General features: G+C 70.2%; 43 protein-coding genes, 2 tRNA genes, 2 pseudogenes and 1 riboswitch (1 of these 48 cut by a window edge). Of the genes and pseudogenes, 26 read left to right on the forward strand and 21 right to left on the reverse strand.

Annotation, left to right across the window (positions count from 1 at the left end; genetic code table 11):
• The 6 genes and pseudogenes from NCCP_RS08030 to NCCP_RS08055 form a co-directional block, all read right to left on the reverse strand.
• On the reverse strand, positions 1-951 hold the 5' portion of the coding sequence (locus tag NCCP_RS08030; protein WP_149956728.1) for a PfkB family carbohydrate kinase. Its footprint begins 501 nt before the window's first position; only the first 951 of its 1,452 coding nucleotides appear in the window; it begins with the start codon at positions 949-951; its stop codon lies off the left edge, out of view.
• On the reverse strand, positions 948-1,595 hold the full coding sequence (locus NCCP_RS08035) for a D-sedoheptulose-7-phosphate isomerase (RefSeq protein WP_414727716.1): 648 nt from the start codon (positions 1,593-1,595) through the stop codon (positions 948-950). Before NCCP_RS08035 ends, NCCP_RS08030 begins: the two co-directional genes overlap by 4 nt.
• A 285-nt stretch (positions 1,596-1,880) precedes the next feature.
• Positions 1,881-3,092, reverse strand: a pseudogene (locus NCCP_RS08040) (glycosyltransferase); the annotation flags it as partial.
• Positions 3,089-4,090 (reverse strand): glycosyltransferase, encoded by a 1,002-nt coding sequence (locus NCCP_RS08045; protein ID WP_149956729.1) that lies wholly within the window; start codon positions 4,088-4,090, stop codon positions 3,089-3,091. The gene NCCP_RS08045 and the pseudogene NCCP_RS08040, both read right to left, overlap by 4 nt.
• Positions 4,087-5,148, reverse strand: coding sequence for a glycosyltransferase family 9 protein (locus tag NCCP_RS08050; protein WP_149956730.1), 1,062 nt, complete (start codon positions 5,146-5,148; stop codon positions 4,087-4,089). The genes NCCP_RS08045 and NCCP_RS08050 overlap by 4 nt, the downstream gene beginning before the upstream one ends.
• Positions 5,142-5,678, reverse strand: coding sequence for an HAD family hydrolase (locus NCCP_RS08055; RefSeq protein ID WP_149956731.1), 537 nt, complete (start codon positions 5,676-5,678; stop codon positions 5,142-5,144). Before NCCP_RS08055 ends, NCCP_RS08050 begins: the two co-directional genes overlap by 7 nt.
• A gap of 111 nt (positions 5,679-5,789) precedes the next feature.
• Here NCCP_RS08055 and NCCP_RS08060 point away from each other — a divergent pair, with 111 nt between their 5' ends.
• Positions 5,790-6,737 carry a glycosyltransferase family 9 protein gene (locus tag NCCP_RS08060; RefSeq protein ID WP_149956732.1) on the forward strand — a complete coding sequence of 316 codons (948 nt, stop codon included), beginning with the start codon at positions 5,790-5,792 and terminating at the stop codon, positions 6,735-6,737.
• Here NCCP_RS08060 and NCCP_RS08065 read toward each other — a convergent pair.
• Together NCCP_RS08065 and NCCP_RS08070 are read right to left on the reverse strand one after the other, a co-directional pair.
• Positions 6,732-7,502 (reverse strand): sigma-70 family RNA polymerase sigma factor, encoded by a 771-nt coding sequence (locus NCCP_RS08065; protein WP_172627337.1) that lies wholly within the window; start codon positions 7,500-7,502, stop codon positions 6,732-6,734. The genes NCCP_RS08060 and NCCP_RS08065 overlap by 6 nt on opposite strands.
• Positions 7,503-7,908: 406 nt before the next feature.
• A complete protein-coding gene (locus NCCP_RS08070) occupies positions 7,909-8,562 on the reverse strand; it encodes an SRPBCC family protein (RefSeq protein ID WP_149956734.1) in 654 nt (217 codons plus the stop codon).
• A gap of 476 nt (positions 8,563-9,038) precedes the next feature.
• Here NCCP_RS08070 and NCCP_RS08075 point away from each other — a divergent pair.
• A pseudogene (locus NCCP_RS08075) lies at positions 9,039-9,323 on the forward strand (DUF1540 domain-containing protein); the annotation flags it as partial.
• Positions 9,324-9,623: 300 nt separating this feature from the next.
• Here the strand turns inward: NCCP_RS08075 and NCCP_RS08080 are convergent.
• Positions 9,624-10,415 (reverse strand): hypothetical protein, encoded by a 792-nt coding sequence (locus tag NCCP_RS08080; RefSeq protein WP_149956735.1) that lies wholly within the window; start codon positions 10,413-10,415, stop codon positions 9,624-9,626.
• Between the two features lie 108 nt (positions 10,416-10,523).
• On the opposite strand from NCCP_RS08080, the gene NCCP_RS08085 reads away from it, so the two are divergent.
• Positions 10,524-11,024, forward strand: coding sequence for a DUF456 domain-containing protein (locus NCCP_RS08085; protein ID WP_149956736.1), 501 nt, complete (start codon positions 10,524-10,526; stop codon positions 11,022-11,024).
• 49 nt (positions 11,025-11,073) lie between these two features.
• Here the strand turns inward: NCCP_RS08085 and NCCP_RS08090 are convergent, their stop codons facing one another.
• On the reverse strand, positions 11,074-11,544 hold the full coding sequence (locus NCCP_RS08090) for an Lrp/AsnC family transcriptional regulator (protein ID WP_149956737.1): 471 nt from the start codon (positions 11,542-11,544) through the stop codon (positions 11,074-11,076).
• Positions 11,545-11,791: 247 nt separating this feature from the next.
• Between NCCP_RS08090 and NCCP_RS08095 the strand changes: the two genes are divergently transcribed.
• Both NCCP_RS08095 and NCCP_RS08100 read left to right on the forward strand, forming a co-directional pair.
• Positions 11,792-11,989, forward strand: coding sequence for a helix-turn-helix domain-containing protein (locus NCCP_RS08095; protein WP_149956833.1), 198 nt, complete (start codon positions 11,792-11,794; stop codon positions 11,987-11,989).
• 74 nt (positions 11,990-12,063) lie between these two features.
• Positions 12,064-12,136: transfer RNA gene (locus NCCP_RS08100), tRNA-Ala, on the forward strand.
• Positions 12,137-13,384: 1,248 nt separating this feature from the next.
• On the opposite strand, the gene NCCP_RS08105 is transcribed toward NCCP_RS08100, so the two are convergent.
• The gene (locus NCCP_RS08105; RefSeq protein WP_149956738.1) at positions 13,385-14,140 is read right to left on the reverse strand and encodes a C40 family peptidase; all 756 of its coding nucleotides are present in this window, start codon (positions 14,138-14,140) and stop codon (positions 13,385-13,387) included.
• Positions 14,141-14,209: 69 nt separating this feature from the next.
• Positions 14,210-14,363: riboswitch (cyclic di-AMP (ydaO/yuaA leader) on the reverse strand.
• A 522-nt stretch (positions 14,364-14,885) separates the two neighbouring features.
• Here NCCP_RS08105 and NCCP_RS08110 point away from each other — a divergent pair.
• From NCCP_RS08110 to NCCP_RS08125, 4 genes are all read left to right on the forward strand, one after another.
• A complete protein-coding gene (locus NCCP_RS08110; protein WP_172627338.1) occupies positions 14,886-16,412 on the forward strand; it encodes a gamma-glutamyltransferase in 1,527 nt (508 codons plus the stop codon).
• A gap of 205 nt (positions 16,413-16,617) precedes the next feature.
• Positions 16,618-17,064, forward strand: coding sequence for a DUF6153 family protein (locus NCCP_RS08115; protein WP_149956740.1), 447 nt, complete (start codon positions 16,618-16,620; stop codon positions 17,062-17,064).
• Between the two features lie 127 nt (positions 17,065-17,191).
• Complete coding sequence (locus NCCP_RS08120; RefSeq protein WP_149956741.1) at positions 17,192-17,812, forward strand: DUF305 domain-containing protein; 621 nt, start codon at positions 17,192-17,194, stop codon at positions 17,810-17,812.
• Between the two features lie 282 nt (positions 17,813-18,094).
• Positions 18,095-19,213, forward strand: a complete 1,119-nt coding sequence (locus tag NCCP_RS08125; RefSeq protein ID WP_172627339.1) for a DUF418 domain-containing protein — start codon at positions 18,095-18,097, stop codon at positions 19,211-19,213.
• Positions 19,214-19,245: 32 nt separating this feature from the next.
• On the opposite strand, the gene NCCP_RS08130 is transcribed toward NCCP_RS08125, so the two are convergent.
• Entirely contained in the window at positions 19,246-19,689 is a 444-nt protein-coding gene (locus tag NCCP_RS08130; protein WP_149956743.1) for an SRPBCC family protein, read from the reverse strand.
• Positions 19,690-20,164: 475 nt separating this feature from the next.
• On the opposite strand from NCCP_RS08130, the gene NCCP_RS08135 reads away from it, so the two are divergent.
• The 5 genes from NCCP_RS08135 (at position 20,165) to NCCP_RS08155 (ending at position 25,440) form a co-directional block, all read left to right on the forward strand.
• Entirely contained in the window at positions 20,165-21,049 is an 885-nt protein-coding gene (locus NCCP_RS08135; RefSeq protein WP_216364680.1) for an HNH endonuclease family protein, read from the forward strand.
• Between the two features lie 26 nt (positions 21,050-21,075).
• On the forward strand, positions 21,076-22,380 hold the full coding sequence (locus NCCP_RS08140; RefSeq protein ID WP_149956745.1) for an MFS transporter: 1,305 nt from the start codon (positions 21,076-21,078) through the stop codon (positions 22,378-22,380).
• 102 nt (positions 22,381-22,482) lie between these two features.
• Positions 22,483-22,555, forward strand: a tRNA-Ala gene (locus NCCP_RS08145).
• A 159-nt stretch (positions 22,556-22,714) separates the two neighbouring features.
• On the forward strand, positions 22,715-24,586 hold the full coding sequence (locus NCCP_RS08150; protein WP_149956746.1) for a DUF4012 domain-containing protein: 1,872 nt from the start codon (positions 22,715-22,717) through the stop codon (positions 24,584-24,586).
• Positions 24,587-24,777: 191 nt separating this feature from the next.
• Complete coding sequence (locus NCCP_RS08155) at positions 24,778-25,440, forward strand: hypothetical protein (RefSeq protein ID WP_149956747.1); 663 nt, start codon at positions 24,778-24,780, stop codon at positions 25,438-25,440.
• Positions 25,441-25,617: 177 nt separating this feature from the next.
• Here NCCP_RS08155 and NCCP_RS08160 read toward each other — a convergent pair whose 3' ends face one another.
• The 4 genes from NCCP_RS08160 to NCCP_RS08175 form a co-directional block, all read right to left on the reverse strand.
• Positions 25,618-26,031 (reverse strand): hypothetical protein, encoded by a 414-nt coding sequence (locus NCCP_RS08160; RefSeq protein ID WP_149956748.1) that lies wholly within the window; start codon positions 26,029-26,031, stop codon positions 25,618-25,620.
• A gap of 191 nt (positions 26,032-26,222) precedes the next feature.
• The gene (locus tag NCCP_RS08165) at positions 26,223-27,242 is read right to left on the reverse strand and encodes an SH3 domain-containing protein (RefSeq protein ID WP_149956749.1); all 1,020 of its coding nucleotides are present in this window, start codon (positions 27,240-27,242) and stop codon (positions 26,223-26,225) included.
• A gap of 89 nt (positions 27,243-27,331) precedes the next feature.
• On the reverse strand, positions 27,332-28,918 hold the full coding sequence (locus NCCP_RS08170; protein WP_149956750.1) for a S10 family peptidase: 1,587 nt from the start codon (positions 28,916-28,918) through the stop codon (positions 27,332-27,334).
• 409 nt (positions 28,919-29,327) lie between these two features.
• On the reverse strand, positions 29,328-29,567 hold the full coding sequence (locus NCCP_RS08175; RefSeq protein ID WP_149956751.1) for a hypothetical protein: 240 nt from the start codon (positions 29,565-29,567) through the stop codon (positions 29,328-29,330).
• A 283-nt stretch (positions 29,568-29,850) separates the two neighbouring features.
• On the opposite strand from NCCP_RS08175, the gene NCCP_RS08180 reads away from it, so the two are divergent.
• Positions 29,851-33,675: a bifunctional proline dehydrogenase/L-glutamate gamma-semialdehyde dehydrogenase gene (locus NCCP_RS08180; protein ID WP_225873757.1), complete on the forward strand. Its 3,825-nt coding sequence runs from the start codon at positions 29,851-29,853 to the stop codon at positions 33,673-33,675.
• Between the two features lie 49 nt (positions 33,676-33,724).
• Positions 33,725-35,605, forward strand: a complete 1,881-nt coding sequence (locus NCCP_RS08185; RefSeq protein WP_149956752.1) for a glycoside hydrolase family 15 protein — start codon at positions 33,725-33,727, stop codon at positions 35,603-35,605.
• 21 nt (positions 35,606-35,626) lie between these two features.
• Here the strand turns inward: NCCP_RS08185 and putP are convergent, their stop codons facing one another.
• A complete protein-coding gene (putP, locus tag NCCP_RS08190) occupies positions 35,627-37,126 on the reverse strand; it encodes a sodium/proline symporter PutP (protein WP_149956753.1) in 1,500 nt (499 codons plus the stop codon).
• A 152-nt stretch (positions 37,127-37,278) separates the two neighbouring features.
• Positions 37,279-38,229 (reverse strand): LysR substrate-binding domain-containing protein, encoded by a 951-nt coding sequence (locus NCCP_RS08195; RefSeq protein WP_149956754.1) that lies wholly within the window; start codon positions 38,227-38,229, stop codon positions 37,279-37,281.
• Positions 38,230-38,549: 320 nt separating this feature from the next.
• Between NCCP_RS08195 and NCCP_RS08200 the strand changes: the two genes are divergently transcribed.
• Together NCCP_RS08200 and NCCP_RS08205 are read left to right on the forward strand one after the other, a co-directional pair.
• Positions 38,550-42,074 (forward strand): proline dehydrogenase family protein, encoded by a 3,525-nt coding sequence (locus NCCP_RS08200; RefSeq protein WP_225873762.1) that lies wholly within the window; start codon positions 38,550-38,552, stop codon positions 42,072-42,074.
• A 178-nt stretch (positions 42,075-42,252) separates the two neighbouring features.
• On the forward strand, positions 42,253-42,777 hold the full coding sequence (locus tag NCCP_RS08205; protein ID WP_149956755.1) for a ferritin: 525 nt from the start codon (positions 42,253-42,255) through the stop codon (positions 42,775-42,777).
• Between the two features lie 208 nt (positions 42,778-42,985).
• On the opposite strand, the gene NCCP_RS08210 is transcribed toward NCCP_RS08205, so the two are convergent.
• On the reverse strand, positions 42,986-43,615 hold the full coding sequence (locus tag NCCP_RS08210) for a hypothetical protein (protein WP_149956756.1): 630 nt from the start codon (positions 43,613-43,615) through the stop codon (positions 42,986-42,988).
• A 7-nt stretch (positions 43,616-43,622) separates the two neighbouring features.
• Complete coding sequence (locus NCCP_RS08215) at positions 43,623-45,575, reverse strand: primary-amine oxidase (RefSeq protein ID WP_149956757.1); 1,953 nt, start codon at positions 45,573-45,575, stop codon at positions 43,623-43,625.
• A 508-nt stretch (positions 45,576-46,083) separates the two neighbouring features.
• Between NCCP_RS08215 and NCCP_RS08220 the strand changes: the two genes are divergently transcribed.
• The 8 genes from NCCP_RS08220 (at position 46,084) to NCCP_RS08255 (ending at position 57,239) form a co-directional block, all read left to right on the forward strand.
• A complete protein-coding gene (locus NCCP_RS08220; RefSeq protein ID WP_149956758.1) occupies positions 46,084-47,775 on the forward strand; it encodes an amidohydrolase in 1,692 nt (563 codons plus the stop codon).
• 41 nt (positions 47,776-47,816) lie between these two features.
• Positions 47,817-48,986 carry an MFS transporter gene (locus tag NCCP_RS08225; protein ID WP_149956759.1) on the forward strand — a complete coding sequence of 390 codons (1,170 nt, stop codon included), beginning with the start codon at positions 47,817-47,819 and terminating at the stop codon, positions 48,984-48,986.
• A 63-nt stretch (positions 48,987-49,049) separates the two neighbouring features.
• A complete protein-coding gene (locus NCCP_RS08230) occupies positions 49,050-49,643 on the forward strand; it encodes a TetR/AcrR family transcriptional regulator (RefSeq protein ID WP_149956760.1) in 594 nt (197 codons plus the stop codon).
• A gap of 139 nt (positions 49,644-49,782) precedes the next feature.
• Positions 49,783-50,739: an AraC-like ligand-binding domain-containing protein gene (locus NCCP_RS08235; protein WP_149956761.1), complete on the forward strand. Its 957-nt coding sequence runs from the start codon at positions 49,783-49,785 to the stop codon at positions 50,737-50,739.
• A 258-nt stretch (positions 50,740-50,997) separates the two neighbouring features.
• Positions 50,998-52,626, forward strand: a complete 1,629-nt coding sequence (locus tag NCCP_RS08240; RefSeq protein WP_149956762.1) for an APC family permease — start codon at positions 50,998-51,000, stop codon at positions 52,624-52,626.
• A 111-nt stretch (positions 52,627-52,737) separates the two neighbouring features.
• Positions 52,738-54,168 (forward strand): aldehyde dehydrogenase family protein, encoded by a 1,431-nt coding sequence (locus NCCP_RS08245; protein ID WP_149956763.1) that lies wholly within the window; start codon positions 52,738-52,740, stop codon positions 54,166-54,168.
• 153 nt (positions 54,169-54,321) lie between these two features.
• Positions 54,322-55,476, forward strand: a complete 1,155-nt coding sequence (locus NCCP_RS08250; protein ID WP_149956764.1) for a glutamate--cysteine ligase — start codon at positions 54,322-54,324, stop codon at positions 55,474-55,476.
• Positions 55,477-55,499: 23 nt separating this feature from the next.
• Positions 55,500-57,239, forward strand: coding sequence for an ABC-F family ATP-binding cassette domain-containing protein (locus NCCP_RS08255; RefSeq protein WP_149956765.1), 1,740 nt, complete (start codon positions 55,500-55,502; stop codon positions 57,237-57,239).
• A 9-nt stretch (positions 57,240-57,248) separates the two neighbouring features.
• Here the strand turns inward: NCCP_RS08255 and NCCP_RS08260 are convergent, their stop codons facing one another.
• Positions 57,249-57,647 (reverse strand): GlcG/HbpS family heme-binding protein, encoded by a 399-nt coding sequence (locus tag NCCP_RS08260; RefSeq protein WP_149956766.1) that lies wholly within the window; start codon positions 57,645-57,647, stop codon positions 57,249-57,251.
• Positions 57,648-57,671: the final 24 nt, after the last annotated feature.

The following is a 57,671-nucleotide window of genomic DNA, read 5'->3' on the forward strand; positions in this document are numbered from 1 at the left end:
TGTGGCGGCGGGGGAAACCGCCGTGGCGGGGCGTGCGGTTCCGGAGGCCGCGGACGGCAGGGACCGCACACCGCCGTCGGAGAGATAGGCGGCCGCCGCCTGGACCGCGGAGCGTACTGCGGCGTCGAGCCGGCCCGCGGAGGCGCGCCCCGGCGGCCGGGTGGCCAGTTCGACGGCCAGGGCCGCTGCGAACCGGTCCCCGGCCCCGCACGGGTCCGAGCACGTGATCGCCGGGGCCGGCACCGGGCGGGCAATACCGCCGTCGTCCACCCAGGCTCCCTCGGCGCCGAGGGTGACGACGACGGCGGCCGGACGCCACTGCTCCCGCAGCGCCGCCGCCACCCGAGAGGGGTCGGACTTCCCGGCCCGGTTCCGGTGGCTGCCGACGGCGGCGATGGCCTCGGCCAGGTTGGGGGTGGCCGCCGCGACGCCCGGCACGGGGGCCGGACCGCGGGGGTGGGGGTCCCAGACCACGGGGACCCTCCGGGCCGCCCGCTCGAGGGCCGTCCTGAGCCGGGGGTTGCGCAGCAGGCCACGCCCGTAGTCGGCCGCCACGATGGCGTCCGCTTCGTCCAGGGCCGCAAGCATCCGGTCATCGACCGCGGGAACCGGCGGCGGGGCGCATCCTTCGTCGAAGCGCAACAGCGGCTGGCCGCTGGCGCGGACCCGCGTCTTGACCGGGGTGGGAGCCAGGGAGGGGCCGGCCACGACGTCGACCCCGGCCAGCTGCCCGCGCAGCAGCCCTCCGCCGACATCCGGGGACAGGACGGTCACCAGCACGGTGCGGTGGCCGTCCGCGGCCAGCATCGCGGCCACCAGCCCCGCACCCCCTGCCCGGAGCCGGGAAGATTCCACGTCCACGACGGGAACCGGGGCGTCGGGGCTCAACCGGGTGGATATGCCCTCCAGGTCCCGGTCCAGCAGCACGTCCCCCACGACCGCGATCCTCACGGGGTCCCCCCTCCCTTGGTGGCGGGGCCGCGAAGCCGGGCCACCTCGGCGTCGAAGGCCGCGCAGAGCGCATGCACCGCCATCAGGTGGCATTCCTGGACGCTGGCGTTGCTCCCCTCCACGGCCACGTATTCGTCGCAGAGGGCCGCCAGCGGATTGGGGGCCGGACCGGTGAGGGACCAGGTGGTGATGCCCATGGGGCGCGCCGCCTCCGCGGCGCGCAGCAGGTTGGGGCTGCGGCCGCTGGTGCTCAGCAGCATCAGGATGTCTCCGGGGCGTCCGTGGCCGCGCACCTGGCGGGCAAAGGCCTCGTCGTAGCCGTAATCGTTGGCGATGGCCGTGAGCGCGGAAGTCTCCGCATGGAGGGAAATCGCGGAGAAGGCCTCCCGGTCAAGGTGGAAGCGTCCCACCAGCTCGGCCGTCAGGTGCTGGGCCTCGGCGGCGGACCCGCCGTTGCCCGCGACCAAAAGGCGCTGGCCGCTCATCAGCCGTACCGCCAGCTCCGCCGCCCAGACAGCCAGCTTGCCGGTGGACTGCCGGAGCGAAAAGAGGGCGGGCGGCACCGCGGCCAGGTGGGCCAGGACCACGTCCACGGACGGCTCGGACGCGGCGAAGGGCGCTGCCGAAACTGCCGGCCCCTGCAGGCCTGCGGGGGCCGGCAGGGGCGTGTCGGTGGGGACCGCCGTGAAGTCGGCGGATGCGGCGGGGAGCGTGGGGGAGACGGGAGGGAGGGGGCCGGTGCCCGAACCGATTCCTTGGGGCAGGCGGTCCGCCGGCACCTTCTCCGGGCCGCGGCGGGCGGGTTTCTTGCCCACCTTGGAGGCGCGGGAGGTGGAGGCGCGTGAGCGGGCCGCTGCCGTGGCCGTCGCGGTGGCCGTTACGGCAGGTTCCCTGGTTCCGAGTTCGCTGGACCCGAGTTCACTGGTTCCGAGTTCACTGGACCCGAGGGACAGCAGGTAGGCCTCCTCGGTGGCCGCAGCCACGCGGTCCCAGCCGTAGTGCTGCCGGGCCCGCGCCAGGCCCGCGGAACCCATCCGGGTGGCGAGGGCAGGATCTTTGAGCAGCCGTGCCAGGGCGGCCGCGAGCGCCGCGTCGTCCCGCGGGGGAATGCACAGCCCCGTGACCCCGTCCACGACGGTGTCCTGCAACCCGCCCACCGCGGAAGCGACCACCGGCAACCCGCAGGCCATGGCTTCCAGCGGGACAATCCCGAAGGGCTCGTACCAGGGGGCGCACACCACCGCGGTGCACCCGCGCAGCAGCGCCGGCATCCGCGATTGGGGAAGCTGGCCGCAGAACACCACCGCGTCGTCGACCCCGAGGTCGGCAGCCAGGGCCCGCAGCCTGACGGCCTCGGGGTCCTGGCCTGAAGCGTCCCCTGCCGACCCGCCGACCACCAGGAGCTCCAGGTCCGTGATGCCCGCCTGGCGCAGCCGCCGCAGGGCGCGGATGGACAGGTCCACGCCTTTGCGGGGCACCAGCCGCCCGATGACCGCGATCCGGCGCCGCCCGGAGATCCTTTCGGCAGGGCCGTCCGGGCTGAAAAGGTTTAGGTCCACGCCGCACGGGATCACCGATATCCGCTGCGGATCCGCACCCAGGGCGGCTAGTTCCCGGGATTCGTCGAGGCAGGTGGCGATGATCCGGTCCACCCTGCGCGCCACCGAGGGTTCCAGCCAGGTGCGGGCGGGCGGGCTGGTGTCCGCATCGCCCTGGTGGCGGCGCTTGACGTTGCCCAGGGCATGGAACGTTTGGAGCACGGGCACCTTGCGGGCCGGCACGCCGGCCGCGCTAAGCGCCGCAAGCCCGGACATCCAGAAATGCCCGTGCACCACGTCCGGGGGACGGCGGAGCCAATCGGCGGCCACCGCCTCCGCCAGGGGGCCCACCCACGGCAGCAGTTCGTCCTTGGGCACGTGCCGGGCCGGGCCGGCGTCGATGTGGACCACTTCGAAGCCCGGGGCCACACGGACCACTTGCGGCAGGTCGGGGTCGTCGCGCCGGGTGTAGACCACCACCTCGTGGCCGCGGCCGGCGAGCGCCGAGGAGAGCGCCGCGACGTGCACGTTCTGGCCTCCCGCGTCGACCCCGCCGATGGTCGCCAGCGGGCTCGCATGTTCGGAGATCATGGCGATTTTCATGCGCGGTTTCCTTCCTTCGATGGTTCGCCCAGGCGGCGGGTGGCGACATCCCCCAGCAGGGTGTCCCAGTCGCTCAGGAAGCGGCCCAGTCCGTACCGTTCAAGCGCAGTGTGGCGGGCAGCCGCACCGCGGCGCCGGGCCTCCTCGGGGTCTTCCAGCAGGCGCGCCGCCTCCCGCACCAGCAGGTCCACGTTGGTGGACACCGCCCCGCACTCCGGCGTGAGGGCGTCTGCTGCTTCCGTGGTCCCGAGCACCACCACGGGCATGGCAAGGTGCATGGCCTCCAGCAGCGACAGGCCCAGCGACGTCCAGCGGGCCGGGTGCAGGTAGGCGCGGCACGAGGCCAGGGTCCGGTGCAGCTCGTCCGGGGGCAGGTCCCCGTGCACGGCCAGCCGCTCCGGTCCCAGCCCGGTGGCCCCGGGCAGGGCGGCGGTGCCCATGCCGAAGGCTTCCAGCGGACCGGCCGCGGCGAAGCGGGACAGCAGGTCGGTGCCGGTCACGCGCCAGCGCCGGACCGGTTCGTTGATCACCACCCCCAGGGAGGACCGCTCCCCGCCGTAGCGGGGGCCGGGGTCCCTGATTCCGTGTTCGATCACCTTCGTGGGCGCCCGCCCGGAGTCCCAGAACAGCTGATTGAAGTAGGTCACGTGCACCACGGGTATCCGCGACTGGTCCGCCAGGGGATGCAAAGAATCCGGAACCGCCGAGCGCGGGGTGTTGTGCTCCAGGTAGATGGCCGGCAGGTCCTGCCCGGGCCGGCGGCCGGTCAGTTGCGCGCAGAGGTCCAGTTCCTGGGGACGCTGGAGGACGACGACGTCGATGTCCTCATCGCGCAGTCCGTCCGGATCGACCTCGCGGGCGGACTCCGGCCACCCCCGGCCTCCGCGGCCCAGTCCCCACGGACCCCCTTCCGGGGTTGCCGGCAGCAGGTACTCGTGGGTGCCCTGCACGAACGATTCCATCCATCCGCCGTGGACGTGCCATATCAGGATCCTCATGGTGCGGTCCTTTCCAGGGGGGCCTGCTGGCCTGGCGAGCCGTTCCCGGCCAGCAGGCGGTCTACTGCGGCCACCACCTGCTGCGGGGTAACGGAGGAGAGACAGGGGTGCCCGGGGACCGGACAATCGCGGGCCCGGGTGCCCCTGCAGGCGGCGTCCTGGTCCCCCAGCAGTTCAACGGGAACACCGTAGGGGGCCCACCGCTCCGCCGGGACAACGGGGGAGAACAGGCTGACAACCGGCGTTCCCACCGCTGCCGCCAAATGGGCGGGGCCCGTGTTTCCGGTGACCACCACGCCGGCGCCCGCGAGCACCCCGGAGAGCGTGCCCAAGTCGGTTTGGCCGCCCAAGTCCACGGCCCGGTCCCCGGCGACGGCCGCGGTCAATGCCTTTTCGGAGGGTCCACCGGTGACCACCACGCGGTGCCCCGCCGCAGCCAGCCGTTGGACCAGGTCCGCGTGGTGTCCGGGCGGCCAGGCCCGGGCCGGGACGCTGGCCCCCGGGTGGACGACGACGTAGGGCCCGTACCCGACCAGTTCGGTGGCCGGCGGGGGTGGCAGCACGGCCAGAGTGCCCGGATCGTTCCCGGGCAGCGCGTGCCCGGCCGCCCGGGCGATGGCCAGGGCCCGGTGCGGCTCCGGCTGGTCCTCGGGGAAATCCTCGCCGGGCTTGAGCCGGACATCCAGCAGGGAACCGGCATAGTCGACCGAAGCGCCGGTGATCCGGGAGATCCCGGCCAACCGCAGGAGCAGGGCCAGCGGCAGGGGGGACTGGTGGAAGGAGGTCAGCACCACGCACTCGGTGAAGTTGCCCCCGCGCAGGAACCCCATGAGGGGGGCCAGCGCGGGGGAGGAGACCTCCGGCGCCGGCGCGGCGATCCAGGGGCATTCCCAGACGAAGACCTCGCTCACCCCGGGCAGGATCCTGGCCGCGGGCGCCCCCTGCGGGCCGCAGAGCATCACGACCTCGCATGTGCGCGCGATCGCCCTTACTGCGGGCCCGGCGAGCAGTACGTCGCCGGCCGAATCGAGGCGGACGACGAGGGCGCGGCCTACCATGGGGCGCCCCACAGCATCTCCGGCAACTGCTCCAGCGAGGCGGCGACCCACTCGCTGGAGGCCACCTCTTCCGGCCGGGTTACCGGCGTCGGAACCAAAATCCCCGCGGCTCCGGCCGCCGCAGCGGCTCCCATGTCGGCACCGATGTCGCCAACGACCAGGCTGTCGGCGGGGTCGACGCCCAACGCCAGGCAGGCATCGAGCACCAGCCCGGGCTGCGGCTTGCGGCAGCGGCACCTGTCCCCGACGACGTGGGGGCAGTACATGAAAACGTCGAAGGGGCCGAGGAGGCTGTCGAGCCGTGCACTGACCGCGGCCAGTTCCGCCGGGGTGATCAGGCCCCGCCCCACCCCCGACTGGTTGGACACGACGCCGCACCGGACGCCCCTGCGGCGCAGGCCATCCAGGAGCCGGGCCGCACCGGGCATCGGCTGGACCAGTTCCGGATCGCGGTTGTACGGGACGTCCACGACGAGCGTTCCGTCGCGGTCGAACAACACGGCTTGCGGAAGCGTTCGTCGCATTCCCATGCTTCACTACTACCCCTCTTCGCCGGTTCTAATCACCCCTGTACCAGGGCTTGTGCCGGGGCCTGTGCGGGGGATTGCGGACCGCGCCGGGGGACGGCACGATGGGGCACCATGGAGGAAAACCGTTCCGGGGCGCCCTCCGGGCCCGCCGTCCTGGCCCTGCGGGCCCTGAAACTGGGGGACCTGCTGGTCGCGGTCCCCGCACTGCGCGCCCTGCGCCGGGCCTTCCCGGAGCATCGGATCTGCTACGCCGCGCAGGCATGGCTGGCCCCCGTCGTGGAGCTGGTGGGAGGGATCGAACTGCTTGACACCCATGGGCTGGATGTCCCGGTCCCGCCGGTCCCCGGCAGGGTGGAGGTGGCGGTCAACCTGCACGGGAACGGGGTCGAAAGCAGGCGGCGCCTGGAGGCGCTCGGGGCACCGCGGCGGATCGGACACCACGCCCCGGGATGGGATGGACCCCGCTGGCGGGACGGCCTGCACGAGCGGGAGCGCTGGGCGCGCCTGCTGGAATGGCACGGCATCCCGGCAGACCCGGCCGACCTGCACCTGTTGCCACCCGCGGTTTCCTCTCCGGCTCCCGGGGCCGTGGTGGTGCATGCCGGAGCCGCCTACGGCAGCCGCCTCTGGCCGGTGGAGCGCTTCGGCGCGGTGGCCCGCACGCTGGCCGCCGCCGGCCACCGCGTGGTGTTCAGCGGCAGCGCGGCCGAGCGGCAGCGCGCGCTGCAGGTGGCCGCGGCGGCAGGGCTGCCCGAGGAGAGCGTGCTGGCAGGGCGGATTGGCCTGGACCGGTTCGCCGCGCTGGTGGCCTCCGCGACCGCCGTGGTCAGCGCCGATACCGGCGCGGCGCACCTGGCCTCGGCCTACACCCGGCCCTCCGTGGTGATATTCGGGCCGGCTCCCGTGCACCAATGGGGCCCGCCTCCCGGACCGCACGTGGTGCTGACCGACGAGTCTTTACGGCAGGGGGACACGTTCTCACCCACCCCTGACCCGGCGCTGATGGCGGTTGGGGTGCCGGACGTGCTGGCCGGGCTGGAACGGCTGGGCGTCCTATAGGGAGGACCTGCCCAACGTTCCCGCCTGCTCCCACGCGAGCATCTCACGCAGCTTCGCCAGGACGCGCACCAGCAGCCGGGAGACCTGCACCTGGCTCATCCCCAACTGGTCACCGATGGCCTGCTGGCTCTCGTTGTGGAAGTAGCGCATCCGCAGGACCCGCCGCTCCAGTGGACTGAGCCGGTCCAGTGCCGCGTCCAGGTCGATCATGTCCTCCGGGGCCAGTCCGTCCTCCGGCACGCGGAGCGTCTCCGCCCAGGGAATGCCGTTGCGTGCCTCGTCGATGGAGAGGGGAACCAGGTAGCTGCCGCAGACCACCGCTTCGCTGACGGCCTCGGGGGCAGTTTCCAGATGCCGGGCCAAATCCCCTATGGAGGGCTCGCGGCCAAGCTGCTGGGTGAGCCCCGTGTAGTCGGACACAATGCGCCCATGCAGTTCCTGGATGGCCCGCGGAGGCCTGATGACCCATGCTCCGTCCCGGAAGGACCGCTTCAGTTCCCCAAGGATGGTGGGGGCGGCATAGCCGACGAACGGGACTCCCCGGCGCGGATCGAAACTGCGGGCAGCCTTGACCAGCCCCACCCGTGCGATCTGAAGAAGGTCCTCCGGGTCGCGCCCCGGGCCGGAGAACCGGCGCGCCAGCGAGTTTGCCAGGCCCAGGTACTCCAGCACCAGATTCTCCGCGTTCGTTCCGGATTCGAGGACCTCTCCGTCGTGCGTTTGGTGCCGGGCAGCCGCCTGCGCGAGTTTCGGGGAAGTAGGCATGATCGTGGCTCCTTGCAGAAGGCCGGACCGGCCGGTGGTTGCTCCCTGCCGGGCGGCGGGGCGCCCCACCCGGAGCCCGCCGCGGCCGTGCACCGGCGAGCCGCGGGGGGTGGGGCCGTGCCGTGGTGCCGGGAGGGCCCGGCGCCACGGCTTCAGGGACGCTCCTTCATCCCCCGGCATGGAGGGCGCAGCGCTGCATGTGCCTTTCCGCCTCCATGCCGTGGCCCAGGATGTGCCATTCACAGTGAACGCACTGGGGGCCACTGTGAATGGCACATTCCGGAGCCGTTGAAGGTGTGGCTTTCGGCAGCTCCGGGAGGCCGTGAAGGCCTTCCCATGGCCGCTGCCGCAGGATGCGCAGGCAGCCATTGGAGGCCCCTTCTTTCCGAAAGGCGCCGAGGGGCTGTCAGCCCACCGGACCCGTGGGATCGATGCGTCCCCTCCACGCGCCGGTCTCGGAGCCGCGCTCCTCGATGAATTCCCGGAAGCGGTTCAGGTCCCGCTTGACCTGCGCCGAGTCGAAGCCCAAGGCGGCGCCGGCCTTCTCCACGAAGGTCTCGTCGTCCCAGGTGAAGTCCACCGTCACCCGGGTCCGGCCCGCCGTCGCCCCGGTGGCGTAGGGGTCCGTGGAGCCCGCCGACTGGGTCTGCAGGTCAGCGTCCAACCCGATCGGCGAACCGGCCATATCGTCCCCGGGCATCCCCGCCCGCGGCAGGCCGGGATCGACGCCGGGCGTCTCCTCGGCGACGCCCGGCGGCGGCGCGGTGTCGGCCCCGGAGGTCTCGGGAGCCAGGGGCTCGAACCGGACGATGCCCTCGATGGCCTTGTTGTCGATGCTTCTCCAGTGGATCAGCTGGTCCGGGACCTGTTCGATGATGCGGGTGTCGAATTCCCGCTCCACTCCGCCAACCTTGGTGACCCAGTGGTTGATGTCCGGCTCCCGCTGGACCACGCTTTCCACGCCGGTCATGAACTCCGGGAACGATTCGAACTGGGTCCACTGGTTGTAGGCGGTCCGGACGGGAACGTCGACTTCGATGCTTTCCTGTACGCGTGCCATGGTGGTCTCTCCTGGCCGTAGGCGGACTATTTGTGCATACTTCCCCGGGATTCCCCGCCGCCGGAGCGGTTGGGGCCCGTGGGCGCGGGCGTGGCGTTCGATGCCCCACACCCTTCCTGCGCAGTCCCGGACCTCCCCGAGGATGTCCGGCACCCCCTGATCGAAAACCGTTCCCGCTGGTCCGGAACCACCCAAACGGGAGATTCGGCCAAGGCAACGGCAAGGGGTGGGATGGCCGCCGGGACCGGCCGTCGGCGGCTGGCCCCTACCGGCTATCCGGTTCCGGGATGCGCCTCCACCGTAGGCGTGCGCCTGCTGTGATTGTCAAGGGTCGTGGGGCCGCCCTGACCGGCGAATATAGGAGGACCTCACCGCAAATGGGGCCAAAACCGGCACTAATTGGTTCCCTGGGATCGGGCGTACCGTGGATTGGAGTGCTGCCCGGCCCGGGCAGCCCCTAAACAGGGGAGAACGCCATGACCGCTACGGCCAGTGTCAGCGACTGCACTGTCACCAACTGTTCCTTCAACGACCATTCGCACTGCGGAGCCGCAGGCATCACGATCGGCGGGGGCGAGGACCATGCCTCCTGCGCTACCTTCATCGATACCGGGACCCACGGCGGGCTGCCGAAAGTCCTTGCCACCGTGGGGGCCTGCCAGCGCAGCGAATGCGTCCACAACAACGACCTCATGTGTGGCGCGCCGGAGGTCCACGTGGGCCCGGGAGCGGACAACGCGGACTGCCTTACCTACAAGCACGGCGGCGGAGAGACCGGCGGGCAGGCCGCGGGGATGGCTGGCGGAGGCAACAGCGAGCTGGCCGGCGCGCACGTTCCCGAGGAAACCGGCGGGCTGGCTGGCGGGCCGGTGGGCGAACCAACGGACTGACCAGCCAGCAGGCTCCCGGACCGGTCACCTGCCTGGCCGGCCGGACCGTTCCGTCATCGGTGGGACGCCGTGCACGGAGAGCAGGCCGCCTGCGGCCTGCTAACACGCCGGCTGCGGGGCGTTTCGGCGAAGGGGCGGGTGGCCGCCGCCTTCGCCGAAACCCCGGGAGGCCTAGAGCTCGAAACCGCCGAACCCGTCGAAGAGCCCGCCAGCCTCCTCCGCCATGCCGGTGCCCTCGCCCAGCAGGTCGCCGCCGGCGCCCATCAGGTCCTCCCCGGCCCCGGCCAGGCTTTCACCTACTCCGGAGAATCCTTCCAGGAGGGGGCCGGCGATCGCGGTGCCAATGAATGCCCCGGCGACACCTGCGAGCAGCCCACCGGCCATGCCCGCCGCCAGGCCGCCCGCGGCTCCGGCTCCCACGGCGCGCCCGGTCCCGGAAGACCGGGACAGCAGGTTCGGCATGAACCCCGGCCGGCTGACCTCCGCGCGGGTGGCGGCGCGCGCGAGGTCGAACGGTTCGGCGCTGCGCGGACGTTCCGCCGGCGGCAACCCCTCGGAGAGCTCCTGTTGGAGGAGTGCGCGCTGCTGCGGGGTCAACCGGGCGAACGCCTCGGCATGGGCCCGCTCCATGTCCTGCGGAGGGGCCGTCTGCAGCATGTAGCGGTACTTCGCGATGGCTGCGCGGTCCTCCGCAGAGGCCTGCGGGCTCCCCGGGGCAGCCGGCGGCTGACCGGGCCCCCGGTGTTGGCCCGGCTGCTGCCCGGGGTAGTGGGAAGCGCTGCCGTAGGGCGGATTGTCATGCTGCGTATTCCCGTAGGGGGCACCACCCTGCTGCGGAGCGCCGTACTGGCTGTTTCCATAGTGTCCCTGCCCACCCGTATGGGTGGGCTTCTGCTGGCTCATCTGGTGACGCAGGTATTCGCCCGCCATCTTTTGGCCCTTTTGGATCAACTTGTCGAACATGCCCACGGTGTGCTCCTTGCGTTGGATTCCGGTTCCTCCCACCGTACAACCGCCGGGTGCGGGGTTGAGTTCCCCGCACCCGGCGATACGGACTGGCAGACTGGTGCCATGGACACCCAAATCGTTGTGACGGTCATTGCGGGAGTGCTGTTGGCGGTCGCCGCCCTGGGCACCGTGTTCCCCGTGCTGCCCGGAAGCCTCCTTACGGTCGGCACCTTGCTGGCATGGTCCTGGATCTTGGGAAGCACCGCATCGTGGACGATGGGCGTGATCGGCATCGCAGTGGCCCTCGTCGGGTGGACGGCCTCCACCGTGCTGACCGGGCGCAATCTGAAGCAGCAGCAGATCCCCAAGGGCTCAACGCTCGTGGCGCTGCTGGCCGCGATCGTCGGGATGTTCGTGATCCCGGTGGTGGGCCTGTTCGTCGGCTTTGGAGTGGGATTGTTGGGGTCCGAATTCGCACGGCGGCGAAACTTCCCGGAGGCACTGCGGGCCAGCGGTTCGGCCCTGAAGGCCGCGGGCACCGGCATCCTTGTCGAGTTCGGCTGCGCCGCGATGGCCGCCTCCCTGTGGGTGGTCGGCGTCGTGTGGCACTTCGGCACCCGCTAGCTGAGTACAGCCAGCGCCCATCGGCCGCCTGCCCAACCGGCCCGGGCGGCTACTCCTCGAGCAGGCCCGTGGTGCGGTACGGGATGACCTCACGCAGGAACATGGAGGTGGAAGTGCGCTTGATGCCAGGGCAGAGGCGGATGACTTCGCTGACCCGGTAGAGGTCGTCCGGGTCCTTCGCCGCAACGCGGATCAGCAGGTCGGTGTCCCCGGCCGGAGCAACGCAGTCAAGTACCTCGGGAATCTCCCGCAGCGCCGCGATGGCCTCATTAAGCAGGGACTGGTCCACCTCGGCGCTGACGGCGGCGGAGACCCCGCGGCCCAGGGCGGCCGGGCTGACGCGGATGCTGTTGGGCCGCAGGGCCCCGGAGGCGGCAAGCTTCTCCAGCCGGGCCTGGACGGTGCCGCGGGCAAGCCCCAGGATTTGGGCCAGCATCATGACTGGGATTCTCGGATCCGGGTCCATGGCCAGCAGGATCCGCTTATCCGTCTCGTCGAGCTGGTGGATCTCGGGGGTCATGGGAAGGCTCCTGAAAGTAGCTGGCACGGCCCGCCAAGGTCCGCTGCGGGCGGCCGGGACGGGAGGGGTGAACGCGCCCCAAACGCTTCCCCCAACGGAACAAGACTAGTCAAAATGCCCAACCGAACCCAACCGTGTTGCGCGGTATGTGCGGGGCGGGATGCGGCTCCGGCGCAGGCTTTTCCACAGTCCGGGGGAGGGAGTGGAAAGCGGTGGGGCGGCGCGCTACTTTCGTTGCATGAGATTCATGCGTCTGGAAGACGTGGCCGAGGAGCTGAATGTAAACATGCCCCAGGTCCGTTCGCTGGTGCGCAGCGGGGAACTTCCGGCAATCCAGATCGGCGGGCGCGGCGTGTGGCGCGTCGAGCGCACGGAACTGGAGGCCTACATCCAACGCCAATATGCGGCCGCCCGGGAGAACGCCAGCCAGCACGAAACGCTGTAGGCGCGCCGTTTTGGCCGGAATGCGCCGGAGGCGTTATCCTTACAGGGTTGCAATTCCGCATGGAACTGCGGCGCGGGGCTTTAGCTCAGTTGGTAGAGCGTTTCGTTCGCAATGAAAAGGTCAGGGGTTCGATTCCCCTAAGCTCCACAGTTTGCAGGGATTTTAGGCCGGGCTCCGGCCCGAAAAGCACACTTTCGACACGCCTTGCCCGTTTTGCCCCATCTGGGCACTGCCCGCTGAGTACCATGCGGCCAGAATAACGGGCTCCAGGCCGGGCAGCGCTGAGATGCTGGCGCGCTGGCCCTAGCCTATGACCGACTTCGCGCAATACGGCTTGTGCCCGCAACATGGGTGGCTTCACTCCGGGCGTCGCTTAGATGCATGGCGAGCAACCCGGAGGATCTGGCCGGTCAGAAATCGGTGTCCCGGGCCAAGATCGAAGAAGCGATCGGGGTAGCCTTTGGCTGACCCCATTAACGCCGCATGCATCCGGCGCCCGGGAGACGCTTAAGCGGACGGACCTCAATCTCGCGGTGAGGATTCTCTCCTGCCGCCGGGCACTTGCAGTTGACCGGCGGCGCTCCAGAGAGCGGTCCACCGTGCTGCGGATGATGCCCAGTAGCTTGCCGATCTTCAAGCTCATGAGGTGGGTGTCGCATCTGCCGCCTATAAAATTGATTCTCGTATATGCGGCGACAATCGACGTCCCCACACCGCGGAATTCCGCGGGACCGGGACGACGCTCATCGCCCCAGAAAATGTCGCGCTGGACGATCGGCTACTGGGACGGCCGGCGGGCCAGCTGGGTTGACGACGCCCTGCCAGGCTCCCGCGGCAAGCAGACTTCATCGCCCCGAGCATGAACCCGGGGCGGGGTGCGGACATGGACCTAGGCAAACGGTCCCCGCCGGCGTTACGAAGGTGTCCTCCAACCTACCTTCATGACACGGGGCGGTTTCAAAGGGTCCTTGCAAGACATAGCGGGACCGGGAGTGGAGCTCGTGAGAATCCCCAGTGTGAAGACCTCGACTCCGTTTGGAATCGGGGTCCTCGTTGGGTCACACCAGATTTTGGGCCTCCTGCGCCCTTTGGCCTGATTTTTAGGGTACGACGCCGGCTCGGCCTGGACTGCGTTCGTCGGGATAACCCAGGCAGGTACCGGCAAACTCGCAGCCGGTTTCGCGGACGGCGCTGTTGAGTCCGGGCGGGCGTGCGCTCGAATCCGGTGGAGCCGCGTACTTCTGCCCCTTCGCTGTTCCCTTTTCGTCCTTTCGGGACGTACGCAACCGGCGCGTTAACGGATAAGGGAGCAGTCCATGGACTGCTCCCTTATCCTGCGCCTGAAGGACGTTCGCTTCCTTCAGGGCACGTTTATTGGCGGCCGGGGCCGGGTTGCTACTTCTTCAGGGTGTAGTAGGCCATCAGCGGGCCGTAAGGGCTGTCGGCCTCGCGGATGACGGTTCCCACCGAGGGGTTCTGGGCGCCGATGATCTTGCCGTCGCCGATGTAGATGCCCACGTGGCCTCCGCCGTTCTGGTAGACCAGGTCACCCAGCTGGGGAGTGGAGGTTTGAACGAACTTGCCGCTGGTGCGGATTGCGGTCGTATTGTGGGGGAGGCTGATGCCGGCCTTGCCGTAGATGTACTGGACGAAGCCGGAGCAATCCCAGCCAGAGGGAGTGCTGCCGCCCCAAACGTAGGGCGAACCCTTGAAGCTCAACGCCATGCTGGCGATCCGGCTGCCGAGAGCGGTGCTGGCACTGACGGTGGGCGTGGCCGCCTTGGCCTTCGTGGCCGCGGGCTTGGCTGCCGTGGTGGCCTGCCCGGCGCGGGTGGCGCTGGTCATGGCGGCACCGCGCGCATCGTCGGTGGAAGTCGCGGCAACGGCGGCGACGACCGGCTCGGGAGCCGGCTTGGACTTCAGGGCGACCCGGTCGATCTCGAACTTCTTGACGGCGGCGGCGGGGACGGCCACCGCCTGGACCGCGACGCGCTCGGCGGCGAGGCCATCGGCCGGGAGGGCGGTCTCGCCGACGGCCGGGTTGGCCTGGGCGGGAACGCCCAGGGTGAGCACGAGGCCGGAAGCGGCGGCAACGACGGCGGCCTGACGGCCAACGGAGCCGGCGTTGGAGGCGACTGCCTTCGAGATCATCTCGAGCGGGCTGGTGTGGACGGGCGTCGCGCGGCGGCGACCCCGGGGCTTGTGCGTGGACACGATGATTGGACCTCTCCCAATGCCTGCGAGGTGAGCTGTCGGATTCGGGTGGGAGCCACCCGGCGCCTCGGACCGGATAGCTGGCTCAAGGCACTTAACCCCAAGGGTCCGCATGGACCCGAAATGTGGTTCCCCCGCCACTGCCCGGCGGCTTATGCAAAGGGACCCCGGGCGGTGGCAGTGTTCGGCAGTCCGCCCGGGCAGGCCCATCCGTACGGATGGATTGGCCTGACGTCGAACCTACAGGAAGTCAGCCCAAAAGTCACAATTGGATCACGGAACAGGGGCTATTTTGGTTACGAGCCCCGCCGCGTCTGGGGCTTAAAGGAGGGTTGGCCTCAGGAAACAACGAGCATGACCGAAGCGTTGTGACGTTACCGTTATGTTGGTTGAGGTTCGATGCCGGCTGGGAAACTGGCGGCCCCGTGCCGGGGAAGGGCGATCGGAGAAGCCGCCCCAGGCCTTCCATGGTGTACAGGAAAGCATTCAAAAGGACAGTATGACGACTATGCGAAAAAGGATGGCCGCTGGCCTGGCTGCCATGTTGTTAATGCTGGCCGCATGTTCAGGGGGGCATGATGGGGAAAACCCCACCCCGGCGGGAACAGCGCCGCCAGCGACGGATTCGCCCAGCCCATCCACCCGGTCCGCGGATCCTTCGGAGACACCGGATGCACAGGTCTTGCTCAGGGAGCATGCCGTTGCGGCCGCGCATCCGGCGGCCGTGGACGCGGGCATGGAGATCCTGGAGCAGGGCGGGAATGCAGCGGACGCGGCTGTTGCCACGGCCTTCGCCGTCGCCGTGGTCGAACCGTTCGCCTCAGGCATCGGCGGTGGTGGGTCGGCGGTCCTCGCGGAGGCCGGCGCCGAGCCGATCGCCTACGACTACCGGGAAGTCGTGGCGCAGAACGGCGTAATCCCGAAATCCGGGACAGGCATTCCTGGTTTCGTCGCGGGATTGGCGACCATCCACGAAGAACACGGCAAGCTCGAGTGGAAGGAACTGCTCGAACCCGCGATTGACCTGGCCGAAGACGGATTCCCCATCTCCGGCTTCCTGGCCCTGCGCATGAAAAGCGATGCCGGGCCCAAAGCGCTCGAGGACCTGCCTCAGTTCAAAGCATCCGCCGGGGTCCCGCTGCTCAGAGAGGGCGACCAACTGGTCCAGAAGCATCTGGCGGCAACCATGAAAACGTTGGCCGGGGAGGGCCCCGAAGCCTTCTACACCGGCAGCCTCGTGGACGAGCTCAGCACCGTCGAGGGCATCGACGCCGCTTCCCTGGCCGCCTATGAAACCGAAAAGCTCGCACCGGCCAGGGGCAGGTTCGGCGACTACGACGTCGTCTCCGCCGCCCCCGCCCTGCCGGGCGCAGCGTTGATCCAAATGCTCCAGGTCGCTGAAGCCCAGGGCATCGAAGACAACAATCCGGGATCGGCCAAGTACGTTGACCGTCTTACCAGGGCATGGTCCGTGGCCGACAGAAGCGTAAACCGCTACTTCGGCGACCCCCGGTTCGTCGACGTCCCGGTCGAGCGGCTCACCGACGCGAAGGCGAACGCAGACCTGGCCCGTAAGGCGCAGGCCGCCGGTATGGGCGCCAACGCACCGATGGCAGGGGCCCAGCCGATCGTGCCGGGGAACACCACGCACCTGACCGTGGTGGACTCGGAAGGATTCACCGTGTCGATGACCAACACGATCACCAACTTCTGGGGCGGCGGGAAGACCGGGAACGTGGGCGGATTCTTCCTGAACAACCAGCTCTCGCGCTTCGCGTCGCTGGACACCCCCAACAACCAGCCCGAACCGGGTCGTAAGTCCGTCAGCTGGGCCGCCCCCAGCCTGGTGCTCGACGACAAAGACCGGGTGGTGATGGGGCTCGGCAGCCCCGGCGGACACCAAATCCCCAACATTTTGGCCGGCGTGCTCGTGCCATGGGCCCTGCAGGATGCCTCCCTCCAAAAAGCGGTCGATGCCCCGCGGTACCACCTGCAGGACGGCGTCCTGGCGGTCGAACGCGACCCGTCCCCGGAACTGTCCCAACTCATCCAATCCCGCGGCTGGCAGCTGCAGCGCACCCGGCGCCAGGACGCAGTGTTCGGCTCCGTCCAGGCACTTCAGATCGATTACGACTCGGGCCGGATCACCGGGGCCAGGGACACCCGCCGTGAAGCAGACTTTGCGATCGCTGAGCCCCGGGGCGACTGAGCATGCAGCTCCTGCAGGAGCCCCCAGTGCGGGCCCGCGACGGCCGTCCAAAGGCTTGCCGTGCTCAAGGTAAGGCAGGCCCGCCGGCCGGGGCCGATGCGGGGCGGGGCCGATGCGGGGCGGCGTAAAATGGTCCGCAGATGTGCCCGGGCCCTGGCCGGTCTGCGGCCCCGGAAGTGAAAGCCACATGGGAAGGAGTTCGACCGTGATCCGTCGCCACAGCGGCACGCGCGGCCGGAACCCCTCCGCGGCGCAGGGGCTGGGCAGGGTCCTGCTCCTGCTGGGCCTGCTCCTGATGCACATCGTCGGCATGGACCACACCTCCGGGAGGCCTTCCGCGTCCCACGCCGACACTCATGTAACCGCCCACCAGCACACCGTCGCCGGCCCGGGGACAAGTGTCCATGCCGACCTGTCCCCCCTGGGGGCGGATGAGACCGGCGTCTGCTTCGATGACGGATGCGGCATGGAGATGTCGATGGCCGGCCTGTGTATTGTCGCGCTGCTCGGCGGCGGCATCCTCCTGCACCGGATCTCCCGCAGCCTCGTTTCCGTGCCGGGGCAGGGCCTTCCCGCCCCGCCGCTGTGGCGGCCGGTCCCCGCTATCCCCATACCTCCTTCGCTGGTTCACCTCTCGATCAGCCGCACGTAGGCACGCACCTCGGCCGTCCCCTCACCGGTCCGGCCTTGCCGTGTCTTGCCTTGCCGGGCCCGCCGCCCCTGTTGCCGGCCAGGCCATCAACGTGAACCATTCCCGTACCAGCGAAGGATCCGCCCCCATGAAACGCACGATTGTGCCCGTATCCCTGTTCGCCCTCGCCCTGGCCCTTGCCGGCTGCGCCTCCGGCCCGGAACCCGGCGCGAGCACCGAAGCCCCACACGGCCACTCCAGCATGGGCGTGGACCACGGTTCCGCATCCCCGTCTTCCGAGGCCGTCGTAGACCACAATGCGGCGGACGCGACGTTCGCCCGGATGATGATCCCGCACCACCAGCAGGCGGTTCAGATGAGCGAGACTATCCTCGCCAAGGATGGGATTGACGCCCCCGTCGTGGAGTTGGCCAACAAGATCAAGGCCGCCCAAGGGCCGGAGATCGGAACGATGACCGGCTGGCTTGAAGCCTGGGGGGAACCAGTGGAGTCCGGCTCCATGGACCACTCCATGGAAGGAATGATGAGCGATGCCGACATGGCCAAGCTCCGGCAGGCCGAAGGTGACGAAGCTGCCGCGCTCTTCCTGACCCAGATGATCGCCCACCATAAGGGCGCCGTGCAGATGGCGCAGACCGAAGTCGCCGAGGGGTCCAACCCCGAGGCCCTGGCCCTGGCCCAGAAAATCGTCCAGGACCAGGAGGCGGAGATCAAGACCATGGAAGAGATGCTGCCGGCCTACCAGTAAGCCTCCACGCCGCGCGGCGGACGCCTTTCGCACCAGCGCGGTGCCCCGACCTCCTGCTCGCCCAAGGAAACGTTCCATGCCCTCTACCCTGCCCCTCCCCGGCCTGCCCCGGCCCGGAGTCGAACCGCCTGAATCCGGTGGGACTTATCGCGTCCGCCGGGGAGGGCTTCTGGAGGTCCCAAGACGGCGGCACCAGCGGCAGCACCGAACGTTTGGAGATCCCATGACCGACCGAAACATCCGGTATTCCGCGCGCCGGGACCACAGGGCATGATGCGGATCATGGCACAGGCCCCACCGATCCCCGTCGCCCCGCAGGAACGGCCCCGCAGCAGCGGGCCCCGCGTGCAGGCCCTCGATGCGGCGCGTGCCGCTGCCATCGTGGGCATGATCGCCGTCAACGTCGGCCCGCGCAAGAGCGATGGCAGCGTCCTGGCGCTGGTCTACGGGCTTCCGGTGGGACGTGCCTCGCTGCTGTTCATGCTCCTGGCCGGCATCGGCATGTCCCTGCTTTCCCGCACCGCCCGGAAACCCGGCGGGAAACTGCCCTGGAAGATCGTGCTCTGGCGCGCCGTGCTCCTGCTGGGCGCCGGGCTCGCGCTGCAGATCATGCACCACCAGGTCAGCGTGATCCTGCCGACCTACGGCCTGCTCTTCCTGTTGAGCCTGCCCCTGCTCAAGGCCTCCACCCCTGCCCTGGCCTGGACTGCCGGCATCGTGTTCGCGGTGGGGCCGCCGATCTGGATCGCCACCCAGGTGGCCAGTGGGGAAACCTACCGGTTCATCGCCCCGACCCTGCTCGACACCCCGATCGACATCCTCCGGGGAACGGTCCTGTCCGGTTCCTACCCGGTCGTGGTGTGGGCCGCGCCATTCCTCGCCGGCCTGCTGCTGGGCCGGGCTGACCTCAGAAACAGGACTTTGCACCAACGCCTCGTCCTGTGGGGAGCGGTCGCCGGTGTGGGAGGCTACCTGCTCTCCCGCCTGCTCATCCTCGCCTTTGGGGAACCGGGCCGCAGGATGGGCTGGGACCATCTCGTCTCAGCCGTCGACCACTCACAGATGCCGCTGTGGCTGGTCTCCGGCGTGGGAAGCGCCCTGTTCGTGCTCGGACTCTTCCTGCTGGCCGAGGACGTCGTCGCCAGGCGCCTGGGCGCGCTGGCCGCCGCCGGGCGTTTGTCGCTGACGATCTACGTGGGCCACCTGGTCGTTCTGGCCGCCCTCGTGCGGCCCGAACCGCACTACCTCCACGAGGGGGTGTTCATCACCGCGTCCCTGTCAGTCGGGGCGGTCGTCTTTGCCCGCCTGTGGACCAAAAGGTTCAGTACCGGGCCCCTCGAGTACCTGTTGCGGATTCCGGAGCCGTTCCCTCGCGCCCCCCATACCAGGGCCGCTCCCTGACCGCTACGTCCGCGGCGGCAGCCAGGACGCTATCAGACCCGATTGATGAGCAGTTCGTCCATGGCGTCAAAGAAACCGCCGTAGCCGGCCCTGGTCTGCTCCAGTTCCTCGTCGGTGAAACCGCCGCTTGGCTGGGTGAGCGTCATCTCCGTACCCCCGTTGGCCTGCCTGAATTCGACCACCACGGGGGAGGGGTCCGCCGGGGCAGCGGGGTCGTCGTTCATGGTGAGCGCCAGGCGCCGGGGCGGGTCGACCTCGGTGTATTCGCCGGTCCAGTGGATCGAATTCCCATCCGGCAGCCGCATCTCCGCCGCCCACGCCCCGCCGGGACGCACATCCAGGGACACCGTCTCAAGCGGCACCTCCACCGCTTCGGTCCCGAACCATGTGGCAAAGAGTTCCGGCCTGGTCCAGGCCTCCCAGACCCGCTCGACGGGGGCCTGGAACGTCCGGGTGATGGTCAGGGCATCGGGCATGGTCTTGGATCCTTCCGGTGCGTGGGCGGCGTCATCTTGGACCCTATCCCGGAACCGGACCGTGGTGGAAGAACGCCAGACCCGATCCCGAATCAGGCCCGATCCCAAACCCGTGCCGGGGCCCTCTGCAGCCTGCCATGTCCTGCCTCTTCGGCGGACAACCCGTGACCCGCCGGGGGACCCGCCGGACCTTCCTGTGGCCCGGCAAAGACCGGCCCCCTGGCCGCCCGCGCGGGAGCCCTTCCTCACACCGGCAGGGCGCAACCGCGGGGCCAGCCGCCTTGCCGGATGCAGGGCCCCGTTGTTGACCTGCGGCTTCATGCAGGGCGGGGGGCCATACCGGACACCTGGCCCGCGCAGGCCCCGGCCCGGGAACAGCCCGGCCCAAGGGGGCCCGCCGCCGTCGTCTAGGCTTAAATAAGACCCAAACGCCAGGCCTGGACGCATCCCGGGTCCCCTGCCTCCCGGGAGTTCCGTGAAAAAACCGTTCCTGTCCGCCCTCGTTGCTGCCGCCTCCCTGCTGGTGGCCGGCTGCGGATCCGCCGCCGCCACGCTGGAACCCGCCACGATTGCGTCCGCAACGTCTGGGACGGCCACCCCCACGCCGTCTTCCGGGGAATTGGCCACCGAGGTCCTGGACACCCTCGCGGTCAAGGGCAAGGCTCCGGGCACCGGGTTTGACCGCAACAGGCAGTTCGGCAACGGCTGGAAAGACCCGGACGGCAACAAGTGCGACGCCCGCAACGACGCCCTGGCCCGCGACCTGACCGCCAAGACGTACAAGGACGGAAGCACCTGCCAGGTGGCCGCCGGACGGCTCGCCGACCCTTACACCGGCACCCCCGTCCGGTTCACGGTCGGAGCGGGTGCGGTGGACATCGACCACGTCGTGGCCCTGAAGAACGTCTGGGTCTCCGGGGGCCAGAAGCTCACCGCCGGGCAGCGCGTGGCCATCGCCAACGACCCGCTGAACCTGCTGGCCGTCGACTCCGGCACCAACCGCTCCAAGGGCGACCGCAACGCCGCCGAATGGCTTCCGCCCAACAAGGCCTACCGCTGCAACTACGTCGCCCGGCAGATTACGGTGAAGGACAAGTACGCGCTCGCCGTCACCCCCGCCGAAAAGTCAGCCATGGCCGCGGTCCTGGCCGGCTGCCCCGGGCAGCGCACGGTGGTGTCAACGGCAACGGGGGCCACCGGCACCGCTTCGAGGGGCACGACGGCGGATCCAGCACTGCCGCTGGTCAGCCCGGGCGCGTACTGTTCGCCTTCCGGCGCCGCGGGCATCGGCGCGGCCAACGGCCTGCGGTACACCTGCACCACCAGCTCCACCGACGACCGCAACCGCTGGCGCCAGTAGCCCCGGCAGCACCAGAGGAACACGCCATGAACACATCAGAGCCCGCTACCCCCGCCTCCGAACCGTCCGCCCCCGAACCGTCCGCATCCGAATCCTCCGCCGATGCGCCGGCAGGACGCGCTCACCCGGCCCCCGCCGTCGTCCGCTCCACCCGCCTGCAGGGGAAGGCCCTGCTGTTGGCCGTCCTGGCGCTGGCCCTGGGCGGGTTCGGCATCGGCACCACGGAGTTCTCCATCATGGGCCTGCTCCAGGAGGGGGCGGCGGACCTCGGCGTGTCCAACCCGGACATGGGCTACCTCATTTCCACCTACGCGCTGGGCGTGGTGGTGGGTGCACCCCTGCTGACGGCGCTCGGGGCGCGGATTCCGCACAAAACCATGGTCCTGTGGCTGACAGTGCTGTTCACGGCCGCGAACTTCTCCTCCGTGCTGGCCCCCACCTACGAATGGATGCTGGTCACCCGGTTCCTCTCCGGGCTGCCGCACGGGGCGTACTTCGGCCTCGCCGCCATCCTGGCCGGCACCCTGGTGCCCGCGGGAATGCGCGGACGGGCAATCGCGTGGGTGATCATGGGCCTGAACGTGGCCAACGTGGCCGGCGTCCCCGTGGTGACCTGGCTGGGGCAGCAGTTCGGCTGGCGCTGGATGTTCGCCGCCGTCGCGCTGACGGGGGCCCTAACCTGGGTGGGAATCAAGGTCTTCGTCCCGTTCAGCCCCGCGCACGCTGAAGCCAGTATCCGGCGCGAGCTCACCGCCCTGCGCCGCGGACAGGTCTGGCTGGCGATGGCGACCGGAATCGTGGGCTTCGGCGGCTTTTTCGCTGTCTACTCCTTCATCAGCCCGATCCTTACCGACGTGACCGGACTGCCGATCACCGCCGTGCCGCTGGTGCTGGCCGTCTACGGGCTGGGCATGGTGATCGGCGGCATGTTCGGCGGGCGGCTCGCGGACGTGTCCGTGGTCGGCACGATCGTCGGGGCGCTGGCAGGAATCACGGTGCTGCAGGTGGCGTTCGGGTTTCTGTCCCCGTTCGCGGTGCCCGCGGTGGCGCTGGTGTTCCTGCTGGGCGGGGCCGGTTCCGTCCTGGTGCCCTCCCTGCAGGCGCTGCTGATGGATTCGGCGCCGAAGGCACAGTCGCTGGCCGCATCCCTGAACCATTCGGCCCTGAACATCGCCAACGCGCTGGGCGCAGCGCTGGGCGCCGCCGTCATCAGCGCCGGCCTGGGCTACCAGGCGCCGGCGTTCCTCGGGGCCGGGCTTGCCGCGCTGGGGCTGGTCCTGGCGCTGATTACGGGGGCGCGGACCCGCCGGCGGGCGGCCGGGCAGGGGTAGGGGACCGGGCCCGGAGGGCCCGATTGGCGTTCCGCGCCGTTCATCGTGTAGAGTCTTAACTCGGTTCGGCGGACGGAAACGGACAGCCGGAACCACCTCCTCGGGGGTATGGCGCAGTTGGTAGCGCGTCTGCATGGCATGCAGAAGGTCAGGGGTTCGAATCCCCTTACCTCCACCGAAAGGGCCCGTTTTCCAGTCTCAGGACCGGAAAACGGGCCCTGTTGTTTTTCACGGCCTCCTCCGGGGCCAGCGGCACCGGAGGAGGCCGTTGTTGGGGGTGTCGTAGCATGGACGGGCTGCCCCCGCCCGTCCCCGACTCCGCAAAGGACACCCCGTGCCCAGCACCCCAGAAACCTCATCCTCCGGGACCGTCCGGAAGAAACGCCGCAGTCGCCGGTGGCGGCAGGCCCGCCGCCGGAGAATCCTGCGCATCGTCCTTCCCATTGCCGGGGTACTGGCCGTCCTGGGCGTTGGGGGCGCCCTGCTCGGCCAGTCAGTGCTGAAGGTCAAGGGGGACCTGGAAGCCGGCGTCAGCCTCATTCCGGAGCTGAAGGGGCAGCTCCTGGAAGGAGAGGGGGAGGCTGCCCAGTCCAGCCTGGCCCAGCTGCAGCAGCACACGTCAGCCGCGGCCCGCGAGAGCGACGGTCCGCTGTGGCGGGCGGCTGCAATGCTGCCGTGGGCAGGGGCAAACTTTTCCGCCGTCGCCGACGTCGCGGCCTCGGTGGACAACGTGGTGGCCAGCGCCTCCCCGCTGCTGACCGAGGTGGATATCGACAACCTGGGCGGCCTGGCCCCCCGGGATGGCCGGATGGACATGGAGGCCCTGCAGGAGATGGCCCCCGCCCTCAAGGGGCTTTCCCGGGCCGTGGATTCCGCCTATGTCCGGGTGGAGCGGATCGACGAGCGCAAGCTTCTTCCGCAGCTGACCGGACCCGTAGCCCAGGCGACGGAAATGTTTGGGGAGCTGCGGGGCCCGCTGGGCGCCGCGGCAACCTCCTCCGAGATCCTGCCCCCGATGCTGGGGGCCGAGGGCAAGCGCAACTACCTGCTCCTGATCCAGAACAGCGCCGAGGTGCGGGCGACCGGAGGCATTCCGGGCGCCCTGGCCGTCATCGAGGCCAACAACGGCGCCATTGAACTGAAGGAACAGGGCAGCGCCAGCGATCTGGGCGTGTTCCGGCCCGCCCTGGAGATGGACCCGGCGCAGGAGGCAATCTATTCGGTCCGGCTTGGTTCCTACATGCAGAACGTCAACCTGACGCCGGACTTCCCCACCACGGCGGTCCTGGCCAAGGCCATGTGGGAAAAGAGGCACCCTGCCGCGCAGATTGACGGGGTGGTCGCCGTGGACGTAGTGGTCCTCTCCCACCTGCTGGAGGCGACCGGCCCGGTGGACCTGTCCTCCGGGGCGCTGCCGACCGCGACAGGTTCCCTGCCGGTGAGGCTGACCGGCGAAAACGTGGTCAAGACGCTGCTTTCCAGCGTCTATGCGGAAATCCCCAGCCCCGCCGCCCAGGACGAGTACTTTGCCGCCGTCGCGGGCCGGGTTTTCGCCGCGCTTACCGAGGGCGGGGTGGATGGCCAGAAGGTGGTCGAGGCGCTGCAGCGGAGCACGGCCGAAAACAGGGTGCTTCTTTGGTCCGGGCAGCAGGGCGAGCAGGACCTCATCGGCCAAACGCCGCTCTCCGGCGCGGTCACCGGGCCCTCCGCCCTTGAGGGGATCGGTGTCTACTTCAACGACGGCACCGGAGCCAAGATGGACTACTACGTCAAGCGCACGGCCCAGGTGCAGCGCCGTTGCGACGCGGATGGAACGCCCCGCGATGCCGTTGAGGTGACGCTCACCAACACCGCTCCTCCCAACGCCGGGCAGGTCCTGCCCCGCTACGTCACCGGCGGTGGGGTCTTCGGCGTCAAGGAAGGAAACGTCCGGACCAATGTGGTCATCTACGGACCGGCTGAAGCGCTGGTCGACGAGGCCAAAGTCGACGGCAAGGCCGCCCGTTTCGGTTCGTATTTCCATGGCGGGCGTCCCGTGGCGGTGCTGACGGTCAACCTGGCCCCCGGGGCCTCGACGACCGTGACCGCCGGCTTCCTCAACTCCACCCGGGACGTTCCGCCCCTGCATATCACTCCGACGATCGATGAAGTGACAAAAGTTGTGAAGTCGTCTACAGTCGGTGATAGCTGCACGGCGCAGGACTAGTTCCTGCCCCAGGCGGCGAGGCGAATTGTTCGAATCGATCGTTTGTTGCTAGGTTCAATTCCAAGTACAAAACGGTTGGGGCGATCCCAAGCGCCAATACACCGATTGCAAATGTTGTTGACTACTGTGGGATCGACTCCGCACCACCGGATCCTGCGCAGCCTTGCACCTTAGACATGGGGGGACACCACATGAAGAAGACTATGGCCGCTGTTGTGCTGGCCGGTTCACTGACCTTCCTGGGCGCCGGCGCCGCAAACGCCGAGCCCGTCACCTACCCGGGCGACGGGGCACCGCTCACCGTTACCGATTCCACTGTGGAGCGGGGCGAGCCCGTGACCATCATGGGCAGCGGCTACGCGCCCAACGAAGACATCGAGATTACGGTCACCCGCGGCGATTCCGGCAGCACGGGCCAGTCCGTGACGGCCACGGTTGTCATGCAGCGGACGGACCTGGTCGTCCAGGCTGATGCCAACGGCGACTTTGTCGCACAGGTTGAGCTGGGTAACCGCGAAGGCACCTACCTCATCACCGCCACGGGCCTTGAGTCCGGCGTCTCCCACTCCGTCCAGGTCACCGTCGTCGCCGACGACGAGGACGAGGACGACTGGAACAACGACGACGAGGACTACGACAACGGCTCGGATGACGACGCAGCCGGCGGCGCAGGGAACGGTGCCGGCAACGGCAACGGCACCGGCAACGGCACCGGCACCACCGCTGCCGGCGGCCCCGCCTCCCTGGCCAACACCGGCCTGGACTCCGGCGCCCTCCTGCTGGGCGGCGGCGGCGTGCTGCTGCTCGGTGCCGGCGCCGCGGCCCTGATCGTCTCCCGCCGCCGGGTTGCCTAACCCTTCCACTGTGTAAACCTTCCACCGTGCGGACCGGCCCGGACCAGGGCCGGCTTCCACCGGACAGCCTCCACCGACCGGCCTGAACCGGACAATGGTGAAGGGCATGGTGCAGGACAACGCCTCAGGGCCACCCCGTACGGGGTGGCCCTGAGGCGTTTCCGCGGCGGGCCGGTGTCACGGGCCTTTGCGGCGCCGGTAGCCTGCCCGGCCCACCCACTCCGCCAAGGACTGCAGGAGGGCCGGGTCCTGGACGCTTCCTTCGGGCGGCAGCCAGAAGAAGGTGATGCGGTCCGGCCCGGCTGACCGGAAAATCCGCGGCACGCGGGCGGCCCGGCGGGGTTCCGTCACGGCAACCACGGCGGCCGGGCGGGTCCCGCACACGTCCAGGACCAGGGCGGCTCCGTGCATCCGGCCGAACACGACCGGACTGAGCAGCACCACCGCCTCGTAGAAGACGAGGTCGTTGGACGCCGCCGCGCGCACCGGCACCAGGTCCGACGTGTTCCCGTCGGCGCGCAGCCGCTCGGCCACCAGGGCCGCCCAGCGTGCGGTGGTGGGCGGGTGGTAGACGATCGCGGTGCTGACCATCGCGGACCTCCTCGGGCGAAGGCGGGACGGGCTCCGCCCCGGGCGAAGACTGCCGGCCCGGGCGCGGCCTGCCCCGTTAAGCGTAGGCCCCGGCCCGGCCGTGCCCCTCCACAGGGCCATTTCAGCACGGCCATTTCAGCACGGCCATTTCAGCCGGGCCATTTCAGCCGGGCCATTTCAGCCGGGCAGGTTCAGCAGGGCAAGGAGGACGGCAGGTACCGGGGGGAAGGGATGATGGCGCCGGCGTTGTCCGTTCCCCGGTAGGCGCGGCACAGCTTCAGCCCGCGCTGCCCCAGGCCGGCCTTGATCTGGCCGATCGCCTCCGGGCTGAACCCGTGCCACTGCATGTGCATCAGCACCGTGGAACCGGCGGAGGCCCTGTTGACGGCCCGGGAAACGGTCAGGGCCCTGCTCTTGACCCTCCAGTCCTCAGTGTCCACATTCCAGGTCCAAATATTCATCCCGACAGCCGCGTAGGCGCACTCCACGCTCCCGTCAATGGCGCCGTAGGGCGGGCGGCCATAGTTGCTGCGCACCCCGGTCCCCTTCAGCTGCGCGGCCGCTGCGGCGCAGCTCAACGGGCGCAGGTCCGGGTGGTCCACCGAGTGGTTGATGACCCACTGGCCCTTGGCTCGGGCCCGGGCTGCGATATTCACCCCGTGCCTGCTCCGGAACGAGGAGATGCAGGCTCCGGTAGGCGCGATGACCAGTCCGATGTTGTTCGCATGCGCGTATTTCAGTACCGCGTCGAACGCGGCCAGGGTCTTCGGGCAGTCGTCGAAGGTCAGGACCACGCGGGAGGACTTGTTGGGCCCCTTGTCCCGGAACGTCAGCCCGCGGGAAACATACCCCAGGGCGTTGGTGGTGGCCTTCGGGGACAGGGTCAGGTAGGAGCCGCTGACCCAGCCGGTGGACGTCCCAACGGCCACCTTCCGCCAACCGTTGGCTTTCTTGGCCACCAGCTTCACCCGTGTGCCCTTGGGCAGGGTGGTGATGGCCCTGTACGTCGTCCCGGCCCCGGTGCGCAGCTTCAGGTTGGCCGTGGTGATGCCGGTGGCCGGCGCGGCCGCCACCACCGCGACCGATGCATTTGGCTCAGTGGCGGCGGCTGCGGCGGGGGCGGCCACGGCTTGGGTGGCCAGCAGCAGCAGCACCGTCCCACGGGCCACGGCCGCAACGGGCCGGAAGGACAACAGGCGTTCTGACAGCATCGTGCGTCCCACAGCGTCCCCCTGCGCTTGGCCCCTCCGCCGGGATAGCCGGGGGAGTCAGACCAGAATGGGACCGGTGCCCCGCCCCGTCAAGGCCTGCCAAGCCCTGCCCCTATCCGGGGCTCGGGGCCCGCGGCCCCCACCAGCGCGGCGAGCGCCTCCAGCTGGGCGGACCGGCACTGCGGCTTCAGGTACATCATGTGGCCGGCCTCGTGGTGGAGGTGCGTGAAGCGGGCCCGCGCCTGCGGGCTCAGGTTCATGTGTGCCCACACGTATTCGGCCGCGTAGTGCGGGGTGGCGCCGTCGTGGTAGCCGTAGTCGACATGCACGCGCAGCTGCGGCAGGTCCACCAGCAGCCGTTCCAGGTCCTGCGTCACGTCCACCGGGGCGCCCTCGAACGTGCGGTAGCTCCATGGCTGCACGCGTCCGGTGAGGACCTCGTAGGGAAGGTCGGACGCGTAGCCCAGCTCGGCGCGCACATAGTGGTTGATGGCCGCGGAGTAGGGGCCGGCGATGGCGCGCAGCGACGGGTCGTCCCAGGTGTGGGACGCCTGCAGGCGCGGTGGCTGGCCGGCGAAGCGCCCGTCGATCCGGCCCACCATCAGGCCCTTGTCGCGGAGCAGTTCGGTGGCAAACTCCATGTACTCCCAGCGCAGGTTGGTGCGCCGGATGAAGGCCTCGGACAGGGTGGTCAGCTCGGCCAGGTGCTTCACGACGGCGTCGTACTTGCGCTTGGAGAGCCGGTTGCCCAGGTGCAGGGCCACCACGAAGTCCCCGGAGGCGTAGTCTTCGGCGTCGCGGACCACGTCCTCGAGCCGGCGGTTGCCGTGCCGGCCGTGGTAGTGCGCGATCGCCGCGTAGGTCGGCAGGTGCAGCGCATAGGGGGTGTCATTGCCCGGCCGGAAATCCAGCGTGGACAGGTTCAGCACCGGGCTGACCAGGCCCAGCCCGTTGACCGCCAGCCCGTGCGACTCAAACAGGCGCCGGGCCACAGCGACGGCCCGCAGCGTCCCGTAGCTCTCGCCGACCAGGTACTTGGGGGAGAGCCAGCGGTTGTTGCGGGTGACCCAGAGCCGGATGACCTCGGCCACGAGGTCCCGGTCTTCGATGAAGGCGTGGAACTCATCCACCGGCCCGCCGTGCACCACGCGGGAGAACCCGGTGTTGACCGGGTCAATCATTACCAAATCGGCGTGCTCCAGCAGCGACTCGGGGTTGTCCACGATCCCGTACGGGGCCGGGACCATGGAGCCGACGTCGCCCGAATCGACCAGCCGGGGCCCCAGGAGCCCCATGTGCAGCCAGACGCTGGCCGACCCCGGCCCTCCATTGAACGCGAACACCACCGGCCGGCGGTTCGGCTCCGGCGGCACCGCCTTCTTCTGCGCGCGGGAGCGGCCCTCGGCGCGGCCGGGGGCTCCGGCGTCGTCGGCGGTGTAGGCGACCAGGAAGATCTCCGCCTTGGGCAGGAATCCGTGGACGCGACCGTCGCGGGTTTCCTCCCGGCGCAGCACCAGCCGCCCGGTGGTGGTCGTGTAGCGAAGCCCGGAAGGGGCGGTGTGGCGGCGGACGGTGAAGTCGTCGGTCGCCTCGGGGGTGCCGGGGGATGGCGTCGGGAGGGCGCCATTGGGCGGGGTTGCGGGGGTGGCTGATTCGGGGACGGTCTGCTCGGACATGCACTAGAGGGTACCCGGGACGGCTGTGTGCCTGCTTCGGCCCCTTGCCCCGCAGGGCAAGGAGCCGCGGGGAGGACGGCAAAGACGGCGGCGGGCACCCCACCCCCCAAGGTGCCTGCCGCCGCCGGTCTGGTGCGCGCGGTGCGGCCGGTGGGCCCATCATTCCGCGCTGGCTGTTCTGCGCTGGTTGTCCGCGCTGGCTGTCCCGGCCTCCGGGTGGATCGTCCGATTCGGGCACCGTGCGGGTGCCGGCTCGATCCAGGGGGGTTCGATCCAGGGGGGCTCGATCCAAGAGGCCTGATCCGGCGGGATTCGGTCTGAGGGATTTTGCCCGAGGGGGTTGGGCCAAACTGGTGTGGTTCACGTGGGACTGGTGCGGCCCGGGACCGGCCAGGGTCGGGTGAAACCCCTAGGCCGCGTGGCTGATACCGACCCCAAGCCCCGCGCGAAGCCGGAAGACCTCGTAGGCGCCGGCGTGGAGCATGACCCGGTTCCCCGTGGCGTCGTCGCGGATCCAGGCGACCCCCAGCCGGGGAGACATTGCCTCAACGGGTCCGCGGTAGTGGACATCGTTGAAGCGGCGGACCTCTACGGCGTCGCCCAGGCACAGGGTACGCAGGTCGCTGATGCGGGAAGCCGTGAGGTTCATGGCCCATCCTCCAAAACGTTGGGGTGTCGATGTTGCTGGAATAACCTTCCCTAACCCGTGTTTCCTGGCGATTACGCCGGAGTTAGGCCCGTGTGAGAAGTTCCCGCCCGGCGTGAACGCTGCGGGTCGCCGGGCCCCGAACCGCCGAAGCTCCGCACTGCCGTGCGGGGTTCCCGGGGAACCGGGTTCCCCGTGGGCCGCGGGCCGGGACATACTGAAAGCCGGATCCGCCCTGCCGGCCGCACCGCCGGAACGCACTGCGGCGGCCGAGGAGGGGCCGCCCATGACCGTCCACCCGATTCGTCCGCAGGAATTGGCCGGGGACGCCGTCCAACTGGCCCGCCGCTGGGTGGCCGAGGCAGCCACCGTCCCCGTCGACGCCTCCGCCGCCCGGCTGGCGGGGGTCCTTCGGGACCCGAAGGGACTGGCGTTCACAGTCGGCTTCGTTGACGGCGTCGTGCGCCCCGAGGACCTCTCGGTCGCGGCCCGCAACCTGCGCGCTCTGGCCCCCGACGTCCCGGCGTTCCTGCCCTGGCCGCTCCGCCGGACCGTCGCCCTGGGAGGACTGCTCGCCCCGGTGCTGCCGGGGGTCGTGGTGCCCGTGGCCCGCCGCGTCCTGCGGCGGATGGTGGGGCACCTGGTGGTTGATGCCACCGATGCCCGGCTGGGCGCAGGGTTGGCCCGCGTGCGGCGCGAGGGCGTCCGCCTGAACGTGAACCTTCTGGGTGAGGCCATCCTGGGCGAGGCGGAGGCAGCCCGGCGGCTGGAAGGCACCCGCCGCCTGCTGGCCCGGGACGACGTCGACTACGTCTCCATCAAGGTCTCCTCCACCACCGCCCCGCACAGCCGGTGGGCCTTTGAGGAGGCGGTGGAAACGGTCGCAGACCGGCTGCTGCCGCTGTACCGGCTTGCCGCCGGGTCGGCGCGGCGCAAGTTCATCAACCTGGACATGGAGGAGTACAAGGACCTGGAGCTGACCATCGCGGTCTTCACCCGGTTGCTGGAGCGCCCGGAACTGCACCGGCTTAAGGCCGGCATTGCCCTGCAGGCCTACCTGCCCGACGCACTGTCGGTGATGGCCCGGCTGCAGGAGTGGGCGGCGGCCCGCACCGGCAACGGCGGCGCTCCGATTAAGGTCCGCGTGGTCAAGGGCGCCAACCTGCCGATGGAAACGGTCGACGCGGACCTGCACGGCTGGCCGCTGGCCACCTGGGGCAGCAAGCAGGAAACGGACACCTCCTACAAAGCGGTCCTGGACTACGCGCTGGAGCCGGACCGGACAGCCAACGTGCGCATCGGCGTGGCCGGACACAACCTCTTCGACATTGCCCTGGCCTGGCTGCTGGCCAAGGCCCGCGGCGTCACGGACGGGATCGAGTTCGAGATGCTCCTGGGCATGGCCACCGGTCAGGCCGAGGCGGTCCGGCGTGAAGTCGGCTCGCTGCTGCTGTACACCCCGGTGGTGCACCCGGGGGAGTTCGACGTCGCCATCGCCTACCTGATCCGCCGCCTCGAGGAGGGCGCCAGCCAGGAGAACTTCATGTCCGCCGTCTTCGAACTGGGTTCCGACCCGTCCCTCTTCGAGCGCGAAAAGGACCGTTTCCTCGCCTCCCTTGCCGCCCTCACCGACCGGGTGCCGGCTCCCCACCGCACCCAGGACCGTGACCGCGAACACCGCCGGTATGAGGACGCCGCCGCCGAGGCGGCCCGCCGCGCGGCCGGCACCGGGCCGGTCCAGGGGGGCGGCCAGGGGGGCGGCCGGGCAGTCGGCCAGCGGCCGGGAGAGGGGACCGGGACCGCACCGGCGGGGCCCGCCGGACGGACAGACTTTGTCAGCCCCGCCACGTACTTCGCCAACACCCCGGACACCGACCCCGACCTGCCGGGAAACCGGGCGTGGGGCCGGGCAATCCTGCGCCGGGTCCCCACCTCCACCCTGGGCCTGGCCTCGGCATCCTCCCGCGTCATCGGCACCGAGGCAGCCCTGGAGGCGGCGGTTTCCGCCGGCGTCGAACACGGCACGGCCTGGGGAGCGCTGCCGGCCACCACGCGCGCCGCCGTGCTCCACCTGGCCGGAGACCGGCTGGAGGCCCACCGTGCCGACCTGCTCGAGGTGATGGCTGCCGAATGCGGCAAGACGCTGGACCAGGGCGACCCCGAGGTCTCCGAGGCGATCGACTTCGCCCACCACTACGCCGAACTGGCCCGTGAGCTGGAGATGGTCGACGGCGCCCGGTTCATCCCCTCCAAGCTCACCGCCGTCGTCCCGCCGTGGAACTTCCCGGTGGCGATCCCCGCCGGATCCACGCTGGCCGCACTCGCCGCAGGGTCCGGCGTCCTGCTCAAACCCGCCACACCGGCCCGGCGCACCGGGGCCGTCCTGGCCGAGGCGCTTTGGGAAGCGTTTGAGGAGGCCGGCGTGGACCGAAGCGTGCTGCAGTACATCCAGCTCGGCGACCGGCGGCTGGGACGGCGGCTGATCGCCCACCCCGCGGTGGACCGCGTGATCCTCACCGGCGGGCACGAGACCGCCGAGCTGTTCCGTTCCTTCCGCCCGGACCTGCCCCTGCTGGGGGAAACCAGCGGCAAGAACGCGATCATCGTGACCCCGTCCGCGGACCTGGACCTGGCCGCCCGGGACGTGGCGACCTCCGCGTTCGGGCATGCGGGGCAGAAGTGCTCGGCTGCGTCCCTGGTGGTGCTGGTTGGATCCGCGGCCCGCTCGCGGCGCTTCCGCGACCAGCTGGTCGATGCCGTCCGTTCGCTGCACGTGGGCTACCCCTGGGACCCGCGCACCCGCATGGGCCCGGTCATCGAGCCGGCCCGGGGCAAGCTGCTGAGGGGGCTGACCGTCCTGGGCGAGGGCGAGCACTGGGTGCTGGAACCGCGCCCGCTGGATGCCTCGGGGAAGCTGTGGAGCCCGGGCATCCGGGCCGGCGTCCAGCCAGGATCTGAGTTCCACCGGATCGAGTACTTCGGCCCGGTGCTGGGCGTGATGGCGGCGGAGACGCTTGAGGAGGCGGTCGCCGTCGCCAACGGCACCGATTACGGCCTGACCAGCGGGCTGCACTCGCTGGACCGGGACGAGGTCGCGTACTGGCTGGAGCACATCCAGGCCGGCAACCTCTATGTGAACCGCGGCATCACCGGGGCGATCGTGCACCGCCAGCCGTTTGGCGGCTGGAAGAAATCGGCCGTGGGGCCGGGAGCCAAGGCCGGCGGCCCGAACTACCTGATCGGGCTGGGGGCCTGGGAGGATGCGCCTGCCCCCGGCGGGGCGCCCGGACGGGACAGTGCTTCCGGACAGGGCGGTACTTCCGGACAGGACAGTGCTTCCGGACAGGATGGGGCTTTGGAACAGGGCAGGGCTGTGGACCAGGACAGGCCGGCCGGGTCCGGACCGGCCGCGGCGCTGCACGCCGCCGCCCGCGCCTCCGTTGCCGGGCCCTCCCCGGCCCGCATCTCCCCGGCCCGCATCTCCACGACCCGCACCTCCGCGACCCGCACCTCCCCAACGCAGTCCGGCGGGGAAGCCCAACTGTCCTCCGCCGACGTCGCCTGGCTGGGGCAGGCCCTGGCCTCCGATGCGCTGGCCTGGAACCGCCTCTTCGGTCCCGCACGCGACGTGTCGGGGCTGCGGGCCGAACGCAACGTGCTGCGCTACCGGCCCGTTCCGGTCACTGTCCGCTTCCACTCCGCGACCTCCGGGCACGGCATCGCCGAGCTGGTGCGCGTGCTGGCCGCAGGCCTCACCGCCGGGAGCCTCCCCGTGGCGAGCACCGCCGTGGTGCTTCCGGAACCGGTCCGCCACGCACTCACCGCCGCCGGGGTGGCGGTGCACGTCGAGGACGACGCCGCGTGGCTGGACCGGGCCGCCGCCCTGGCCGCGCGCAACGGCCCGGAGCCGGGGCTGCGCCTGCGGCTGATCGGCGCGGACCCGGCAGCAACCGCCCGCGCGGTGGGGGGTTCGCCGGACGTCGCCATCCACGCCGGCGCAGTGGTCTCCTCCGGCCGGGTGGAACTGCTCCCGTTCCTGCGTGAACAGGCCGTCTCCATCACCGCGCACCGCTTCGGCACCCCCCACGGGCTCGCCGACGGGCTGCTGTAGCCGGGCAGGCTCCCTTGCCCCGGACCGCCGGATGCGATTGGCTCGGTAAATGGCTTCCCCGATCGAGGACTACGCACTTCTCTCGGACCAGCGGACCGCGGCCCTGGTCTCCATCACGGGCAGCATTGACTGGATGTGCCTGCCGCGGTTCGATTCGCCGTCGGCCTTCTCCGCGCTGCTGGGCACCGCCGACCACGGACGCTGGCTGCTGGCCCCGGCCGGCGCCGTCGACCACTTCGCCCCGGACGGCGCCAGCGTGGGCCGTCCCCGGGGGGCCGTGCCCTACGGGGCACCCGTGGTGGTGGAGCGCTCCTACGTCGAATCCACCTTTGTGCTGCGCACGCTGTGGCGCGCGGCCGGAGGGGAGGTGCTGGTCACCGACCTCATGCCCGTGGGGGACCGCCGCGCCTCGCTGGTGCGGCGGGTGGAGGGCCTGGCCGGGAGCGTGCCGATGCACATGGACCTGCGCATCCGGTTCGGGTACGGGGCCGTGCTGCCGTGGGTCCGCCGGTACGGGGAGGACCGCGGGCTGCGCTCGATCGTGGCGGTGGCCGGGCCCGACGCGGTCGTGCTCCACGGCGACCGGCTGCCGAGGGTCTCGGACCGGATACCCCAGCCGGCCAACCACCGGCACCTGGTGGACTTCACGGTGGACGCGGGCACGGTGGTGGACTTCGAGCTGTGCTGGTTCCCGTCCCACCGCGAAGTTCCGGAGATGCTCGACGTCGGCGCCGCCCTGCACCACACCACCACCTACTGGCAGAAGTGGGCCCGGGACATTCCCCGGCAGGAGTCCTACGACGCGATCGTGCGGCGGTCCCTGCTGGTGCTGTGCGCGCTTACGGACGAGGCCACCGGCGGGATCGTGGCCGCGCCCACCACCTCGCTGCCGGAGGAGTTCGGCGGGGAACGCAACTGGGACTACCGCTTCTGCTGGCTGCGCGACGCGGCCCTGACGCTGGAGGCGATGATGACCCACGGCTATGAGATGGAAGCCCAGCGGTGGCGCAACTGGCTGCTGCGGGCGGTGGCCGGGGACCCCGAGGACCTGCAGGTGATGTACGGCGTGTCCGGCGAACGCGAGCTTCCGGAACGGGAACTGCCCCACCTGCCCGGGTACCTGGGCTCGCTGCCGGTGCGGATCGGCAACGGCGCGGTGGGCCAGTACCAGGGGGACGTGGTCGGCGAGGTCCTGGTGGCCCTGGAGAAGCTGCGCAACATGGGCGGCATCGAGGACAACTTCTCCTGGCCGCTGCAGGCGGCCATGCTGGGCTACGTGGAACGCCACCTGGACCGGAAAGACCACGGAATCTGGGAGATGCGCGGGGACAAGCAGCACTTCACCCATTCGCGGGTGATGATGTGGGCCGCGTTCGACCGGGGCGTGCGGGCGGTGCGGGACCACGGGCTCGACGGCGACGCCGCCAGGTGGGCGCTGCTGCGCGACCGCCTGCGCGCGGAGATCCTCAAGCACGGCTTCAACCGGCAGGAGAACACCTTCACCCAGACCTATGCCGGCACCGAGGTGGACGCTTCCCTGCTGGTGCTGCCCCAGGTGGGGTTCGTGGCCTACGACGACCCGATGATGCTGGGCACCGTAGCGCGCCTGGAGCGCGACCTGCTCGACGGAAACGGCCTGCTGCTGCGCTACCGGACGCAGGACGGCATCGACGGGCTGCCGCCGGGGGAGCACCCCTTCCTGGCCTGCTCCTTTTGGCTGGCCGAGCAGTACGCCCGGTCCGGGCGGATCGGGGATGCGCGGGAACTGATGGACCGGCTGGTCGGCTACGCCAACGGGCTGGGGCTGATGGCCGAGGAGTACGACGCCCACACCGGAAGGATGGCCGGGAACTTCCCGCAGGCCTTCTCCCACCTGGCGCTCATCCGTGCGGCGGATGCCATTAACGGCCACGCCCAGGCCGCGCTGTAGCGGCCCGGGCGTTCCAGGCCGCTAGAGGCGCCGCTCCATCTCGGCGAATTCGGCGTGGACCTCGTCGCTGTGGCGGTGGGTGGCCACCGAGACCAGGACCGCGACAACGGTGCAGGCGATGAAGCCAGGGACGATCTCGAACATCGCATCCGAGAGGGCGGGCACGTTGCCCCAGATGCCCACCGTCACCGCACCGGCGACCATGCCGGCGAGCGAACCCATGGCGGTCATCCGCCTCCAGAACAGGGAGAGCAGGATGACCGGGCCGAAGGCGGCTCCGAAGCCGGCCCACGCGAATCCGACCAGATCCAGGATTGTGCCGCTGGGGTTCAGTGCCAGCAGGCCGGCGGCCAGGGCGACGACGAGCACGCCCATGCGGCCCAGCAGGACCTGCTTCTTCGGGGCCAGCTTCCGGCCGAAAATGTTGTACAGGTCCTCCACCAGGGCCGAGGAGCAGACGATCAGCTGCGAGGAGATGGTGGACATGATGGCGGCCAGCACGGCGGCGAGGACCAGCCCGGCGACGAACGGGTGGAACAGGGTCTGCGAAAGCACCAGGAACACCGTCTCGGGGTTATCCAGCGTCAGGCCGCGGCTCTGGATAAAGGCGATGCCGATGAGGCCCGTGAGGATGGCGCCCAGCGCCGTGGCGACCATCCAGGAGATGCCGATCCGGCGGCCGGCCCGGGCATCCGCCGGGGAACGCAGCGCCATGAAGCGAACGATGATGTGCGGCTGGCCGAAGTAGCCAAGCCCCCACGCTGCGGCGGAAACGACGCCCAGGGCGGTGCCGCCGAAAAGCAGCGACGTGCGGCGCAGTTCGGCCTCCGCACCGGCGGCGTTCGCCGCGGCGTCGGCCGCACCGATGCCCGCGGCCACCTCGCCCCAACCGCCCATGGAAACCAGCGCAATGAGCGGTACGGCGATCAGGGCGGCCAGCATGAGCAGGCCCTGCGCCACGTCGGTGAGCGTGGCGCCGAGGAACCCCCCGAAGAGGGTGTAGGCCAGCGTGATGCCGGCCACCAGAAGCATGCCCACGAGGTAGGGGGCACCGAACGTCGCCTCGAAAAAGACGCCGCCGGCGACGATGCCGGAGGAGACGTAGAAGGTGAAGAAGGCCAGGATGATCACTCCGGAGGCCACGCGCAGCAGGCGCGTCTTGTCCTTGAACCTGTTTTCGAGGAAGCTCGGCACGGTGATCGAGTTGTTGGAGACCTCGGTGTAGGAACGGAGCCGGGGGGCGACGAACCTCCAGTTCAGCCACGCGCCGATGGTCAGGCCAATGGCGATCCACGCCTCAACCAAACCGGCCGCGTAGATGGCACCGGGCAGCCCCAGCAGCAGCCAGCCGGACATGTCGGAAGCGCCGGCGGAGAGTGCGGCCACGCCGGGCTTGAGCGAGCGGCCGGCAAGCATGTAGTCGTCCAGGTCCTCGGTCTGCCGGAACGCGTAGTAGCCGATGGCGAGCATCGCGGCGAAATACAGTCCAATCGCCAGGAGTTGAAATCCTTGTTCAGTCATGGTGTTCCTTGAATCTTGGCGCGGTAAGCGCGGTTCTCGCAGGTCCTCGTCAGGGGGAGGGGCACCCCCCAACGCCGCGGGGGCGGCACGGGAACGCCTACGAGTATGGCAGTGAATCGGGCAGCAGGTGGCGGCCGTCACTGAGGCGTGATTTACCGCGACGGTTTGGCGGGGCGCTCCGGCGCCGGCGGACGGCCCGTGGAGAGTGCCGCCGCGCCCGCCGCCAGCGCCCGCCGGACGGCGGCAACGGCCGGATGGCCGGCGCTGGATTCCCGCATCGCGGTGAAGACCGTCCGGTGCGGCCTCCCGGAGAGGTCCACCTGGCGGATGCGCGCCTCCCGGGAGACCCAGACCAGGTCGGGGAGCAGGGCCACGGCATGGCCCGATTCGACCAGGCGCACATGGGCCTGGAGATCGGCGGTCTCGAAGCGCACGTCCGGCTCGAACCCGGCCGAACGGCAGGCCTGCTCCGCCCAGTGCCGCGACGCCGCCCCGCGCGGTTCCATGACCCAGGGAAGCCGGGCCACCTGCTCCAGCGAGACCGCCCTGCCGAACTGGGCCGGGGCACCGGCGGCGGGCAGGCACAGCCGGATGGCGTCGTGGATCAGCGGCTCCCGGTCCAGGCCCGGGTGGTGCGGGGCCGCGTGCCCCGGATACTGCTCGGCCACCACCAGGTCGAAGGTCCGCGCCCAGGTTTCCCGCAGGGCCGTCTCCGGCTCGTGCTGCACCATCTCCACCCGTATGCCGGGATGGCTGGAGCGCAGGGTGCGCAGCATGCCCGGGATCAGGGCCAGTGCCGCCGTCTGGAAGACGGCCAACCGCACCGTTCCGGCGACGGCCGGTTGGGTGGAGGCGAGCGCCGCCTCGGCGCGTTCCAGCGAGTCCAGCAGTTCCGCGGCGTGCGCCACCAGCACTTGTCCCTGCGGGGTGAACTGCAGCCGCCGCCCGCTCTTGCGCAGCAGTTCCACCCCGGCCTCCTGCTCCAACTGGGACAGCTGCTGGGAGACCGAGGAGGGGCTGTAGTTGAGGGCCGCCGCCACGGCGGCAACGGTGCCCCTGATGCTCAATTCGCGCAGCAGGCGCAGGCGGCGTATATCGAGCATCTTGGGCCTCCGAAAGGGTCGGTAAATCGTTCAGGATTTCCGAACATTATCCTCCGGATTTCCGTGCTTTTTCTAATGTAATTCGCGCCGCATACTGGGTTGGCACTCCGCACCACCATGCGGAACAGCCTCCCTTCCCCCTTCCCGCACGCCCCAAGGAGTCCACCACCGTGCACCTGACGCCCCCGATCCCTTCCGGCACCGCACCCCGGGAGTCCGCCCGTCCCCGGGTTTCCCGCCGCTCCGGCCCGGACCCGCACGGTGCCGGTCAGCACGCCGGGTGCCCCCAGCCCCGGCCCCAAGACCTCGCCGAAGACGCAGTGGCCCTGGTCCGCCGGTGGCTCACCGAGGCGGCCCAGGTTCCGGTGGATGCCTCGGCCGCGCAGCTCGCGGGCGTCCTGAAGGACCCCAACGGGCTGGACTTCACGGTCGGCTTCGTCGACGGCGTCGTGCGCCCCGAGGACCTCTCGGTCGCGGCCCGCAACCTGCGCGCGCTGGCGCCGAAGGTCCCCTCCTTCCTGCCCTGGTACATGCGTTCGGCCGTGGCGCTGGGCGGGGCGCTGGCGCCGGTGCTGCCGGGGGTCGTGGTGCCCGTGGCCCGCCGCGTCCTGCGCGAGATGGTCGGACACCTGATCGTGGATGCCACCGACGCCAAGCTGGGCCGCTCCATCGCGAAGATCCGCAGGGACGGCGTCCGCCTGAACGTGAACCTGCTGGGTGAGGCCATCCTGGGCGAGGCGGAGGCAGCCCGGCGGCTGGAGGGCACCCGCCGCCTGCTGGCCCGGGACGACGTCGACTACGTCTCCATTAAGGTCTCCTCCACCGTCGCCCCGCACAACCACTGGGCCTTCGACGAGGCCGTGGCCCACATCGAAGAGCAGCTCGCCCCGCTCTACCGCCTGGCCGCCTCCGCCACGCCCCGGCGCAAGTTCATCAACCTGGACATGGAGGAGTACAAGGACCTGGAGCTGACCATCGCGGTCTTCACCCGGATCCTGGACCGTCCCGAGTTCCGCGACCTCGAGGCGGGCATCGTCCTGCAGGCCTACCTGCCGGACGCGCTCTCGGCCATGATGCGGCTGCAGGAGTGGACGGCCGCCCGCGTCAAGGCCGGCGGCGCTCCCATCAAGGTCCGCGTGGTCAAGGGCGCCAACCTGCCGATGGAAACGGTCGACGCGGACCTGCACGGCTGGCCGCTGGCCACCTGGGGCAGCAAGCAGGAAACGGACACCTCCTACAAGGCGGTCCTGGACTACGCGCTGGAGCCGGACCGGACAGCCAACGTGCGCATCGGCGTGGCCGGACACAACCTCTTCGACATTGCCCTGGCCTGGCTGCTGGCCAAGGCCCGCGGCGTCACGGACGGGATCGAGTTCGAGATGCTCCTGGGCATGGCCACCGGTCAGGCCGAGGCGGTCCGGCGTGAAGTCGGCTCGCTGCTGCTGTACACCCCGGTGGTGCACCCGGGGGAGTTCGACGTCGCCATCGCCTACCTGATCCGCCGCCTCGAGGAGGGCGCCAGCCAGGAGAACTTCATGTCCGCCGTCTTCGAACTGGAGGCGAACGAAGCGCTCTTCGAGCGCGAAAAGCAGCGCTTCCTGGCCTCGCTGGACGCGCTGACTGCCGAGGTGCCGGGCCCGAACCGCACCCAGGACCGCTCCGCGTTCGACGCCGCGGCCGCCGAGGCGCGGATCGCGGACCTGGCCGCCGGCCGGGCGGAGTTCACCAACACCCCGGACACCGATCCGGACCTGCCGGCGAACCGCACTTGGGGCCGGGCGATCACCGGGCGCATGCGCGGCTCCGGCCTCGGTGCCGCGACCGTCCGCGAGAACACCCTCACCACCCCCGAGCAGCTGGAGCACGTCATGTCCGCCGCAGTGGCGGCGGCTGCCGGCTGGCAGGCGCTGGGAGCGGACCGCCGCGCCGAGATCCTCCACCGGGCCGGCGTCGTCATGGAGGCGCGCCGCGCCGAGTTGCTGGAGGTCATGGGCTCCGAGTGCGGCAAAACCCTGGACCAGGGCGATCCCGAGGTGTCCGAAGCCATCGACTTCGCCCACTACTACGCCGGTCTCGGCCAGGAGCTTGAGCGCGTCGACGGCGCCACCTACGTGCCCTCGAAGCTGACGGTGGTGACCCCGCCGTGGAACTTCCCGGTGGCGATTCCCGCCGGTTCCACCCTCTCGGCACTCGCCGCAGGTTCCGCCGTCGTCATCAAGCCGGCCCACCCGGCCGCGCGCAGCGGTGCGGTGATGGTGGAGGCCCTCTGGGAGGCGGGCGTCCCGCGCGACGTGCTCCAGTACGTCCAGCTCTCCGAGCGCGAGCTCGGCACGCAGTTAATCTCCCACCCGGCCGTGGACCGGCTGATCCTCACCGGCGGGTACGAGACCGCCGAGCTGTTCCGCTCCTTCCGCCCGGACCTGCCGCTGCTGGCCGAGACCTCCGGCAAGAACGCGATCATCGTGACCCCGTCCGCGGACCTGGACCTGGCCGCCCGGGACGTGGCGGCCTCCGCGTTCGGGCACGCCGGGCAGAAGTGCTCGGCCGCGTCCCTGGTGGTACTGGTTGGCTCCGTCGCCACCTCCCGGCGCTTCCGCGACCAGCTGGTCGATGCCGTCCGTTCGCTGCACGTGGGCTACCCCTGGGACCCGCGCACCCGCATGGGCCCGGTCATCGAGCCGGCCCGGGGCAAGCTGCTGCGGGGGCTGACCGTGCTGGGCGAGGGCGAGCACTGGGTGCTGGAACCGCGCCCGCTGGATGCCTCGGGGAAGCTGTGGAGCCCGGGCATCCGGGCCGGCGTCCAGCCAGGATCTGAGTTCCACCGGATCGAGTACTTCGGCCCCATCCTGGGCGTGATGACGGCCGCGACGCTGGAGGAAGCGGTGGGCATCGTCAACGACATCGACTATGGGCTCACCTCAGGACTGCACTCCCTGAACCCGGAGGAGCTGGGCTACTGGCTGGACAACGTGCAGGCCGGAAACCTGTACGTCAACCGCGGCATCACCGGGGCGATCGTGCGCCGCCAGCCGTTCGGCGGGTGGAAGAAGTCGGCGATCGGCGCCGGCACCAAGGCCGGCGGCCCGAACTACCTGATCGGGCTGGGGTCCTGGAAGGACGCCCCCGTTGACGCTGCGGACCGTGGTTCCGCGCCGTCACCGGCCACCGGCCTGGCCGCTCCGCTGCTGGAGGCGGCCCGCGCCGCGGGCCTGCCCGAGGCCGACGCCGCCTGGCTGGAGCAGGCGGTCGCGACTGACGCCGCCGCCTGGCGCGCAGAGTTCGGCACCGCGAAGGATGTCTCCGGGCTGGCCGCGGAGCGCAACGTGTTCCGCTACCGCCCGGTCCCGGTGACCGTGCGCTATGAGGCGGAAACTTCCGGCCACGGACCCGCCGAACTGCTGCGGGTGGCCGCGGCAGGCCTGCGCGCCTGGTCCGGCATCGAAACCTCCGGCGTCCAGGCATCCGGTGTCCAAACATCCGGTGTCCAAACATCCGGAGCCCACCTGACGGTGAGCAGCGCCGTCGAACTCCCCGCCCCGCTCATGGCCGCGCTGGCCAAGGCCGGGGTTCCCGTCCGGATCGAGGACGCGGACCAGTGGGCGCGGCGCGCCCGCGAACTCGCCGGGAAGACCGGCCCGGAGTCGGCCGCCCGGATTCGCCTGATCGGCGGCTCGGTGTCCGCCACCGCCGCCGCGACCGGGGGAAAGCCCGACGTCGCCATCTACGCCGGCGACGTGGTCTCCGCCGGCCGGGTGGAACTGCTGACGTTCCTCCACGAACAGGCCGTGTCCATCACGGCGCACCGTTTCGGAACGCCAAACCACCTCAGCGACGGGCTGGTCTGACACCCCACGGAACCGGCGGAGGCCCCTGGTGCGCCTCCGCCGGTTCCGTGTCCGGCAAAGGCCCGATTTCGCCCCGGTACAACCGTGCCGTACATCCGTCCCGCGCCCCCGCCCGGGCCCCGGTTTGGCTAGGCGTTCCTTGCTACCACGCAGGATGGCCGGCCGGTAGCGTGGGCGCATGGCAACTTTCAAGGAACTTCTCAGCGAGCAGATCGGCCACGAGTTTGCGGCCTCCCAGCAGTACATCGCAATCGCGGTGTGGTACGACAACCAGGACCTTCCGCAGTTGGCCCGCCACTTTTATGAGCAGGCCGTCGAGGAGCGGAACCACGCCATGATGCTGGTGCAGTACCAGTTGGACCGCGACCTGCCCACGTCCATCCCGGGGGTTTCCCAGCCCATCAACGACTTCGCCGACCACAAGGCGCCCATCGCACTGGCCCTGAACCAGGAGAAGCAGGTCACCTCCCAAATCGAGGCGCTCTTCGCCGCGGCCCGTGCCGAGGGCGACGCCCTGGGCGAGCAGTTCATGCTCTGGTTCCTGAAGGAGCAGGTCGAGGAGGTCGCGTCGATGAACACGCTGCTGACCATCGCCGAGCGCACCAACAACCTCTTCGACATCGAGAACTTCGTTGCCCGTGAAACCGTGGGCGACTCCGGCCAGGACGCCTCCGCCCCCACCGCGGCCGGCGGCGCACTCTAGCCGCACGCACACCAAAACGGCGGCGGAAGGAGAACCCCTTCCGCCGCCGTTTTGGTGTGCCTCCCGTGTATGACGCCGGGTTTCCGGAACGGATCGCCGGACAGCCGCCCACCCCGGGGAGGCCGGAGGACGGCCCTGGTTGGACGGCCCTGGTTGGACGGCATTGGCTGGACGGGTTTGGCTGGCTGGGCTGGCCGGACGGGCGGGCTTAGCGCCGGCGCCGCAGCGCGAACCCGGCCGACCAGGCCACCGCCAGTTCCAGCCCCGCGATCCCCAGCATCGCGCCTCCCTGGGCGCCTTCTTCGGGGAACCCGCCTCCCTGGACGTCTCCCTGGGCTCCGTCTCCCTGGGCGCCTTCTCCCTGGGTCCCGTCTCCCGGGATCAGGCTTCCCTGCAGGCCGGAGCCCAGCCCCGCCGCAGCCTGCACGGGCAGGTTCTGCCCCGCCGGAGCCGGCGCCGCTGGCACCGCCGCATGGTGTGTCCCGTGCCCGGTGGAGGTCCCGCCGGGGCCGAGGAACAGCGCAAGGTGCAGCACCATCATGGCCAGGGACATGGCCAGCAGCGAGGACAACCCGTGGACCGAGGGCCTGCGCCACGTCTTCACGGCGCAGGCGCCGCAGGCCAGGGACATGGCGGCGAACAGTGCCGTCAGCCAGGGGCCGTGGTGGTGCGTGGCGAGCAGCAGTCCGTGGGCCGCGAACGCGGCCGCGGCCAGCCCGGCGGCCGCCCGGGCCGGCACCGCGGGGGGCGCGGCGGGGGACGCCGGCCCGCACGGGACGGATGCCTTGGGGCGGTTGTGGCCGGCCGGGGCGGCCGTCCACAACGCGGTCTGGGCCACTGCCGCCCTACTGGTGGCAGTGCTTGCCGGGTGCCGGGGCCGGGACGTCCAGGACCGGGGAGCGGTCGAAGAAGCCCTCAGGACGCAGCTTGAACCCCACGTGGTCCACGGGCATGATCGGCCAGTCCTCGACGCGCGGGTAGTGCGTGAGTCCGAAGGTGTGCCACAGGACAATTTCCTGGCCGTCGATGTCCCGGTCCTGCGCGATGTAGGCGGGCAGGCCGGCGCCGCCCGGGTGCTGGTTGACGAAGTCCCCGGTGGGGTAGCGCTCATCCTCGCTGCGCCGGGTAACCCACAGGGCCTTCGTGGCGAAGGCGGCGCGCCGGGCCACGGAGGAGGAGGGGTCGGCCAGCAGGGTCGGGTGGCCCTGCGGGTGCAGCTTGTAGCCCACCGGCTCGCCCAGGCGGTTGCGCGACTGCTCGTTCTGCACAATCCAGGCGCGGCCGGAGGCCATGTCGGTGTCCCGCACGGCCTCGGATTCGCGGGCCAGCACGGTGCGCTTGCGGGTGAAGGCGTTGCCGCGGGGGTTTTCGGCCGAGACCGGGACGCGCACGGCCTCCTCCTCGACCACCCGGTTGGGTCCGCCGTCGAGGGCGAAGTCCAGGCGGGCGCCGAAGAGGTGCTGGTGGAACGGGGCACCGAGGCCGGGGGCCATCTCCGAGGAGTACGGGTAGTCCTTGGACGGCTGGGCGCTGGTGAACACGACGCCGGTGGCCTTGGCCTCGAACTCGATCGTGCCGTCCAGGTAGAGGTACCAGTAGAAGCCGTAGTCGTAGTTGCCGATGGTGGTGAAGAAGCTGATCACCAGGCGGCGGTTGCGGCGGGTGTAGTTCACCCCGCTCCAGAGGTCGGAGTGCTTGGCGAGGATGGAGAAGTCCTCCTCGTGCATGCAGATGCCATTGTGGATGGTGCGCGGGTTGCCGAAGGCATCGGAGATGACCGGGGAGATGTAGTGGATCTCGCCCAGGCAGTCACAGCCCAGTTCCAGCGAGTTGGCGTACTGGCCCACCAGGTACTCCCCGGTGTCGAAGTAGTTCTGCCAGTTGCGCACCGGCGACGGGTCCCCGTACGGGACCACCATCTCGGCGATGGAGGCGCGGTTGAGGATGCGGCGCACGCGCCCGCCGTCCTCGAAGCCGATGTTGTGCAGCACCAGGCCCTCGCGGACGTCGAAGCCCACGTCCAGGCTCCACTTCTCCCACTCGACGTGGTTGCCTCCGGCCACGGTAAAGGACGGGCCCTCGGGCTGGGTGATCTCGATGGGCTTCTGCGTGGTGCGCAGCGGGCCGGTCAGTTCCGGGTCGGTGAAGTTGCCGTGCTCGGCCGGAACGGGAACGGCGCCGAAGTCCAGGACCTGGTTGACCTTGCCGGAGGTGACGTCCACGTAGGCGACGAGCCCGTCAACCGGGTGTGCCCAGGCGGAGTCGGCCTCATGCTCCTGCACGAAGGCCAGCCCGCGCAGGATGCGCCGGCCCTCCTCCTCCGGGTAGTCGTAGACGCCGGCGGAGAGCGGGGCGACGCGCACCTTGTCCACGTCGAGGTTTCGCTTGGCCAGGGCGGCAAGCCACTCCGGGTGGGTGGAGAGGACCTGTTCGACGACCTCGAATTCCTCCTCCAGGACAGGCAGGTGGCCGTTCGCGGCGGGGTCCAGTTCGACGGCGGATTCGACCTCGGCGCGGGTGGCCGAGACCACGACGTCCTTCGGCGCCCCACCGGTGGTGTCCAGCAGGAAGATCCGGAACCGGCGGTCCACCGCCGGGGAATCCCCTTCGCAGCGGGGGTCAAGGAGCCCCAGGTAGGCGATGCGTGCCGTCTCCGGAAACAGGCCCGCCTTGGCCAGGAGGCCGCGCACGGCGGTGATCTCCTCCGCGGTCGGCAGCGAATAGGCCCCGGCGGGCGCCACGGTCAGCAGGCTGGCGGGGGTGGAGCCGGCATCCGGGGTGGAATGGCACGAGGTCATGGTGTCTCCAAGGTCAGGAACGGGCGAGGGAAGACGGATGCCGGGGACGGGAGCCCCGTGGTGCTGGGCGAACCGTTCCGGCGCCCGGGCGGGCGGGGCGGGAGAGGGGTAGTGGCGGTCCCGCGCCGGGGGCACGCGATGAGGCCGGGCGCGGGGCGGGGTGTGGCGGGTGCCACATTTATTTTCTCTGACTGTAGAGGTTAGCGAATCCTTCGGGGCAGGACAAGGGTTTTCTTTGAGGGGCTGATGGGGTATGTCGTGCGGGCCGAGGCGCGCGCTGCGCCGGGCGGTTGGGGATCCACGGGGCGCGGGCTGCCAAATGCTGGACGCCCAAAGCCAAGCCGTGCCGCGCGCGCCGGCCGCAAGCTGGAGGGGCCGTCTCCGGGCCCCCGGCCAGCCGGCCGCCGGACACTTCCGCCGGCAAGCACCCTGAAACAGGTTGGAAAACCTCCCGGTGTAGAAATTGCTTGCACGTTCCCCATGCACCCCTTCCGAAAGGATCCGCGAGATGGCAGCACAGAGTGCAGACCTCGTTCTTATCAACGGCGTGATCGACACCCTCGACCCGGAACTCGCGCGGACCGATGCCCTGGCGGTCTCCGCCGGCCGAATCGTTGCCCTCGGCGAAGAGGCCGCCGCGCTCGCCGCGGGGGCAGCCGAGGTGGTCGATCTGGAGGGGCGCTACGTGATGCCCGGGCTGTTGGACGTGCACAACCACCACATGCTCGCGGGGCAGATGGACCTGTTCGAGCTGGACGCGCCGCCGACGCTGGGGCTGGACGGCTTCCTGGAGGCGATTGCCGCCTATGCCTCCGGCCTGGGCCCGGAGGAGTGGGTGGTGGGTGGGAACTGGGGATCAGGCCTGCTGCCCGAACTGAACACTCCCGAGGCGCTGGCCCGGCTGGATGCGGCAACCGGGGGCCGTCCGGCACTGCTCAAGGACGACAGCAAGCACAACCGCTGGGCCAACTCGAAGGCCCTGGAGCTGGCGGGTATCGGCGGAGGCACCCCGGACCCCGAGGGCGGGCAGATCCTGCGGGATGCCTCCGGCCGGGCCACGGGGGTGCTGATCGAAGCCGGCGGGGTGCTGGTCGAGCGGGCCCTCGCACGGCTGCAGCCGGTGTCTATCGCGGACCTGGGCATAGCCGCGGCCCGCGGGATCGAAATCCTGCACTCCTACGGCATCACGGGATTCCAGGATGCGGCCGCCTCGCTGCAACTGATGCGGGCGCTGAAAAAGCTGGACGACGACGGAGGCCTGCAGGCCTGGGTAGTGACCAGCATGCAGGCCAACGACTTCATCTTTGGCACCACCCCGCTGGGGGAGGACATCATTGCCCATCGTGAAGAGCTCCGTTCCGCGCACCACCGGCCGGACTTCATAAAGATCTTCCTCGACGGGGTTCCGCCGGCCGGCACCGCCGCGTTCATCGAGCCCTACCTGCCCGCGGCCGGGTTCCCGGAGTGCCACTGCGGCACCACCACCATGGATCCGGCCGAACTCGAGGGGTGGCTGATGGGCACCGCCGAACGCGGGATCTCGGCGAAGATCCACTGCACCGGCGATGCCTCCGTGCGCCTGGTGCTGGACACCGTGGAGAAGGTCCGCGCGGCCGGCCATACGCAGGTTCGCTACCACATCGCCCACGGGCAGTTCGTGCACCCGGAGGACATCCCGCGCTTCGCCGACCTGGACGTGACCGCGGACATTTCCCCGTCGCTGTGGTTCCCCGGCGCCATTTCCGAGGCGATCGCCACGGTGCTGCCCGCGGAGCGGGCCGAAAAGATGCAGCCGAACAGGGCGCTGCTGGACGCCGGGGCCCGGGTGGCCGGCGGTTCGGACTGGCCGGTGAGCGTTTCCCCCAATCCGTGGGAGGGGGTCTACGGGCTGGTGACGCGGAAGGATCCCACCGGCCAGTTCCCGGGAACGCTCTGGCCGGGGCAGGCGATCACGCTCGAGGAGGCCATCCGGGTCTACACCACCGCCTGCGCGGAGGCCATGGGCATCGACGACGTCGCCGGTTCCCTCGTCCCCGGGAAGTCGGCGGACTTCGTGCTGCTCTCCGACGACCCCCACGCAATCGACATTGACCGGGTCCGGTTCATCACCGCCCGCCAGACCTGGTTTGCCGGGGAAAAGGTGTTCGACGCCGGGGCGGGAGCCGGGCAGGACGCGTTCGCCGCCTCCGCGCAGGCCTGACTGCCCCCAGCGTTCCTCCCTCCGTTAAGAAAGGCACCCCCATGGCCACCACCCTGGCTTCCCCCCGCGCCCGTGCCGGGACCGACCGCGGCACCTATACGTACATTGCCGTCTTCAGCGCCGTGCTCTACACCGTGCTGCTGGTCGCCCCGGTAATCGCCGGCAAGCTGGCCGCGCAGTTCAACCTGACCCCCGTGGAACTGGGCATGCTGTTTTCGCTGGAGCTCGGCGCCTTCAGCATGGCCACCGTGCCGGCCTACCTGTGGCTGACGCGCATGGACCTGCGCACCGCGACCTACCTGTTCACCGCGATCGTCATCGCCGGCAACCTTGCCTCGGGCTTTATTGACAGCTTTGCGCTGTTGGTCGTGGCCCGCGTCGTCACCTCGCTGGCCGCCGGGTCCATCACCGTCATCATCCTGTCGCTGAGCGGCAGGACCTCCAACCCCAGCCGGGCTTTCGGCATCTTCGTGGTCTTCCAACTGGCGATGGGCGCGGTGATCCTGGCCGTGTTCCCCGCGCTGTACGCCGGCGCGGACGTGGCGGCAATCTACTGGACTTTGGCCGGACTGGCCGCGCTGTGCCTGTTTGTGGTGCGCTGCATCGACGGCGATGCCCTGCGTGCGTCCCGCGGCGCCAGTGCGGCCCCTGCAGGCGCTCCAGCCAAGCTTCCGGTGGGCAGGTTCGTGTTGGGCATGGCGGCGGTGCTGTTGTTCTACGTTTCGCTCAGTGGCGTCTGGACCTTCATGGCCCAACTCTCCGCTGCCGCCGGGATCGAACTTTCCGCCTCCAGCCTGGTGCTCTCCGTGGCCACCGCCGCCGGCATCATGTCTGCCCTGGTCGCCACACTCTTGGGCGATACGCCGCGGCGGCGCCTGTTCCTGCTGGCCGGCTACCTCGGGATGGCCTGCAGCGTTGCGCTGTTCTTTGGAACGCCGGGACTGGTGCGGTTCGCCGTGGCGGCGGTCATCTTCAAGTTCGCCTGGACCTTCATCCTGCCCTACCTGCTCTCCAGCCTCTCCAGCCTGGGCAGCAGCAGGCACATCATGAACACCACCAACCTGATGATTGGCACCGGCTTCGCGGTGGGACCCGTTGTCTGCGGCAGCCTGATTCAGTCCAGCGGATCGTTCGGCGGGATGCTGGCGCTTTCGTTGGCGGGAGTGCTCGCCTCGCTGGCCTGCGTGATGGGTGCGCAGCGGAAGGCGTAGCCTTCACCGCGGGGGCGCCTAGGATTGCTGGAGGGCCGTCAGACGATGGCCAGGGAAGGAGCCATGCCCAAGATCGTCGACCACGAGCGCCGTCGGGAAGAGATCGTCGAGACCACGTGGCGGATCATCGCCCGGTACGGGCTGGACGCGGCGACGCTGCGCGACGTGGCCGCGGAGGCGGGCTTCGCCAACGGGGCGGTGAAACCGTATTTCCCCACCAAGGCCAGCCTGCTGCTTGCCACTTTCGCGCACGTTTTCAAGCGCACCAGCACGCGCATCAATCTGGTGACAGAGGGGAAGGGCGGCTTCGAAGCGCTGCGGGCCTTCTGCCTGGAGGTCCTGCCGCTGGACGAGGAGCGCATTGATGAGGCACGCGTGGTGATTGCCTTCTGGCCGCTGGCCCTGCAGCGTGGGGGACCGGCCGAACTGTACGATGCGGTGACCCTGGACTGGAGGCGGAAGATCCGTGCCTGGCTGCGGGAAGCCCGCGCGGCTGGAGCCGCGCCGGCCCGGCTGCCCGTGGATGCGGTGGCCGAGACCCTGCTGACCTTCCTGCAGGGGGCGCAGGTCGCCGCGGTGTTCGACCCCGACTTCAACACCCCGGACCAGCTTGAGGCGCAACTGGATGCGCATCTGGGGCTACTGGGCGCGCAGTAGCCGGTGGCGCCGGGGCGCCGGCGCCGGAGCCCGTTATTCAACGGGGGGAGAAAAAAGTGACGTTCATTCCGTTTTGCCGTAAAGTGGCATAACTGTGACACGCATCACCGGTAGTTCCGTCCCCTCCGGAGGCCCGCCCATGCCCACCGCTCCCTACCAGGTCCAGCACGCCGACTCCTTTGCCGCATGGCGGCGGCTGGTGTCCGACTCCTTCGTGCCGCTGGAGGCCACCGCGGTGTGCCCGGGGCCTTTCGCCGGGCGCTTGGGCGGACGCCAGCTCAACGAGGTCGCGATCATGGAGGTGGCCGCGGGCCCACACGCCGTGGAGCGCACGCCCGGGCTGATCGCCGGGTCCGCCACCCCCTACTACAAACTGAACCTGCAAGTCAGCGGGCACGCGCTGCTGGTCCAGGACGGCCGTGAAACCGTGATGCGTCCGGGGGACCTGGCCATCTACGACACCCGGCGTCCCTACACGCTGTCCTTCGACGGCGACTTCACCACCCTCGTGTTGATGTTCCCCCAGCAACTGACCGGGCTGCCGGCGGAGGACGTTGCGGAACTCACCGCCGTGCGCATGGATTCCGGACACCGCCTCGGCTCGGCCGTGGCGCCGTTCCTGAGCCAGATCGGAACCATGCTGCCCAGGCTGGACGGGCCGATCGGACACCGGCTGGCCATGAACGTCGTCGACCTCCTCTCCACCGTCCTCGCGGACGAGGTCTACTCCCGGGCCGGGCAGGCGGTCGGTTCCAACGCGCGCCTGCTGCGCCGGGTCCAGCATTTCATCGGGGCCCAACTCTCCAATCCCGGCCTGGACCCGGCGATGATCGCCGCAGCGCACTTCATGTCCGTGCGCAGCCTGCACAAGCTCTTCGCCGCCTCGGGGCTCACCGTGGCGGGCTGGGTGCGCGAACGCCGCCTCGAGCACTGCCGGCGGGACCTTGCCGATCCGCTGCACGCGGAGGTGCCCGTTGGCGCCATCGGCGCGCGCTGGGGGCTGCCGGACGCAGCCCACTTCAGCCGTGCCTTCCGCGCCGCCTACGGGATCTCCCCGGCGCAGTACCGCAGCGGGCTGGGCGTCCTCGCTTCCTGACCGCGGGTCGCCGCCGTCCCGGCTTCCCGGCCGGGCCGGACGGCGCCTTCCTCCGCGCCCGGTGAGGCGAACCCGTAAAGCAAACCCGGGAGGCAAACCCCTGCGGTTCAGGGAGGCGTGGCCCTCCCTAAGCGGGCGCAGGAAGGCAAGTGCCGGGCAGGGGATGACAAGCCCCGGGGGGTCCATTCCGGGGACAGTGGAGGCAAGTACCATCCAACCCCGCGTCCCATCCCCGGACGCCAGGCCCCAGGAGTTCCCATGAGCCTGAACCATCCCTCCCGGCAGCCCGCCGCCGGGCTGGGCCAGCGCCGTCTGGGCGTCCCGGCACTCGTCTTCATGATCATCGCCGCCTCCGCCCCCCTGACCGTGGTCGCCGGCGGCGTGACCAGCAACTTCGCCGTCACGGGCCTGCTGGGCATTCCGCTGTCCTTCGTGGTGCTGGGGGCCGTGCTGCTGCTCTTCTCGGCCGGCTACTCCGCCATGAGCCAGCACGTGCACAACGCCGGCGCCTTCTACGCCTACATCGCGCGCGGGCTGGGCAAGTCCGCAGGCGTCGGGGCCGCATGGGTGGCGCTGCTTTCCTACAACGCCATGCAGGTCGGCATCTACGGGCTGTTCGGCTTCGCCCTGTCCTCCTTCATTGGCGGTTTCAGCGGCCTCGAACTGCCCTGGTGGGCGTGCGCGCTGGCCGGCTGGGCCGTGGTCGCGGTGCTGGGCGTGAACAAGGTCGACCTCTCCGCCAAGGTCCTTGGCCTGCTGGTGGCCCTGGAGTTCCTGGTGGTCATCGTCTACGACGCCATCGCCTTCGGCGCTGCTCCGGAGGGAGTCGGCGGGCAGTCCCTCGCGCCGGACTCCCTGTTCACGGCCGGCGTGGGTGCGGCCCTGGCGTTCAGCATCGCCGCGTTCATGGGCTTCGAATCCGGCGCCATCTACAACGAGGAAGCCAAGGACCCGCGCACCACCGCCCGCCGGGCCACGCTCATCGCCATCGTCGTCATCGCCGCCTTCTATGCCTTCTCCGCCTGGGCAATGGCCGTGGGCGAGGGAGCCGGGCAGGTGGTGGCACGCTCGCGGGAGTTCGGTCCGGACCTGCTCTTCGTCTTCCTGTCAGAGCACACGCCCCAATGGTTTGTGGACCTGTCCGCCCTGCTGTTCATCACCAGCCTGCTGGCCTCGCTGGTGGCCTTCCACAACGTGGTGGCCAGGTACTTCTTCGCCCTGGGCCGCGAGGGCGTCCTGCCCGCAGTCCTGGCCCGGACCAACCCGCGCACCCAGGCCCCGGCAGCCGGCTCCCTGGCCCAGTCGGGCATCGCGCTGGTGGTGCTCGCCGTGTTCGCCGCCGCCGGAGCCGGACACGAATACGGGCCGCTGTTTCCCGTCCTGACCCTGTTCACCTGGCTGACCAACATGGGGGCCTTCGGGCTGGTCCTGCTGATGGCGCTCACCTCCATGGCCGTGGTGGGGTATTTCCGCCGCCACCGCCACGGGCACGGACCCTGGACACGGGCTGTTGCCCCCGCCCTGGCCGCCGCTGCCCTCACCGTCCTGCTCGGCATGATCGCGGTGAACTTCGACGTCCTGATCGGACTGGAGGAGCCCGGGGTCCTCGGGTGGCTGCTCCCCACTATCGTCGTGGCTGCCGGGGTCATCGGCACCGCCTGGGCCAGGTCAATTGCCCGGACCCGCCCCGAGGTCTACGCGGGCATCGGCCGGGGCGGGGAAGCGGACGCCGAACCCGAAGCGGAGCACGGCACCACCGACCAGGACAGCACTAGCGACCAGCACAGCACTACCGACCAGCAGAGCGTCAGCGACCAGGACGGTCCGGACCACACACTTGCCGGCCACGGCGCGGTGCCTGCCCCTGGCCCGGACCCCAGGGCCTGAACGCCTCCGATCTCCAGCCTTCCAGACCATCCGTCACCGATCCCCGGGCCAAGCCCCACCGAGCGCCCGGCGCACCAACCGTTTGGCCCACCAACACTATAAGGAGCGACCATGACCACTCAGTCAGATATCCAAGGCACCACTTTCGAGGACCTGCTGTCCGCGGTCGAGCCGGCCGTGGGGGGTCGGGAGATTAAGGATCCGGCCACCGGTGAGGTGGTGGGGCGGGCGCCTGAGCATACGGTGGCGGATTTGGAGGCTGCGATTGCCTCGGCCCGTGCCGCGCAGCCGGGCTGGGGGGCGCTGTCCCACGCCGAGCGCTCCGGGTTCCTGAACAAGGCCGCCGATGCCATCGAGGCCAACGCGGAGGCCCTGGCGGTGCTGCTCTCGCGGGAGCAGGGCAAGCCGCTGAACGGGCCGAACGCCCGCTTCGAGGTCGGCGCGTGCGCGGCGTGGCTGCGCGCGACCGCGGCTTTCGAGATTGAGCCCGAGGTCCTCTTCGATGACGAGGGCGGACGGGCCGAGCTGCACCACCGCCCGCTGGGCGTGGTGGGCGCGATCGGGCCGTGGAACTGGCCGATGATGATCGGTGTGTGGCAGCTGGCCCCGGCGTTGCGCATGGGCAACACCGTGGTCATGAAGCCTTCCGAGTACACCCCGCTGTCCGTGCTGGCCCTGGTCCACGTGCTCAACACGGTCCTGCCCGAGGGCATCCTGCACGCCGTGTCGGGGGGCCGGGACGTGGGCGAGGCCCTGGCCGGGCACCCGGAGGTGGACAAGGTCATGTTCACCGGTTCCACCGCCACGGGCAAGGCGATCATCCGTTCCTCCGCCGACACCGTCAAGCGCCTGACCCTGGAACTGGGCGGTAACGACGCCGGGATCGTGCTCCCGGACGCGGACCCCAAGGCTATCGCCGAGGGATTGTTCTGGGGTGCGTTCATCAACACCGGCCAGACCTGCGCGGCGCTGAAGCGGCTCTACGTGCACGAGGATATCTACGAAGAAACCGTCACCGCCCTGGCGGCGGTCGCGGCCGCCATGCCGATGGGTGTGGGGCTGGATGAGAACAACGTGCTCGGCCCCCTGCAGAACAGGTCCCAGTACCAGATCGTCGCGAACCTGGTCCAGGCCGCGAAGGAGTCCGGGGCCCGCATCGTCACCGGTGGCAACCCGGACGAGTCCCAGCCCGGGTTCTTCTACCCGGCCACCCTGGTCGCGGACGTCGACAACGAAAACCCGCTGGTCGCCGAGGAACAGTTCGGACCCGCCCTGCCCATCGTGAAGTACTCCACGATCGACGAGGCGGTGGAGATGGCCAACGCCCTCGAGGTCGGCCTGGGCGCCTCGGTCTGGTCCTCCGATAAGGAGAAGGCCCGCGAGGTGGCCGCCCGCATCGAGGCCGGCACCGTGTGGATCAACAAGCACGGCGCCGTGGACCCGCGCATGCCCTTCGGCGGAGCCAAGCAATCCGGCTACGGCCTGGAGTTCGGCGTCGAGGGCCTCAAGCACCTCGCCCAACCCCAAATCATCAACTACTGACCGGACCCTGACCGAGGCACCGGGCTCCGGCATCCCTGCCGGGGCCCGGTGCCTCGTCGTGGCCCAGTGCAGGCCCCTGCCGGACGGATGCCTGCGGTGCTAGCGTGGCGGAAAGCCATACCGGCGCCCGGAACCGACGAAGGCGAGGTCCCGATGGAACACCATGCCGCGCTCCCGCGGGCGGAGGGTGCCCTGCGCAGCTTCGGAGTCGAAGAGGAACTGCTGCTGGTGGGCCGCGGCAGCAACCTCCCGTTCGCGGCCGCCGAAACCGTCCTCGCCGCCCGGGACGAATCGGCCACCGCCATCCCGGGGGCGGCGTCGCTTTCGGCCGGACCGGAGCTGACCTTCGAGGTCAAACAGGAGCAGATCGAGGTCGTTTCCCCCCCGGTATTCCACTTTTCCGAGATTGCCGAGACCATCCGCCGCGGACGTCAACTCGCCGACCGCGCAGCGGCACGGGCCGGTGCCGCCGTCGCGGCCCTGGCCACCTTCCCCTTCGAGGTGGTCCCGCACATGGTTCCGGGCAAGCGGTTCGCCCGGATGGAAAAGCCCTTCGGGATCACTTTCCGCGAAACCCTGTATTGCGGCTTCCATGTCCACGTCGCGGTGGCGGACCTGGAAGAGGGAGTCGGGGTGCTGGACCGGATGAGGGTCTGGCTGCCCACGGTGCTGGCCCTGAGCGCAAACTCCCCGTTCTGGCAGGGCGCGGACACCGGCTTCGCCAGCTACCGTTACCAGGGCTGGGGCCGGTGGCCCACCACCGGCCCCAGCGCAATCTTTGGATCCGCGCACGCCTATCGGCTGCGTTCCGCCTCGCTCCTGGCCTCCGGGGTGCCTTTAGACACCAAGATGCTCTACTTCGACGCCCGCTTCGCCCCGCGGGTGCCCACGGTCGAGGTCCGGGTGGCGGACGTTTGCCTGGACCCCCAACACGCGGCAACGCTGGCCGCCGTCGTGCGTGCCCTGGTGGAAACCGCCGCGCGGCAATGGCGCGCCGGCATCTCCCCGGACCCCGCCACCTCCGACCTGCTGCGCGTGTGGATGTTCCAGGCCAGCCGGGCGGGGGTGTCGGGGGAACTGGTGAAGGTGGCCACCCGCCGTGCCGTTCCCGCCGCGGAAGCGGTGGCCGAACTGCTGCGGCACATCCGTCCGGTGCTGGAGGAAACCGGAGAGGAACGCGAGGTCTCCGCGGGCCTGGCCGCAATCCTTGCCCAGGGCACGGGCGCGGACGTGCAGCGCGCCGCCTTCGCGCAGCGGGGGCAACTCCTGGACGTGGTGGCGGAGGCCGTGCAGCGCACTCTGGCGTAGGGCCCGGCCGCTAGGCTTGTCCGGTGGCCCATATCGACGTGACCGACCTCCAATACTTCCTTTCCGACGGCACCCAACTGCTGGGCGGGGCCACCTTCAAGGTGGCCTCCGGTTCCAAGACCGCGCTGATCGGACCCAACGGCACCGGAAAGACCACCCTTTTCCGGATCATCTCCGGCGAACTGGCCCCGGACGAGGGCACGGTGAACAGGTCCGGGTCGATGGGCATCATGCGCCAGTTCGTTGGCCAGGTGCGCGACGGATCCACCGTGCGCGACCTGCTGGTCTCCACCGCCACGCCGGAACTGGCCAGGGCGGCCCGCGAGCTGGACGCGGCCGAGGCTGCGATGCTTGGATCCGAGGACGAAAAGATTCAGATGGCCTACGCCCAGGCGATCGTGGACTGGGGGGACGCCGGAGGCTACGAACTGGAGACCGTCTGGGACGAGGTCTGCATGGCCGCCCTGGGCGTTCCGTTCGACCAGGCCGCCCACCGCGCCGCCTCCACCCTCTCCGGCGGCGAGCAGAAGCGCCTGGTGCTGGAGGCGCTCTTCGCCGGCCCGGAGGAGCTGCTGCTGCTGGATGAACCGGACAACTACCTGGATGTCCCCGGCAAGCGCTGGCTGGAGGCCAAGCTGGCCGCGTCGCCGAAGACGGTGCTGTTCATCAGCCACGACCGCGAACTGCTCAACAACGCGGCGACCCGCATCGTCACCCTGGAACCGGGGCATTCCGGGGCGACCGCCTGGGTCCACGGGGGATCCTTCGCCTCCTATGTGGAGGCCCGCGTTGAGCGCAACGCCCGCTTCGAGGAACTGCGCAAACGCTGGGATGAGGAGCATGCCAAGCTCAAGGAACTGGTCACGATGTACAGGACCAAGGCCGCCTTCCGCTCCGACATGGCCAACCGGTACAACGCCGCGCAGACCCGGCTGGCCAAGTTCCTCGAGGCCGGGCCCCCGCAGGCCGTTCCGCTGGAACAGAACGTGCAGATGCGGCTCAAGGGCGGGCGGACCGCCAAGCGCGCCGTCGTGGTCGAAAACCTGGAGCTGACCGGGCTGATGAAGCCGTTCTCCACCGAGATCTGGTTCGGCGACCGCGTGGGCGTGCTCGGTTCCAACGGCTCGGGCAAGTCCCACTTCCTGCGCCTGCTGGCCGCCGGCGGGTCCGACCCGGACCGCGAGCACCTGCCCGTCTCCGCGCTCGCTGCGGCTCCCGCCGCCGGCAAGCCCGGAGCGGGGTCCTCGCCGCAGCCGCCTGGCGCGATCGCCCCGGTGGAGCACGCCGGCACCGCCAGGCTGGGCGCACGCATCCGCCCGGGCTTCTTCGCGCAGACCCACCACCGGGTGGACCTGCAGGGACGCACGCTGCTGGACATCCTGCACCGCGGCGACGAGCACCGCTCCGGGCTGGGGCGCGAGGCCGCTTCCGGAGCGCTGGACGGCTACGGGCTCGCCGGCCAGGCCGAGCAGCGGTACGAATCGCTCTCCGGCGGCCAGCAGGCCCGCTTCCAGATCCTGCTGCTGCAGCTTTCGGGAGCGACCCTGCTGCTGCTTGACGAGCCCACCGACAACCTGGACCTGCACTCGGGGGAGGCCCTGGAGCGCGCCATTGCCGCGTTCGAAGGCACCGTCCTGGCGGTCACGCACGACCGCTGGTTCGCCAAGTCCTTCGACCGGTTCCTGGTCTTCGGCTCCGGCGGGGCGGTCTACGAATCCACCGAGCCGGTGTGGGACGAGTCCCGCGTCGAGCGCAAGCGCTGACGGACCCGGTCAGACGGCGGAGAGTCCCGCCCGGGCGCACGCCACGTCCTGCTCGGGCGTCGCGCCGCTGACCCCCACCGCCCACGCCGTTTCGCCCTCGTGCACCACGCCCCCGGGCAGGGTGGTGGGCTCGAACGGCAGCTGTTCGCCGATGAGCCGGAAGAGCTCCGGGTAGGAGCCTTTCATCCCGTCCAGCGCTCCGCTGTCGCGGCGCAGCGCGGCGGCGGTGCGGGCTTTATCGCGCGCGACGCCCGGAGTGAACCAGTTGGCGCCGTCCGCACGCAGGGTGACCAGTTCGTGCCCGCGCGAATTGACGACGCAAACGCTCACGTTGATCCCGAGGTGCCGGGCATGGGCAAGGGCGGCCTCGGCGACAGTGCGGGCCGTTTCCAGAGAGGGTTCGGTCATGGGGGCATTCTGCCCCACGGGACG

The sequence above is a fragment of the Zafaria cholistanensis genome (assembly GCF_008580665.1).
In the GTDB taxonomy this organism is placed as follows: Bacteria; Actinomycetota; Actinomycetes; order Actinomycetales; family Micrococcaceae; genus Zafaria; species Zafaria cholistanensis.

Excerpts from the sequence above, each read along its gene's own strand:
- NCCP_RS08235 (WP_149956761.1), top strand. The coding sequence starts at position 49,783 with ATGCCCACCGCTCCCTACCAGGTCCAGCACGCCGACTCCTTTGCCGCA.
- NCCP_RS08140 (WP_149956745.1), top strand. The coding sequence starts at position 21,076 with ATGAACACATCAGAGCCCGCTACCCCCGCCTCCGAACCGTCCGCCCCC.
- NCCP_RS08165 (WP_149956749.1), bottom strand. The coding sequence starts at position 27,242 with ATGCTGTCAGAACGCCTGTTGTCCTTCCGGCCCGTTGCGGCCGTGGCC.
- NCCP_RS08120 (WP_149956741.1), top strand. The coding sequence starts at position 17,192 with ATGAAACGCACGATTGTGCCCGTATCCCTGTTCGCCCTCGCCCTGGCC.
- NCCP_RS08195 (WP_149956754.1), bottom strand. The coding sequence starts at position 38,229 with ATGCTCGATATACGCCGCCTGCGCCTGCTGCGCGAATTGAGCATCAGG.
- NCCP_RS08205 (WP_149956755.1), top strand. The coding sequence starts at position 42,253 with ATGGCAACTTTCAAGGAACTTCTCAGCGAGCAGATCGGCCACGAGTTT.
- NCCP_RS08180 (WP_225873757.1), top strand. The coding sequence starts at position 29,851 with ATGACCGTCCACCCGATTCGTCCGCAGGAATTGGCCGGGGACGCCGTC.
- NCCP_RS08230 (WP_149956760.1), top strand. The coding sequence starts at position 49,050 with ATGCCCAAGATCGTCGACCACGAGCGCCGTCGGGAAGAGATCGTCGAG.
- NCCP_RS08055 (WP_149956731.1), bottom strand. The coding sequence starts at position 5,678 with ATGGGAATGCGACGAACGCTTCCGCAAGCCGTGTTGTTCGACCGCGAC.
- NCCP_RS08130 (WP_149956743.1), bottom strand. The coding sequence starts at position 19,689 with ATGCCCGATGCCCTGACCATCACCCGGACGTTCCAGGCCCCCGTCGAG.
- NCCP_RS08065 (WP_172627337.1), bottom strand. The coding sequence starts at position 7,502 with ATGCCTACTTCCCCGAAACTCGCGCAGGCGGCTGCCCGGCACCAAACG.
- NCCP_RS08060 (WP_149956732.1), top strand. The coding sequence starts at position 5,790 with ATGGAGGAAAACCGTTCCGGGGCGCCCTCCGGGCCCGCCGTCCTGGCC.
- NCCP_RS08105 (WP_149956738.1), bottom strand. The coding sequence starts at position 14,140 with ATGATCTCGAAGGCAGTCGCCTCCAACGCCGGCTCCGTTGGCCGTCAG.
- NCCP_RS08250 (WP_149956764.1), top strand. The coding sequence starts at position 54,322 with ATGGAACACCATGCCGCGCTCCCGCGGGCGGAGGGTGCCCTGCGCAGC.
- putP (WP_149956753.1), bottom strand. The coding sequence starts at position 37,126 with ATGACTGAACAAGGATTTCAACTCCTGGCGATTGGACTGTATTTCGCC.
- NCCP_RS08125 (WP_172627339.1), top strand. The coding sequence starts at position 18,095 with ATGGCACAGGCCCCACCGATCCCCGTCGCCCCGCAGGAACGGCCCCGC.
- NCCP_RS08045 (WP_149956729.1), bottom strand. The coding sequence starts at position 4,090 with ATGAGGATCCTGATATGGCACGTCCACGGCGGATGGATGGAATCGTTC.
- NCCP_RS08245 (WP_149956763.1), top strand. The coding sequence starts at position 52,738 with ATGACCACTCAGTCAGATATCCAAGGCACCACTTTCGAGGACCTGCTG.
- NCCP_RS08050 (WP_149956730.1), bottom strand. The coding sequence starts at position 5,148 with ATGGTAGGCCGCGCCCTCGTCGTCCGCCTCGATTCGGCCGGCGACGTA.
- NCCP_RS08155 (WP_149956747.1), top strand. The coding sequence starts at position 24,778 with ATGAAGAAGACTATGGCCGCTGTTGTGCTGGCCGGTTCACTGACCTTC.
- NCCP_RS08160 (WP_149956748.1), bottom strand. The coding sequence starts at position 26,031 with ATGGTCAGCACCGCGATCGTCTACCACCCGCCCACCACCGCACGCTGG.
- NCCP_RS08175 (WP_149956751.1), bottom strand. The coding sequence starts at position 29,567 with ATGAACCTCACGGCTTCCCGCATCAGCGACCTGCGTACCCTGTGCCTG.
- NCCP_RS08215 (WP_149956757.1), bottom strand. The coding sequence starts at position 45,575 with ATGACCTCGTGCCATTCCACCCCGGATGCCGGCTCCACCCCCGCCAGC.
- NCCP_RS08070 (WP_149956734.1), bottom strand. The coding sequence starts at position 8,562 with ATGGCACGCGTACAGGAAAGCATCGAAGTCGACGTTCCCGTCCGGACC.
- NCCP_RS08240 (WP_149956762.1), top strand. The coding sequence starts at position 50,998 with ATGAGCCTGAACCATCCCTCCCGGCAGCCCGCCGCCGGGCTGGGCCAG.
- NCCP_RS08080 (WP_149956735.1), bottom strand. The coding sequence starts at position 10,415 with ATGTTCGACAAGTTGATCCAAAAGGGCCAAAAGATGGCGGGCGAATAC.
- NCCP_RS08085 (WP_149956736.1), top strand. The coding sequence starts at position 10,524 with ATGGACACCCAAATCGTTGTGACGGTCATTGCGGGAGTGCTGTTGGCG.
- NCCP_RS08225 (WP_149956759.1), top strand. The coding sequence starts at position 47,817 with ATGGCCACCACCCTGGCTTCCCCCCGCGCCCGTGCCGGGACCGACCGC.
- NCCP_RS08090 (WP_149956737.1), bottom strand. The coding sequence starts at position 11,544 with ATGACCCCCGAGATCCACCAGCTCGACGAGACGGATAAGCGGATCCTG.
- NCCP_RS08170 (WP_149956750.1), bottom strand. The coding sequence starts at position 28,918 with ATGTCCGAGCAGACCGTCCCCGAATCAGCCACCCCCGCAACCCCGCCC.
- NCCP_RS08220 (WP_149956758.1), top strand. The coding sequence starts at position 46,084 with ATGGCAGCACAGAGTGCAGACCTCGTTCTTATCAACGGCGTGATCGAC.
- NCCP_RS08260 (WP_149956766.1), bottom strand. The coding sequence starts at position 57,647 with ATGACCGAACCCTCTCTGGAAACGGCCCGCACTGTCGCCGAGGCCGCC.
- NCCP_RS08095 (WP_149956833.1), top strand. The coding sequence starts at position 11,792 with ATGCGTCTGGAAGACGTGGCCGAGGAGCTGAATGTAAACATGCCCCAG.
- NCCP_RS08185 (WP_149956752.1), top strand. The coding sequence starts at position 33,725 with ATGGCTTCCCCGATCGAGGACTACGCACTTCTCTCGGACCAGCGGACC.